We start from the raw sequence: 57,671 nt of genomic DNA, 5'->3' as shown, positions 1-57,671 counted from the left end.
CTGATCCGGGCCCGGGGCGGCGGGGTCACCACCGGAGTGCGGCGCAGCCTCGCCGAGTCGCTGCTGGTCGTACCGCCCGCCGCCGGGTTGGGCTGGCTGCTCGGCGGCCTGCTGCCCGGTGCGCCCGGCGACACCGGCCCGCTCGCCGTCGGCGCGACCGCCCTGGTCACCCTGGCCCTGCCGGTGGCGACGCTGGCCGTACCGTCCGGGGTGGTCGGGCGGCGGGACCTGGGCCGGCTACGGCCGTCCGCGCGGCGGGCCACCACCGAGGCCGCCCTGGTGCTGCTGGCCGGGGTGGCGGTGGTGCTGCTGCGGCGGCGCGGGCTCACCCCCGGCACGGTGGACCCGCTGCTGGTCTCGGTGCCGGCGCTGGTCGCGGTCGCCGCCTCGGTGCTGGCGCTGCGGCTCTACCCGTGGCCGGTGCGGCTGGCCGGGCGGCTCGCCGCGCGTACCCGGGGAAGTGTGGCCTTCCTGGGCACGGCCCGCGCCGGTCGGGCGGCGGCGGCCACCCCGCTGGTCGTGGTGGTGCTCGCGGTCGCCACCGCCGCCTTCTGCGCGGTGATCGCCACCGGCATCGAGGACACCCGCGACGACGTCGCCACCCGGGCGGTGCCGGCGGACGCGCTGATCCGGGGCGACCGGCTCGCCCCGGACACCGGCCCGGCACTGGAACGCCTGACCGGGGTGCGGGCCGCCACCGCGCTGGCCGACGAGTCGGCGCAACGCCTGGCGACCGACGCCGACGGCACCGACGCCCGGCTGCGCGACACCAGCGTGCTGCTGGTCGACGGCCCCGGGCTGGCCCGCACGGCACGGGCCGCCGGCCGGGACGTCCCGGTGCCCGGCCCGCTGCGCGACGCCCGGCCGGGCGGCGGACCGCTGCCGGCGGTGGTCTCCCCGGCGGTCGCCGCCGACCTGGCCGACGCCGGGCTGCGGTCCGCCTTCATCACCGTGCAGGGCCAGCGGTACGAGTTCACGCCCGTCGACACCGTCGTCGACTTCCCGCTGGCCCGACCCAACACCAGCCGGTACGTGGTGCTGCCCTGGCAGGCGCTGCCCCCGCGGGACAGCCCGCCGGTGCCCACCGCGTTCCTGGTCGCCGGTGACCGGCTCGACGCCGGGGTGCTGCGGCAGGTCGGGGACGAGGGACAGCAGCGCTACCAGACCGGCGGCGCGGTGACCGGCCGGGAACGACCCCGGGGCGTGGTGGTGCAGACCTGGTCGCAGACCCGGCTGCGGCTGGGCGGCGGTGGCGCGAACGGGCTGCTGGCGTTCGGGTTCGTCGCCGGGGCGGTGGCCGGTGGGGTGCTGGCCCTGCTCGCCGTCGCCTTCACCGTCCTCGCCGGGGCCCGCGCCCGGGGTGAGGTGCTGTCCCGGCTGCGCACCCTGGGGCTGTCCCGCCGGCAGTGGCGGGGGCTGCTGCTGGTGGAGCTGGCCCCGCTGGTCGGGGTGGCGGTGCTGACCGGAGCGCTGGTCGGGGTGCTGCTGCCGGTGCTGCTCACCCCGCTGCTCGGGCTCGCCGCGTTCACCAACGGCACACCGGTACGGGTGGGTTTCGCGCCCGGTCTGGTCGCCGCCACGGTCGGGCTCGGCGCGGTCGCGCTGGGCTTCGCCATGGCGGTGGAGGCTTTGAACAACCGTCGGATGCGCCTCGGCGAGGTGCTCCGGCTCGGAGAGGAGAGCTGAGATGACCACGACCGCCCAGAACCCCGTCGTACCCGACCTGGCGGACCTGCAACGCCGGGCGGCGCAGCGGGCGGCCGAACGGGCCGGCGGGCAGGACCGGCTGCGCGGGCACATCGTCTGCGACGGCCTGGTCCGGATCTTCAAGACCGAAGGGGTCGAGGTGGTCGCCCTCCAGGGGCTCGACCTGGTGATCGACCGGGGTGAGCTGGTGGCGATCGTCGGGGCCTCCGGCTCGGGCAAGTCGACCCTGCTCAACATCCTCTCCGGGCTGGACACGCCGACGGCGGGGATCGCCCGGGTGGCCGACTACGACCTGCTGGCGCTGTCGGCCCGCCGCCGGTTGCGCTACCGGCGGCACACCGTCGGGTTCGTCTGGCAGCAGACCGGCCGCAACCTGCTGCCGTACCTGACCGCCCGGGAGAACGTGGAGCTGCCGATGCGGCTGGCCCGGCGCGGCGGTGGCGGCCGGGCCCGCCGGCGACGGGCCGACGAGCTGCTGGACCTGGTCGGGGTGGGCTACTGCGCGGACCGGCGTCCCGGGCAGCTCAGCGGCGGAGAGCAGCAGCGCTGCGCGGTGGCGGTGGCGGTCGCCAACGACCCGGAGGTGCTCTTCGCCGACGAACCGACCGGGGAGCTGGACGAGGCGACCGGCGCGGAGGTCTTCGCGGCGCTGCGCACCATCAACGCCGAACTGGGGGTGACCGTGGTGGTGGTCACCCACGACCACGCCGTCGCCGACCAGGTCCGCCGCACCGTCGCGATCCGCGACGGCCGGACCGCCTCCGAGGTACGCCGGACCGCGCGGATCGGCGCCGACGGCAGCACCGAACTGGTCAGCGAGGAGTACGCGGTGCTGGACCGGACCGGCCGGATGCAGCTCCCGGCGCCCTTCGTGGCGGCCCTGGCACTGCGGGACCGGGTCCGCCTCGATCTCGCCCCCGATCACGTGCAGGTCCGCCCCGGCGACCAGACGCCGGACCAGAACGGGAGTGACGCATGAACGAGCAGGTTCCCGCCGTCCGGGCCGACACGACGGTCGTCCGGGCCGCCGACGCGGTCACCGACGAGGTGGTCCGGGTCGAGGGGGTGAGCCGGACGTTCGGCCGGGGGCGGCACACCGTGCACGCCGTCCGCGAGGTCTCCTTCACCGCCGCCCGGGGTGAGCTGGTGGCGGTGCGGGGCCGTTCGGGCGCCGGCAAGACCACCCTGCTGAACCTGGTCGGCGGGCTGGACCGACCGGACACCGGCCGGGTCCGGGTGGCCGGGCACGACGTCACCGGTGCCGGCGAGGCCGAGCTGCTGCGGCTGCGCCGGGGCACTGTCGGGTTCGTGTTCCAGACCTTCGGGCTGGTGCCGATCCTGTCGGCGGCGGAGAACGTCGGGGTGCCGCTGCGGCTGGCCCGGGTCCCGGCGGCGGAGCGTGAGGAACGGGTGGCGGTGCTGCTGGAGCTGGTCGGTCTGGGTGGCCACGCCGGTCAGCGCCCGTACGAGCTGTCCGGTGGGCAGCAGCAGCGGGTCGCCGTGGCCCGGGCCCTGGCCAACGAACCCGACCTGCTGATCGCCGACGAGCCGACCGGTCAGCTCGACTCCGAGACCGGCCGGGCGATCATGGACCTGCTCCGCGCGGTGGTGCACGCCCGGGGGATGACCGCGCTGGTCGCCACCCACGACCCGGCCCTGATCGAGGTGGCCGACCGGGCGCTGACCCTGCGCGACGGCCGCCTGGTCGACGACTGACTGGCAGAGGTGGGTCGGATTGGCCGGGTGACCCGTTCCCACATCCGCACCGTCAGAGGGGGAGTTTCATGCCCTCGTGGCTGGCGACGAAGCCGAGGCGCTGATAGAAACGGTGCGCGTCGGCGCGGGACTTGTCGGTGGTGAGCTGCACCAACCCGCAGCCCCGCCGGCGGGCCTCGTCGATCGCCCAGGTCATCATCGCCTGGCCCACCCCGTGCCCACGCAGGTCGGAGCGGACCCGGACCGCCTCCACGAGCGCCCGTTCCGCGCCGTGCCGGCCCAGCCCCGGAATGTAGGTGAGCTGGAAGCAGCCGACGACCTCCCCGGCGCGCTCGGCCACCAGCTGCTGGTTGCGTGGGTCGGCGGTGATGGCGGCGAACGCCCGCTCGTACGCCTCGTCCACCCCGGTGTGCTCGCGTGCCCGGCCGAGCACGTCGTCGGCGAGCAGGGCCAGGATCGCGGGCAGGTCGTCCCGGACCGCCTCGCGGAGGATCACGTCGGTCATGACCGGCAGCCTGTCACAGCACCCCGCCCGGTCGCCGGGCACAGGTGGGTGTCCCGGCCTGCGGGTCGGTCGTCGGACGCCCGGCGGGCGGCGGTGGCGTCCGGGAGGCAGCATGGTGCGGCATGAAGCTGTTGTTGCCGTTCCGGTGGGTCTACCGGGGCCTGGTGTACTTCGCCAACTCGCCCCGGACGCTGATCACGTCGTACCTGCTGATGATCGTGGTGGCCGGGGTGATCTACGGCCAGGTGGAGCACCGCAGCGCCGCCGACGCCGTGTGGTGGGCGGTGGTCACCGCCTCCACCGTCGGCTACGGCGACATCTCCCCGACCAGCTGGCAGGGACGCGTCCTGGCCGCGCTGCTGATCTCCACCATGGTGCTGCTGGTCATCCCCCTGATCACCGCGCACTTCGCCAGCCGGCTCATCGTCGACGACGACGCCTTCGAGCACGTCGAGCAGGAGGAGCTGAAGAACGACGTGCGTCGGATGCGGGCGCTGCTGGAGGAGTTGGCCGCCCGGCAGGGCATCGAGCTGCCCGAGCTGCCACCGCCGCCGGCCCCACCGGACCACGCGACCCTGGTCAGGCAGCGGCTGCGCGGACGCCGCAACCGCCGCTGACCACCGGCAGCGACCCCGAAACCCGGTCGGAGCAGCGACCGTGACGTGGTGGGGTCGGCGACCGTCGCCCGGAGGGAGCGTCCGTCGCCCGGCGGGAGTTGTCCGTCGCCCGGAGGGAGTGTCCGTCGCCCGGAGGCGGCGTCGCCGGGTCAGCGGGCGGGGCAGCGCAACCCCTCCCGGGGGACGGTGAGCGAGATCAGGTAGGCGTCCACCGCCTCGGTGATGCAGGCGGTCTGCGGGTAGGCGGTGTGCCCCTCGCCCTCCCAGGTGAGCACCCGGCCGACCCCCAGCATGTCGGCCAGCCGGGCCGTCTGCTCGTACGGCGTGGCCGGGTCACCGGTGGTGCCCACCACCACGATCGGTGGCGCCCCGTCGGCCCGACCGGTCGGGTACGGGTCCCGCCCGCCCGGCCACTCGACGCAACCGAACATCCCCACCGCCAGGGCCGGCCCGAACAGCGGGTACTGCTGCCGCCACTGCGACTGCAACTGGCGGATCTGCGCCACGCTGGGCTTCTCGGTCTCGTCGGCGCAGTTGACCGCGAGGTTGGCGTCGAAGAGGTTGGAGTAGTGCCCGTCCTCGCCCCGCCCGGCGTACGAGTCAGCGAGCTTGAACACGTCGGTCGGGTCGCCCTCGTCGAGCCGGTCGATCGCGCGGGCCAACTCCTCCCAACCCGACTCGGTGTAGAGCGAGGAGATCACCGCGTAGAAGACCCACCCGGAGGTGGCCTCCCGCCCGTCGGCACCGCGTACCGGGGAGACCTTCGCCTTGTCGATCGCCGAGGTCACCGCACCCCGGGCGTCCGGGGCGATCGGGCAGCGGCCGGCATTCGCCGCGCACCACCGGTCGAAGTTGTCGAACGCCCGCTCGAAGCCCCGGGCCTGGCTCTCCGAACCGGCCACCAACTGCTGCCGGGGGTCGACCGCACCGTCGAGCACCAGCGCCCGGACCCGCTGCGGGTAGAGCTGGGCGTAGGTCGCGCCGAGCAGGGTGCCGTAGGAGTAGCCGAGGTAGGTGAGCTTGTCGTCACCCACGGCGGCCCGCACCGCGTCCATGTCCCGGGCGGCCTGCTCGGTGCCGTAGAGGGGGAGCTGGTCGCCGTACCGGTTGCCGCAGCCCTGGCCGATCCGCCGGTTGAGCGCCTGGTAGGCGTCGAACGACTGTTGGCTGCGCGGGTCGGGGTCGTAGCCGAAGCTGGCGTCCAGGTCGGCGTCGGAGATGCACTTGACCGGGCTGGACCGGGACACCCCGCGCGGGTCGAAGCCGACGATGTCGAACCGGTCGGTGACCGCGGCGGGCAGCCCCCCGAAGGACGGCCCGAAGGACAGGTAGACGGCGGTGTCCACGCCGGAACCGCCCGGCCCACCCGGGTTGATCACCAGGGAACCGATCCGGTCCCGTTGTTTCGAGGACCGGGCCCGCAGCAGCGCGATCTCGAAGGTCTCGCCGCTGCCCGGTCCGGTGGTCGCTCCCGTCCCGGCACCCCAGTTGCGGGGCACCGCGATCCGGGCGCACTCGTAGCGCATGCCCGGGGCACCCCGGCCCACCAGCTCGTCGGCGACCTCCGGGCAGGCCCGCCAGGCGGGCGTGTCGCCCGGTGCCGCCGCCGACGAGTCCTCCGTCCGCGGGGCGAACGCCGGCATGGTGCACCCGGTGACGAGCAACGCGCCCGCGACGAACCCGGCCAGGGCGAGCCGGAACCGGCGGTTGCGGCGGGCGGTGCTGGTCACCGGCGAACCTCCATGATCGGATAGCAGTCAGGCTACGCCCGGGTGCCGGCGTCCGGCGGCACGGTCGCCGCCGGATCGCCCCGGAGCACCTGGTCGACGTCGAAGCGCACCGGGCGGTCGAGCTGGTCGTAGCGGCAGGACCGGGGATCGCGGTCGGGCCGCCAGCGGACGAACCGGGCGGTGTGCCGGAACCGGTCGCCCTCCATCGCGTCGTAGCCGACCTCCATCACCAGCCCGGGGCGCAGCGGCACCCAGTCGAGGTTCTTGCCGCCCGTCCAGCGGCTGACCCCGCCGGGGATCCGCTGGCCGCGCTCGTGGTCGCCGTGCACCCACGGGTGCTCCCCGTCGCCCTCCCGGTAGGGGGCCAGCTCGTCGAGCAGCTCCTGCCGGCGGGCCATGGTGAACGAGGCGCTCACCCCGACGTGGTGCAGCACCCCGGCGTCGTCGTAGAGGCCCAGCAGCAACGAGCCGACCACCGGCCCGGACTTGTGCCAGCGGAACCCGGCCACCACCACGTCGGCCGTCCGGGCATGTTTGACCTTGGCCATCAGCCGCTTGCCCGGCTGGTAGGTCAGGTCGGCCGGCTTGACGATCAACCCGTCCAGCCCGGCACCCTCGAACACCTCGAACCAGCGCCGGGCGGTCTCCGGATCGGTGGTGACCTGGGTGACGTGCACCGGCGGCCGGACCCCGGCCAGCGCCCGCACCAGACGCTCCCGCCGGGTCGGGTAGGGCTGGTCGACCAGCAGCTCGTCGTCGAGGGCGAGCAGGTCGAAGGCGACGAAGTCGGCCGGGGTCGTCTCGGCGAGCAGGGCGACCCGGGAAGCGGCCGGGTGGATCCGCTGGGCGAGCTGCTCGAAGTCGAGCCGGGGCTGGCCGCCCGGACCGTCGCGGCGGATCACGATCAGCTCGCCGTCGACCGCGCACCGGGTGGGCAGCTGCGCCAGCACCTGCGCGACCACCTCGGGGAAGTAGCGGGTCATCGACTTGCCACCGCGGCTGGCCAGCTCGACCTCGTCGCCGTCGCGGAACACGATGCAGCGGAAGCCGTCCCACTTGGGCTCGTAGGTCAGGCCGGGATCGGTGGGCAGGCGGGCCACGCTCTTGGCCAGCATCGGCTCGACCGGCGGGTTGATCGGCAGGTCCACGGCGACAGTCAACCAGACGCCACCGACAGTGGTGAGGCAGATCACCGTCGGTCCCGGTCCGGCATGTCCCCGCGGGTACCGACCGTCCCTCGGGGGCGGATTCGTCTGCGCAGCTCAGAGCTACCGTCGCGGGGTGGAGTGGCGGTGTGGTTGCTGTGGGCGCTGGCAGGTCAGCGTCGAGCTGGTGCGGGGCCGGCACCGCTACCGCCTGGTGCACCGCTATCCGGCCCGCTTCGGCGGCGGCAGGAACGTGCTCGGCGAGGCGGGCACCGTCGCCGAACTGACCGAGCTGCTCCACCGGCACACCCCGCTGGACCTGGCCGACCTGCGCGAGGCCGGCTGACCCGCGCCCCGGCCGAGGCCCCGCCCGATCGAGGCTGCGTCCCACCCGGTCGAGGCTGCGCCCGGTCCCCGCGTCCGGCCGGGCCGCGTCCCGGCGGTCGCACGGTCGGGAGGTCGCACGGTCGGGAGGGCGACCGGAGGGTGGCCCGGTCACGATCGCTGCGGCAGGCTCGTCGGGGAACCGGGCGGCACGCGGGTGCCGCCGGTGGAGCCACGGAGGCGGCATGCGGTTCGAGACGGCGACCGAGATCGACGCGGACATCGACACGGTCTGGGCGGTGCAGAGCGACATCGACCGCTGGCCCGAGTGGACCGAATCGGTGCGGACCGCCCGCCGGGGTGAGGCCGGACCGTTGGTCCTCGGGGCCACCGCCCGGCTGGAGCAGCCCTGGCTCCGTCCGACGTCCTGGCGGGTCACCGAGATCGACCCGCCCCGCTGCTTCGTCTGGGAGTCCAGCACCCCGGGGGTGCACAGCCGGGGCGAGCACCGGATCGTGCCGCTGTCCGACGGTCGGGTCCGGGTGGAGCTGGCCCTGGTGCTCACCGGACCCCTCGCCGGACCCACCGGCCGGCTCGGCGGCCGGCTGGTGCGCCGTTACCTGCGGTTGGAGGCCGACGGGCTCCGGCGACGCTGCGAGGCCGGCTGAGCCGGGTGGGCGGCACCGCCGGTCGGGTCGCCGGGCGACGACATCGGCCATAAGCTGGGGGTGACCCTGGGGAGGCGCGGTGTCCGAGTTGACGTACCCCGAGGTGGGTGCGACCCGACGGGGGCCGCTGCCGGCGGGCTACCACCACCTGCGGCACACCGCCCCGATGCCGCCCGGCAGTTTCCTGGTCGCCGCCGAGGCGGTGCTGAGCTGGCGGCTGCACCGGGCGGCCGGGGTGCGGATGCGCACCGACGCGCCCCGGGCCGCGCCCGGGGTGCGGGTCACCCCGGGGCTCGGGCTGGGACCACTGCGGGTGTGGGGGCCGTGCGAGGTGGTCTGGGTGGCCGAGGGCGACCGGGAGGCCGGCTTCGGCTACGGCACCCTGCCCGGCCATCCGGAACGCGGGGAGGAGGCGTTCCTGGTCCGCTGCGACGCTGAGGGCAGGGTCAACTTCGAGGTCACCGCGTTCAGCCGGCCGGACCGCTGGTTCATGACCGCCGCCGGGCCCGCCGGTCGCGCCGTCCAGCACGGGTACGCCCGTTGGCTGGCCCACACCCTGCGCCGGCTCTCCCACCAGCCGACGTCATGAGCGACCCGGGGTCGCCTCGGTAACGCCCCGGTAGCCCCCGCATCGGCGTCACGGCGCACCGGGTCCCCGCCCGGCGGGGCGACGGTGGCTGGTGGGGAGGGGTCAGAAGCGGGCGAAGGAGCGGATCGGCATCCGGGGACCGAACCGGGGCGCCTGGATGCCGGCGACGGCCAGCAGCAGGCAGACCCGCCCCCGGTGACCCCGGAACGGGGCGAGCAGGTCGAGCATCCGGGCGTCGTCACCGCGCGCCTCACCGGCGAGCGCCCAGGCCACCGTGTTCGGCACGTGGTAGTCGCCGACGCTTACCGCGTCCGGGTCGCCGTACCCGATCCGGACCACCTCGGCGGCGGTCCACGGGCCGATGCCGGGGATCGCGGTGAGCCGTCGGGTCGCCTCGGCGCTGTCGACGCAGCGTTCCAGCCGGTCGGCGAGGGCGGCGGCCCGCCGTAGCGTGTCGGCCCGGCGCTGCTCCACGCCGAACGGGTGGAACACCCAGTACGGCGTCGCCGCCACGGTGGCCGCGTCGGGTGGCAGCAGCAGCGGCTGGAACGGGCCGGGCGCGGGCTCGGCGAAGTGCCGTACGGTCGCCGCGTACGCCCGGTACGCCTCCGTGCCGGTGACCTTCTGTTCGAAGACGGCGCGCAGCACGCGGGGGAAGAGTTGGCCGGTGGCGGGCATCCGCAGCCCCCGGTGCCGGGCGGCCAGTTCGGCCACCACCGGATGGGCGGCGGCCAGCTCGGCGAAGCCGGTCAGGTCGTCGCGCAGTCCGGCGACCGCGTCGGCCCGCTCGACCACCCAGTCGGCACCCGGCCCGTGGCCCTCGGCGACCAGTTCCCCCTGCCCGGGGCGCAGGGCGAGGGTGGCCGGCCCGGCCGGGGTGCGGGTGGCCCACCAGAAGGTGCCGGCGGCGATCCGCGCACACGGGTCGTACGGGCTGAAGGTGAGGGGCCGGACGGAGGCGGTGAACCGGTAGTCGGCCGGCGGTCGCAGCACCCGGCGTGCTGCCGGCTCGTCCCAGGTCACCCCGTCACTGTGCCATGCCCGGGCGGCCGGGTCACCCGGCCCCGCCCCGGCGTCCGGCCCCGCCCCGGCGTCCGGCCCCGCCCCGGCGTCCGGCCCCGCCCCGGCGTCCGGCCCCGCCCCGCCCCGGCGCGGGGCCGGGGCCGGAAATGGACGACACCGCCGACGCCCTGCGCGTCGGCGGTGCCTCCATCCCGGAGTGGACCGGCCGCCCGAGCGGCCGTGGGTGCGGGGTTGGGGGGACCTTCGATGGCGCGCGCCCGCTGGCGTGTGGCGCGTCCACCGCCCTCGTCCGCTCCGGGGGTTCGTGGGGGGAGGGTCCGGCGGGTGGTACCGCGACGCCGGCCCGGTGGGGGCCGGCGTCGCGGCCGGGACCGTGCGACGCTGCCGGTACGTCGAGGCCCTGGTGTACCGGTGGCCGGCCGCGCCCTCCCCGGCTGCGACCGGCCACCGTGTCCCGGCTGATGCTGGATCAGTAGGTGTAGTCGCCGCCGCTGCTGGAGCCGCCCGAGTCGCCGGCCGCCGGCGGGGCGACCGCCTTCGGCGTGCCGGTGGGCAGGCAGGTCAGGTTCTTCTTGCCGTTCGGGTCGACCACGAACCAGGTGCCGCCGACGCCCTGGCCCTTCCACTGGCCGGCCTTCTTGTCGCCGATGTAGCGGTAGACCGGCCAACCACCGATGGTGATCTGGCGGGTGCCGTCCTGGCGGGTGACGGTGCCGACCTTGTCGTCGGAGACGCCCTGGAGCTGCGGGTTGCCGTCGGTCAGCGCGGGCGGCCAGACCTGGGCGCACTTGTCGACGCAGTTCGACGACGGCGGATCGTCGGAGTCCTTGTCGAAGCGGTAGAGGATGAAGCCCTCCTGGTCCACCACGACCTGGCCCATCCGGGCGATCTTCTTACCGACGAGCTGGTCGGTGAGCTGAACGTTGGCCGGGGGCGGCGCCTGGTCGGCGGCGGGGGCACCCGAGGCGCCGGGGGAGGCCGAGGAATCCGGCTCGACCGACGCGGTGGGCTCGGCCGCGGCGACGGCGACCGGCTCGGCTGCGCTGGAGTTCGCTCCGTTGTAACCTGCGGGGGCGCAGGCCGTGAGTGCGACCACCGCGCTCGCGACGATGACGGTCGTCCGCTTGATCTTTGCCACGTGCCCTCCTCATTCTTGGTAGTTCACCGAGTAGTACGGAGCGTCCACTGTCAAGGTTGAACGATCTACAGTGGGCCATTTCACATCTGATTCGTTGAACCGTTCCGGCCGGCCGTACGTGTGCGCCAGCAGAGGCACCCTCCGGCCCCGGAAAGCCGAAACGGCGTCGACCCGGACCGGGTCGACGCCGTTTCGACGGTTGGTTCAGGGAACCAGGGTCACCAGCGGACTCGCCACCCCGTTGGCGTCCACCGACTGCACCTGCAACTTCGCGATCTCACCGCGCGGCGCCGAGGTGGACGCCTCCAACTGGAGATTCTGCGGGTTGGCGGTGGTGCCGTAGCCCGTTCCCGGCACCGCCCAGGTGGAGATCACCTCGGTGGTGTCGTTCTTGCGGATGACCACCAGCCGGCAGGTGCGCGGGCCGGGCAGCCGGGTCAGGTTGAACCCGATCCAGGTGCCGTACTCCTTGCTGGCGAGCCACATGGTGGTCTTCACCCCGGTGCTGCCGTCGGTCGCGTCGAACTGGTCGCCCTCGATCTCGGTGCCACCCACCGACGGCCCCGACCGGGTCGGCTGCGGGCTCGCCGGCCCGTCCACCGGCGCGGACCGGCTCGGCTCGGCGATCACCGGGCCGGAACCACCGCCCGGGTTGCCGAAGGTGGCCACCCCGACGCCGCTGAGCGCGCCGACCGCCACCACCGCGGCGGCCATCGACAGCACCTGCCGGAACCGGGCCTTGCGCCGGTGGGTACGGACCGCGACCAGGGTACGGTCCAACAGCCGCGGGTCCGTCGCGGTCTGCTCCATCGCCATCATCGTCTCGCCGTCGATGTCGGAGAGCAGCCCCACCACCGGGACCATGGTCTCCAACTCGGCGGCACACGCCCAGCAGGTCGCGAGGTGTTCCTCGAACCGTTCGGTGTCCTGCACGTCCAGGACGCCGAGCGCGTAGGCGGCTACGTCCATATGGTCTGCCCGGCTCATTCCGTCACCCCCCTCTCCTGTAGGGCCGTGCGCAGCGCGCGCAGCGCGTAGTAGACCCGCGACTTCGCGGTGCCCAGCGGCAGGCCCAACTCCTCGGCTGCCTCCGGCACCGTCCGGCCACGGAAGTACGTCGCCACCAGGATCTCCCGGTGCGACTGGCTCAACGTACGCAGCGCGTCCGCCACCGTCATGGTGCGCAGCACCCGGTCGGTGCTGTCCGCCTCGGCGAACGCCGTCAGATCCCGGTCGTACGTCTCGGGCGGGCGGGCCTGCTCGCTGCGGTGCTCGTCGATGGCGATCCGCCGGGCCACCGTGACCAGCCAGGGCCGCAGCGAACCCTGCCCCTGCACGCCCAGCCGGTGCGCGTTGCGCCAGGCCCGCAGCAGCGTCTCCTGGACGATGTCCTCGGCGCGCTGCCGGTCACCACCGGTCAACCGCATCACGAACATCAGCAGCGGGCCGGCGTGCTCGGCGTAGAGCAGCCGGACCAACTGGTCGGAGTGGCTCGCCTCCGGGGTCGTCGCCGGGGCCTGGTGCCGCCCGGGCGCCGATCGGGGAGTCACCGGGCCATTCTGGCGATCGGTGGGGCCGGCGTCGACCCCCCGGCTTGCCCTCGACGCACGCGACTGCGGCTGGGCCCGGGCGAACATCCACCCTGGCCTGGCCAATTCGCCGTGCAAGCCGGCCGCGACCGCACTCATCCAGACCTCCTGCTGTCCACCGACATCAGCGGGCCCACGGGGAGGGCGCCGACCCTTGATACGGAACGCCCATCCCGGCGGATCAACGGCGGACCGAAAAAATTCCTGGCGGCGGCGGAACGGAGCCCGTGGCGTCCGCGTCGGTGACCACCGCCGCGCCGGCCACGAACCGGTCCAGCTGGTCGCCGGCCAGCACCCGACCGGGGAACCAGTCCCCGGCCGCGCGGCGGGTCAACTCCGGCACCGGCGGCTCGACCCGCCCCGCCACCAGCACCAGGTTGCCGTGCCGCCGCCCCCGCAGCACCGCCGCGTCACCGACCAGGGCGGCCCGGGGCAGCACCGAACGCACCGTCGCCACCTGGGCGCGGGCGTGCCGCAACGGTGGACCGTCGGCCAGGTTGGCCAGGTACCAGCCGCCCGGCGCGAGCACCCGGGCCACCTGCCCCGCGTACTCCGCGCTGGTCAGGTGGGCGGGGGTACGCGCACCGGCGAAGACGTCGGCGACCACCACGTCGTACCCGCCGTCGCGGCCGGCCTCCAGGGTGGCCCGGGCGTCGGCGACCCGCACCTTCAGCCGGGAGTCGGCCGGCCAGGGCAGCTCCCGGCGGACCAGCTCCACCAGCGCGCCGTCGACCTCGGCGACCCGCTGGGTCGACCCGGGCCGGGTGACCTGCACATACCGGGGCAGGGTCAGCGCGCCGCCGCCCAGGTGCAGCACCCGCAGCGGGGCCCCCGGCGGGGCGAGCAGGTCCAGCGCCGCGCCGAACCGGCGGACGTACTCGAACTCCAGGTGAGTCGGGTCGGCCAGGTCCACGTGCGACTGCGGGGCGTCGTCGAGCAGCAGCGTCCACGAGCGTGGCCGGTCCGGGTCCGGCACCAGCTCGGCCCGACCGGTGTCCACGTCCACGACGATCCGGTCGTCACCCCGACGGCGGCCCATCAGTGGCACCTCCCACGGTCGTGGCCCATCAGCGACGCATCCCGCTGCGGCTGGCCATGGTCAGCGCGCGGTGCAGCAACCGGGCGTCGCCCAGCAGCCCGCGCAGCCGCCGCTCCAACCCGGCGATCGGCACCAGGTTCTGCGGGGCCCGGGGGTCCTTGTACGGCGAGGAGGCGAACCGGGGCAGGGTGACCAGCGACAGGTCGGCCAGCGCGATCGCGTCCTGCGGTTCGAGGTCGGGCGAGCACTCCAGCCGGACGATCCCGGCCCACGGCGCACCCACCGTCACCGGCAGCCGCAGGTACCACGACCAGCCACCCCAGGCGGTGCCGAGCCGGAACACCGGGGACCGCTGGCCGGAGCCCAACCCGGTGACCACGGCGTTGAGCCGGGCGTCGAGATACTGGCTGTGCTGGGTCTTGATGTAGCCCAGGGTGCGCGGCAGCTGCCGACGCGCCCGCAGCGGACCGTCCACCACCAGCAGGTCCCCGTCGGTGCGGGCCGCGTCGGACACGGCCACCTCCAGGGCGGTCAGCGGGGCCTGCACCGCCGCGGGCAGCTTGCTCAGCTCCCCGGTGCCGCCGACCCGGTGCACCGGGTAGCGCACCTGCCCGCAGGCCACCTCCTGCGCCGACGGGCTGGCCGTGAACAGGCCCCGACCCACCCGTGCCCCGGCCAGCTCGGCCGCGCCGCGCTCCAGGTCACACCGGACCACCCCGGCCGCGTACGAGGCGGCGATCCCCGGGTACGAGGCACCGTCCTCCTCGGCCGTCCACACGCTGGCGTCGATCCGGCGTACCCCGTCGACGAGCAGCACCACGTCCGGGGCGGCCACCCCCGGGCGGGGCCCGATCGCCCGCCAGTCCACCGCCGGCAGTTCCACGTCGGTGTCGACCTGGGTGCTGCTCGGCGTCACCGGCCCACCCGGCGTCGCCTCGAACGACGCCCCGTAGGACGGGTCCCAGGCGTCCACGAACAGCTGCGGCCCGGTCACGTCACCGCCCCACGAACCGACCTCGCGCTCACCGGGCCTGCCTCTCGTTCGCGGCTGCGGGGCTCCGCTGCGCTGCACTCCTCGCGCTCACCGGGCCCGCCTTTCGTTCGCGGCTGCGGGGCTCCGCTGCGCTGCACTCCTCGCGCTCACCGGCCGGTCCGTTCGACGTGGGCCGTGCGGGCGTCCTTGCGGACCTCGAAACGCACCGGGATGCGCTCGGCCAGCGCCGGCACGTGGGTGACCACGCCGACCATCCGGTCACCCCGGGCGGCCAGGCTCTCCAGGGTGGCGGCGACGATGTCCAGGGTGGCCGCGTCGAGGGTGCCGAACCCCTCGTCCAACACGATCGACTCCAGGCTGGCGGCGGTGGTGGACATCCCGGCGAGCTGCTCGGACAGGGCCAGCGCCAGCGCCAGCGACGCCTGGAACGTCTCCCCGCCGGACAGCGTCCGCACCCCCCGGCGCAGCCCCGCGTCGTGGTGGTCCACCACGAAGAACTCACCCTTGTCGTGGACCAGGTCGTACTGCCCCTGGGACAGCTCCCGCAGGATCCGGGAGGCCCCGTCGACCAGCAGGTCCAACGCCTCGGCCAGCAGCCACCGCTCGAAGTTGTTGGCCCGCAGGTGCCCGGCCAGCGCCCGCGCCGTACGCGCCTGCCGTTCGTGCTCGGCGCGCTGCTCCCGCAGCTGGAGGGCCTGCGCGCGGCGTTCGGTGATCCGCCGCAGGTCGGCCTCGGCCCGCTCGGCGGCCACCGCGACCGCCTGCGCCGGGTCGTCGGCGGGGGGCAGCCCGGCGGCGTCGAGCAGGCCGCCGAGGCGTTCCTCGACCGACTCGGCGGCCGACCGCGCGGTGTGCACCGCCTCGACCAGAGCGTCCCGCTCGGCCCGTCGTCGCCCGGCCTGCGCGCCGGCCCACCCGACCAGGGCCGTCCAGGCGGCGGCGACGTCGTCCCGGTCGGCGGCCGGCGGCCCGAACCGGGCCAGCCCGTCCCGGGTGGTGTCGAAGTCCCGCCAGGCGGCCCGCAGCCGTTCCTCGGCGGTGTCGGCCGCCCCCCGGGCCCGCCGGGCGGCGTCCCGGCCGGACCGTACCGCCGCCGCGGCCTCGTCGAGTGCCTGCCGCAGCCGGGCGTGCTCGGCGAGCTGGTCGCGCAGCGCCGCCGGGGTGGCCGCCCCGGCGAGCTGCCCGGCCAGCTCGGTCAGCCGGCCGTGCAGCTGGTCGTGCTGGGCCCGCAGCCGGACCAGTGTCCGGTCCCGCTCCCGGGCGGCGGTGTCCCGCTCGTCGACCAGCGCCTGCGCGGCCTTGCTGGCCGCCCGGGCCGCCTTGCCGGCGGCGGTCGCCGCAGCCACCGCCGAACCGGCCGGCAACGCCGGCACCCGGGGCACCGGCTGCACGCAGACCGGGCAGGTCGCGCCGTCGACCAGGTGCGCCCGGAGCGCGACCGCCTGGTCGGTGGCCTTGGCCTCCTCGTGCGCCCGGAACGCCGCCTCCAGCTCGGCCTCGGCCCGTGCCGCCGCCTCCCGGGCCGCGTCGAGGGCCGCCACCGCCGTGTCGTGCGCGGCCCGCGCCGCGTCCAGCGCCGCCCGGACCGTGTCCGCCTCGCCGGCCAGCCGCGCCGCGTCGGCGTGCGCGCGCAGCAGCAGCCGCAGGGCGCTCTCGTCGCCCGCGCCCGCCAGCTCGCCGCGCAGCTTCTCCTCCCGCTCCTCGGCCAACGCCACGGTGCGGGCCGCCGCGTCGACCGCCGCCCGCGCGGTGCTCACCGCGTGGGCCACCTCGGCCACCCCGGCGGGGGCGCGCACCCCCGCCAGCCCGGCCAGATCGGCGTCGAGCGCGGCCAGCGCCGCCGTGGCCTCCCGCGCCGCCGCCCACGCCCGCTCCCGCTCCGGTACGGCCGCCGCGACCGCCCCGGAGAGCTCCCGGATCCGGTCGACCTGCGCGGACGCGGTGGCCAGTGTCGCGTCGTCGACGTCGGTCAACCCGCCGAGCACCCGGGCGACCGCCTCCAGCTTCGCCTCGGCCTGCCCGGCGCGTTCGGTGGCCCGTTTCTGCACGTTCTCGTAGACGCCGAGGCCGAGCAGGTTGACCAGGATCTGCTGCCGGGTGGCCGGCTTGGCGTGCAGGAAGTCGGCGAACTGCCCCTGCGGCAGCACCACGCAGGAGGTGAACTGCTCGTACGGCAGCCCGACCGCGTCCAGCACGGCCTGTTCCATCTCGGCCGGGGTGCCGGCCAGCACCTCGCCCAGGTCCTCCGGGCTGAGCCCGGTGTCGAGCTTGGTGATGTCGAACCCGGGCGGCATCAGCTGCAACCCGGCGTTGGCGGTCTTGACCGTGCCCCGGCCGTCGCGGCGGACCACCCGGGTCGCCACGTACCGGTCGCCGGCCGACTCGAAGACCAACCGGACCCGGGCCTCCACCGCCGACGGGGCGAGCGCGTTGGCCAGCCCCCGGGCGCCACCCCAGCGGGGCACCGAGCCGTAGAGGACGAAGCAGATCGCGTCCAGCACCGTCGACTTGCCCGAGCCGGTCGGCCCGACGAGGGCGAAGAAGTCGGCGTCGGTGAAGTCCACGGTGGTCTCGTCGCGGAAGACGGTGAAACCGGCCAGGTCCAGCCGCATCGGTCGCATCAGCGCTCCACCTCCTCCAGCAACTCGTCGAAGAGGTCCCGGACCCCGTCGTCGTCGTGCCCCCGGCTGCCCAGGTAGTCGGCGAACAGCTCGCGGGGGGAGCGGCCGGCCCGCTGGGCGACCCGGGTGCCGCTGCCCGGGGCGGGCAGCAGCTCCGGGTCGATCCGGATCTCCAACGCACGGGGGAACAGCTCCTGCACCTCCTCCCGCAGGCCGGCCCGGGGCTGCTCCCGGACGAACACCCGCAGCCAGCCCTCGGGCGGGTCGGCCTCGGCCAGTTGGGCGAGGGTGCCGCGCACCGTACGCAGCGGCACCGCCGCCGACACCGGCACCTCCCGGATCCGGGCGGCGGAGTGTGCGCCCACCTCGACCAGGGTCACCGAGCAGACGTTCTCCTGCTCGCCGAAGTCGACCGCGAGCGGGCTGCCGCTGTAGCGGATCGGGCACGGGCCGATCACCCGCTGCGACCGGTGCAGGTGCCCCAGCGCCACGTAGTGCGCGGTGCCCGGGAAGACCGACGTCGGCACCGCGTACCCGAGGACGGTGTGCGCGTCCCGCTCGCCGCCGCCGGTGCTCGCCCCGACCACGGTGAGGTGGGCGGTGACCAGGTGCACCCGGTCCGGCTCGGTGAAGCCCTCGGTCAGTTTCGCCAGCACCCGGCCGAGGTGGTCGGCGTAGGTCTGGGTGGCCTCGGCGGCGGTCAGCTCGTACATCTCCACCGCGCGGACCGCGTACCGCTGGGACAGGAAGGGCAGCGCGGCGAGCTGCCACCGCTCACCGTCGGCGGTGACGCCGTCGATGACGTGCTCGGCCGGGTTGTCGCGGACCCCGCCGCGCAGGGTGATGCCGGCCGCCTCCGCCCAGGGGCGCAACGCGTCGAGGGCGTGGCCGTTGTCGTGGTTGCCGCCGATCGCCACCACGTCGGCCCCGGTCCGGCGCAGCGCGGTCAACGCCCGGGTGACCAGCCGGGTCGCCTCCGGGCTCGGCGCGGCCGTGTCGTAGAGGTCGCCGGCGACGATGACGAGGTCGGGGCGCTCGGCGTGGGCGATCTCCATCACCCCGGCCAGCACCTGCTTGTGCTCCTCGGCCCGGGACTGTCCCTTGAGCACCTTGCCGACGTGCCAGTCGGAGGTGTGCAGGATCTTCATGGCGGCCAGCCCCCTAGAACGGAATGTCGTCGTCGGCGCCGCCCGAGCCGACCACGGCGAACGGATCGATCGAGCCGGTGATCGAACGCAGCGTCTCCGACGGGGCGCGGCCCGCCTCGGACACCCGGGTCGCCCAGGCAGGGAAGGGGAACTCCAGGCACAGCGGGACCGGGATGTCGGGCTGGTTGACGAACATGGTGCCCGGCTTGGCCAGCAGGGCGCGTTGCCGCTGGGCCGGCGGGAGGAAGCCGTACTCCGGGCGGGACGCCTCGGCCGGGTCGAGCCGGCCGACCACCCGGATCGCCGAGTTGGTGACGATCCGCCGCTCCACCTCGCTGGCCGTCTGCTGCGCGCCGACCAGGATCACCCCGAGCGAACGGCCCCGCTCGGCGATGTCGAGCAGCACCTCCTTGATCGGGGAGGAGCCCTCGCGGGGGGCGTACTTGTTCAGCTCGTCGAGGACGACGAAGAGCAGCGGCTTGGCGGTGCCGGACTTCTCCTTGCGTTCGAACTCGCCGCGCAGCGTCACGCCGACCACGAAGCGCTGCGCGCGGTCCGGCAGGTTGTGCAGGTCGACCACGGTGACCTGGGCGCTCTCGGCGGTGTTGATCGCATGCGGGCGGCGGGTGGCCAGGTCGCCCCGGATCAGTCGACCCAGGTCCTTCTTGCTGCCGATCAGCCGGCGGGCGAACGCGTTGACGGTGCCCAGGCCGACCGCGCTGCCCGCCCAGTCGCCCCGGGTCTCGTCGTCGTTGAGCTGCTCGACGACGTGGTCGACGAGGTCGGCGTAGGAGCCGAGGCGCACCCCGTCGACGCTGACCCCACCGTCGGCGGGCTGGGCGTAGCGGGCCAGGTGGGCGGTGACCGAGTGCACCACCATCGTGTACTGCTGGCGCTCGTCGTCGGCGTCGGCGAAGACGTACGGCAGGAGGCGGTCGGCGCAGAACTCGCTCAGCGTCCAGTAGAAGGCGTCGACGCCGGTGAGCCGGCTGCTCACGTCGGGGGTGCCGGAGGCGTCGCCGACCCGGGGCGGGGCGTACACCCGCACGTCGGGGAACGCCCCGGCGGCCAGCCCCAGCTTGGCGTACGCGGCCCGGGTGGGATCGTCGAGACGGGCGTTGGGGTGGTCGAGGAAGAGCAGGTCCTCGCCCTTGACGTTGAAGATCAGCGCCTTGGCGTTGACCGCGTCGCCGCCCAGCACCCCGGAACGGAACACCGAGTAGAGCAGGAAGGTGGCGAAGCTGGTCTTGGTGGCCACCCCGGAGATGCCGGAGATCGACACGTGTGCGCCCCGGCTGCCGTCGAGGAAGTCGGCGTTGAGGTAGACCGGGACGCCGTCGCGGCCCATCCCCATCGGGATGCGCCGTTCCATCCGGTCGAAGTGCAGCGCGCGGGCGCGGGCGTCGCCCTCGGCCCGGTAGACCGTCGCACCCGGCGCGGGCGGCACGTACAGCTCGGGGTCGACCCGGGTGGTGGTGATCTCGGCGGCCTCCTGCACCTGGGCCGGGAGGGTGCCGTCGGCGATGGCGAAGACGTCCGACTCGAACTGGGCGCCCTCGTGCCGGGCGCGGACCTGGGTGACCACCCCGGCGATGGTGACCGGTTCCCGGTCGGGCAGGTCGCGCCGGGTGACCACCACGTCGTCGAGCTGGAGGTAGCTGCCCGGGGAGACGGCCGTCCAGAACTGCAACGGGGTGGCGTCGGCGGTGCCGAGCACCCGTCCGACGGGCTCGCCGGGGCCGTCGATCCGGTCGTCGGTCATCCGCGGGCTCCGGTCAGCTGGTCGTCTCGGTCAGGGCGCACGACCTGCATCCTGCCCGAGGAGTGCGACAGGTTGCCACGCGACGCGGCGGACGCCACCGGTGGGCGGCCGTGGCGGCGACCCCGGGGAGGCGTACGACCGCCGATTCGGTGACCCGGGGGGAGTGTGCTGTCACCGACGGTCGAGATGTCGGGTGCGGGTGACCGCGTTTCGGCAGGTGGCGCGGGGTGACGGAAATACTCCGAAAAAATCTCGGTCCAGGGCGTGACAGAAACCGGCCGGTTGGGCTGAGAATAGCCACAGCCGACATCGAGGATCTTCTTCCTTCGGTGCCGGTTGTCACGCCCGTAACCTGCGGACACGTGACCGGCCCACGGTCCACCACCGGCGGGCCATCGTCAGTCGGCACCCCCCCGACTGTCCCTGTGGAGGCAGAACCCCGATGCGCCGAACCCCCCTGATGAGCGGCCTCGCCACGGCCGCTCTCCTGGCCACCGTCGTCACGGTGCCCACGGCGGCCACCGCCGCACCCACCGGTACCGCCGACCCGTTCACCCGCGCGGTCGCCCAGCTCAAGGCCCACTCCGGTGCCGGCCTCGCCGCCGACGGCCAGACGTTCACCCCCCGCAACGTGGTGACCGACGCCGACGGCACCGAGCACGTCCGGCTCAACCGCTACTCCGACGGTCTGCCCGTCCTCGGCGGCGACCTGGTCGTCCACCTCGGCAAGGGCGACTCCTGGCGCGGTGCCACCCACCGCCTCGCCAACGCCCCGCAACGCGCCCCGAAGGCCAAGCTCAGCGAGGCCGCCGCCAGCAAGATCGCGTACGCCGCGTCGACCGCCACCGGCCGCTCCGTGGCCGGCGCGCAGCTCGTCTTCGACGCCGGTGACACCGCGACCACCCTCGCCTACGAGGTGGTGGTCGGCGGCACCCACGCCGACGGCACCCCGAGCGAGCTGCACGTGCTGGTCGACGCCACCACCGGCGCGGTCCGCGACTCGTGGGAGGGCGTGCAGCGGGAGGGCACCGGCAACACCTTCCACTCGGGCACGGTCTCGGTCGGCAGCAACCTGTCCGGCAGCACCTACCAGCTCGCCGACCCGGCCCGGGGCAACCACCGCACCTACGACCTCAACGGCAAGACCACCGGCACCGGCACCCTGGTCACCAGCACCAACAACGTGTTCGGCAACGGCACCCTGACCAACCGGCAGACCGCCGCCGCCGACGCCGCCTTCGGCGCGCAGAAGACCTGGGACTACTACAAGAGCGCCCACGGCCGCAACGGCATCCGCAACGACGGCGTCGGCGCGTACAGCCGGGTGCACTACAGCAGCAACTACGCCAACGCGTTCTGGCAGGACGCCTGCTTCTGCATGACCTACGGCGACGGCGGCTCCGGCTGGTACCCGCTGACCTCGCTCGACGTGGCGGGGCACGAGATGACCCACGGCGTCACCAGCAACACCGCCGGGCTGCGGTACAGCGGCGAGTCGGGCGGCCTCAACGAGGCCACCAGCGACATCTTCGGCACCCTGGTCGAGTTCTACGCGGCCAGCGCCAAGGACCCGGGCGACTACCTGATCGGCGAGAAGCTGCGCAGCACCGGCGCCCCGCTGCGCTACATGGACAAGCCCTCCAAGGACGGTAAGTCGGCGGACTGCTGGAGCAGCTCGGTCGGTGGCCTGGACGTGCACTACTCCTCGGGCGTGGCCAACCACTTCTTCTACCTGCTCGCGGTGGGCAGCGGCACCTCGTCCTACGGCACCAGCACGACCTGCAACGGCACCACGATCACCGGCATCGGCAACACCAAGGCCGGCGCGATCTGGTACCGGGCGCTGACCCGCTACATGACCACCACCACCAACTACAAGGGCGCCCGCACCGCGACCCTGTCGGCCGCCACCGACCTGTACGGCGCGACCAGCACCGAGTACAAGACGGTCGCCGCCGCCTGGGCGGCCGTGAGCGTCAGCTGATCCCGGTCCGGCGGCGACGGCTCTCCGTCGCCGCCGGACCGTCGCGTTCATCCGCGGGGCGTGGCCACATCGGACGGTGTGGCCACGCCCCGCGTCGTGCGGGTCCCGCCCCGCCGGTCGACCGGCCGGGCCGTCGCACCCGGGCCGGACGCGGCGGCGTACCCCCGGCTGCCTGTGGTGTCGGGCGGCGCGCGCCCGGCGGACCGCCGCGGGGTGCCGGCCTCAGCCGGCGGGTGCGGCCCCGGCGGACGGCGTGTCCGCCGGGTCGCGGGCGTAGCGCAGCATGAGCACGCCGTCCCCGGCGGCCAGCGTGTGCCGCAGCGGCAGCGGCCGGGGCGGACTGTGCGGCCCGGCGGTGATCCGCCCCGGGCCGGCCCCGGCCAACAGCGGGGCGACGGTCAGGCAGAGTTCGTCGACGAGGTCGGCCGCGGTGAGCGCGCCGGACAGGTGCGGACCACCCTCGCAGAGCAGTTGCCCCAGTCCGCGTCGACGTAGCGCGGCCAGGCCGGCGGCGAGATCGACGGTGCCCCGGCCGACCCGCACCAGGTCGACGGCGTCGGTGAGGCCGGGCGGCGCGACGGCCGTCTCGGTGGTCAGCACCACCGGGCGCACCGGGGCGTCGGCGAAGGCGGCCTGCGCCGGGTCGAGCCGCAGCGACCCGGAGACGACCGCCAGCGTGGGGTACTCGGCCAGGCCGTGCGCGCGTCGCCAGGCCCGCCGTGGCGCACTCAGCCGGATCGCCCGGTAGCCCTCGTGCCGCAGCGTGCCGGCAGCCACCAGCAGCCCGTCGCAGAGCATCCGGAGCAGACCGAAGACCCGCTTGTCCGGGGCGCCGGACAGCCCGGCGGAGTAACCGTCCAGGGTGACCGCACCGTCGGCGCTGGCGACGAAGTTGACCCGGAGCCGGGGGGTGTCGGCGCGGGCGTAGAGCGCGGTCAGCGCGGCGTCGTCCAGCGGACCGGTGGCCGGCGCGGGCCAGATCCGCCGGATCGGGATCTCGTCGCTCATTCGCCGGCCGGACCGGTGACCACGGGGGTGGGCGCGGGGGTACGGTGCTGGCAGTCGCACCACGTCCGGCCGGGGCAGTCGTCGTGCCTGCGCTGCCGGCACGCTCGGCAGATCATGCGGGCAGCCTATGCGGTGGGACGGACGGCTGCCGGCCACCCTCGGCTCTTACCGCCGAAGGTGTCCGCGCCGGGTCAGCACACCGGTCGGGCGGCCGGTGCGGGCCCACGGTGGGTGCTCTCCCGGCCGGCCCCGGCGTCGCCCGAGCGGGTCGGGGCGACCAGCCCGCTGCGTCACGTCCGGCGACCTGCGTCCCGGTGGTGGAGGGGCATAAACGCGATACCTGGTAACGATCTGGGAACGCTCCCAACGGTCTATTGACACCCCCGACACCTCCCGGCAATCTCATGGGAGCGTTCCCAAGGGCGTGGTGCGGATCACCCGCGGCCACCTCCGACGGACCGGCGGCAGACGTCGGACCGGCCCGGGACATGCAACGGCACCCCCACCACACCAACCCAGCCTCACCATCGAAAAGGGGTCAGGATGAGCGTCACCACGCGGCGTAACCGTTTCGCGGTCGCCGCCCTGGCCGCGGTCACCGCCATCGGCGGTCTCGCGGCCTGCGGCAAGGACGATGAGGCCAAGGAATCCGGCGGCAAGCCCAGCAAGCTGGTCGTCGACACCTTCGGCGAGTTCGGATACGACGAGATCATCAAGCAGTACGAGAAGGACACCGGCATCAAGGTTGAGCTGCGCAAGACCGCGCAGCTCAACGAGTACCGGCCGAAGGTGGTCCGGGCGCTCGCCACCGGCAAGGGCGCCGCGGACGTCACCGCGCTCGAAGAGGGCATCCTCAACGAGTTCAAGACCAACCCGGCCAACTGGGCCGACCTGGCGCCGCTGATCGCCGACCACAGCAAGGAATACCTGCCGTGGAAGTGGGAGCTGGGCAAGGCGGCGGACGGGCGGCTGATCGGCCTGCCCACCGACGTCGGCAGCCTCGCGGTCTGCTACCGCAAGGACCTGTTCGCCGCGGCCAAGCTGCCGACCGAGCGGGACCAGGTGGCCGCGCTCTGGCCGGACTGGAACGCCTTCATCGAGACCGGCAAGAAGTACCGCGCGGCCACCAACAAGGGCCTGATCGACTCGGTCACCACCGCGGCCAGCGCGGTCATGGTGCAGCAGGGCGGTGACCTCTTCTACGACAAGGAAGACAACGTCGTCGCCGACAAGAGCGCGGCCGTGAAGACCGCGTGGGAGACCTCGGTCGCGATGGCCGACGCGAAGATCTCCTCCAAGAGCGCCACCTGGTCGCCCGAGTGGTCGGCCGGCTTCAAGCAGGGCACCTTCGCGGCCACCTTCTGCCCGTCGTGGATGCTCGGTATCGTCGCCGACAACTCCGGCCCGGAGAACAAGGGCAAGTGGGACGTGGCGCCGGTTCCCGGCGGCGCGGGCAACTGGGGCGGCTCGTGGCTGGCCGTGCCGGCCCAGAGCAAGTTCCCGAAGGAGGCGGCGAAGCTCGCCGAGTACCTGACCAACGCCAAGAGCCAGGTCGAGGCGTTCAAGCTCAAGGGCCCGCTGCCGACCAACCTCGAGGCGCTGAAGAACCCGGACTTCACCAGCTACACCAACGAGTACTTCAGCGGTGCCCCGACCGGCAAGATCTTCGGTGAGAGCGTCGAGAAGATCCAGCCGCTGCACCTCGGCCCGAAGCACCAGGCGATCAAGGAGAACGCGTTCGAGCCGGCCCTGCGCTCGTACGAGAACGGGCAGTCCCCCAAGGACAAGGCCTGGGAGCAGTTCCTCAAGGACGCCAAGACCCAGGGCGCCTTCTGATCACTGCACCACCACCGGCGGTGGCGTCCGGGCATGTCCCGGGCGCCACCAATGGCGTCCCGTTCCACGTACCGCCCGCCTCACCGGCCCCGCCGGAGCCGGGAAAGGACCCCGCATGAGCCTCTCGGCCACGACGGCGCCGCCGTCGCCCAGCGCACCACCCCCCACACCTCCCCGGCGGCGCAGCCGGGCGATCACCCTGAACCGCCTCGACCTGAAGCTCTCGCCCTACCTCTACATCGCGCCGTTCTTCGTGATCTTCGGCATCTTCGGGTTCTACCCGATGCTGCGGACCGCGTGGATGTCGCTGCACGACTGGGACCTCATCGGTGACCACAGCTTCATCGGGTTCGACAACTACACCCGGCTGTTCACCGACGAGTACTTCTGGAACGCCACGATCAACACGTTCGGCATCTTCATCCTGTCGACGATCCCGCAGTTGCTCCTGGCACTCTTCCTGGCCACCATGCTCAACCGCACCTTCCTGCGGGCCCGGACGCTGTTCCGGATGGCCATCTTCATGCCCAACGTGGTCTCCGTCGCCGCGGTGGCGATCGTCTTCGGGATGCTCTTCCAGCGCGACTTCGGTCTGATCAACTGGGTGCTCAGCCTGGTCGGCGTCGACGCGGTCGACTGGGACGCCCAGAAGTGGAGCTCCTGGACGGCCATCGCCTCCATGGTCAACTGGCGGTGGACCGGCTACAACACGCTGATCCTGCTGGCCGGCATGCAGGCCATCCCGAAGGACCTCTACGAGGCCGCCGCGATCGACGGCGCCAACCAGTGGAAGCAGTTCTGGCGGATCACCCTGCCGATGCTGACCCCCACCTTCGTCTTCGTGGTCACCCTGTCCACCATCGGTGGGCTCCAGCTCTTCACCGAGCCGCTGGTCTTCGGCAACGGCAACATCATCGGTGGCGACCAGCGCGAGTTCCAGACCCTGGCGATGTACATGTACGAACTCGGCATCGAGAACCTCAGCTCCGCCGGCTACGGCGCAGCGGTGGCCTGGGCCATGTTCGTCATGATCGCCCTGGTCTCGCTGGTGAACTTCCTGCTCGTCCGCCGTTCGGTGAAGTGAGGACCGCGCCGTGAACAAGGCATCCCAGCGCCTCTGGCGCACCAGTCCGCTGCTCTACATCGCGCTCGTCGTCGCGGTGCTCTTCTCGGTGTACCCCTTCTACTACATGGTGGTCATCGCCACCCGTAGCCTCGACCAGATCAACGACGTACCGCCGCCGTTCACCCCGGCCGGCGAGTTCGGCGCGAACTTCGGCCGGGTGCTCGACAACGACGCGGCGAACTTCCTCACCGGCCTGCTCAACTCGGTGATCGTCTCTGCCGTGGTGACCGTCTCGGTGGTGATCACCGGGTCGCTGGCCGGGTTCGCCTTCGCCAAGCTGCGGTTCCGGGGCCGCAACGCCCTGCTGCTGACGATCATCGTGACCATGATGATCCCGACCCAGCTCGGCCTGATCCCGCTCTGGGGCATGATCCAGGACCTCGGCTGGTACGACACCCTCTACGCGGTGACCGTGCCCTTCCTGGTCAGCGCCTTCGGCGTGTTCATGATGCGGCAGTACGCCATCCAGGCCATCTCCGACGAGCTGATCGAGGCCGGCCGGGTCGACGGCGCCAGCACCTTCCGGATCTTCTGGAACATCGTGCTGCCGGCGTTGCGCCCCGCCGCCGCCGTGCTCGGCCTGCTCACCTTCATGGAGACCTGGAACTCCTACCTCTGGCCGTACGCCGTGCTCACCCCCGAGAACCCGACCCTGCAGGTGTCGCTGGCGTTCCTGTCCTACGCCTACTACACCGACTACTCGCAGGTGTTCGCCGCGACCGCCATCGGCACCGTGCCCCTGGTGATCGTGTTCATCGTGTTCGGCCGCCAGATCATCGGCGGCATCATGGAAGGCGCCGTCAAGTCGTGAGCAACCCGACCCACCCGCCCGCTGTCGGCGTACTCGACCAGGGGCCGGAACTGACCTTCCCGCCCGGCTTCCTGTGGGGCGCGGCGACCGCCGCGTACCAGATCGAGGGGGCCGCCGCCGAGGGCGGCCGGACCCCGTCGATCTGGGACACGTTCAGTCACACCGAAGGGCGGGTGGTTTCCGGGCACACCGGGGACGTGGCCTGCGACCATTACCACCGGATGCCCGACGACGTCCGGATGATGGCCGAGCTGGGCCTCAAGTCGTACCGGTTCTCGGTCTCCTGGCCGCGGGTGCAGCCCGGCGGCACCGGCGGCGCCAACCAGCAGGGTCTGGACTTCTACCGGCGGCTGGTCGACGAGCTGCTGGCCAACGGCATCGAGCCGTGGCTCACCCTCTACCACTGGGACCTGCCCCAGCCGCTGGAGGACGCGGGCGGCTGGCCGGCCCGGGACACCGCCGGTCGGTTCGCCGACTACGCGTCCCTGGTCGCGGACGCCGTCGGTGACCGGGTGACGTACTGGACCACCCTCAACGAGCCGTGGTGCTCGGCGTTCCTCGGCTACGGCTCCGGGGCGCACGCCCCCGGGCGTTCCGACGGGGCGGACTCGGTCCGGGCCGGGCACCACCTCATGCTCGGTCACGGGCTCGCCGTGCAGGCCCTGCGGGCCAAGCTGCCGCAGGCCCAGCTCGGCGTCACGGTCAACCTCTACCCGGTGACCCCGGCCAGCGACGCGCCCGCCGACGTCGACGCCGCCCGCCGGATCGACGGGTTGGCCAACCGCTTCTTCCTCGACCCGCTGCTGCGCGGGTCGTACCCGGCGGACCTGACCGCCGACCTGGCCGAGGTGACCGACTTCGGACACGTCCGGGACGGCGATCTGGAGATCATCTCCACCCCGTTGGACCTGGTCGGCGTCAACTACTACAGCCGGCACGTGGTGGCCGCCCCGGTCGCCGGTGAGGAGCCGGAGAAGTACTGGCGGGCACCGTCCTGCTGGCCGGGCAGCGAGGACGTCCGGTTCGTCACCCGGGGTGTCCCGGTCACCGACATGGACTGGGAGATCGACGCCCCGGGCCTGGTGGAGACGCTGCGGCGGGTCCACGAGGAGTACACCGACCTGCCGCTCTACGTCACCGAGAACGGCTCGGCGTTCGTCGACACCGTGCAGGACGGTCGGGTCGACGACGTCGACCGGTTGGCCTACTTCGACGCACACCTGCGGGCATCCCACGAGGCGATCGGTGCGGGAGTGCCCCTGCGGGGCTACTTCGCGTGGTCGCTGATGGATAATTTCGAGTGGGCCTGGGGTTACACCAAGCGCTTCGGGATGGTCTGGATCGACTACGACACCCAGGCCCGTATCCCCAAGTCCAGCGCCAGGTGGTACGCCGAGGTGATCCGACGCAACGGTCTGGCCGCACAATAGGCAGAGGCCAGCCAGCATTCCGGACGGCCCCGCCGCGCCGCCCGCCCCCGGGGGCGGACGGCGGGGACCGTCCGACGTCGGAGGAGAGACGATGACAACGCAACGCACCCGGTCACTCGGGCGCCCGACCCTCGACGCGGTCGCCGCCCGCGCGGGTGTCGGGCGGGGCACGGTCTCCCGGGTGGTCAACGGTTCACCCCAGGTCAGCCCGGAGGCCCGGGCCGCCGTCCAACAGGCCATCGCCGAGCTGGGGTACGTCCCGAACCGGGCGGCACGGGCACTGGTCACCCAGCGCACCGACTCGGTGGCCCTGGTGGTCTCCGAGTCGGGGGAGCGGGTCTTCACCGAACCGTTCTTCGCCGGCATCGTCCGGGGCGTCAGCTCCGGCCTGCTGGAGACGCCGCTGCAACTCTGGCTCGCCATGGTGCAGTCCCCGATCGAACGGGAACGGGTCGAGAACCACCTGACCAACCAGCACGTCGACGGGGTGCTGCTGCTGTCGCTGCACGACTCCGACCCGCTGCCCACCCTGCTGGAGGAGCGCGACCTGCCCACCGTGCTCGGCGGCCGGCCGGCCCGGATGCTGCGCCCCGGGGCACGGCCGTCCTGGTTCGTCGACGTCGACAACGTCGGTGGGGCCCGCAACGCGGTGCAGCACCTGGCCCGGCGGGGCCGACGCCGGATCGCCACCATCGCCGGCCCGCAGGACATGGGCGCCGGCCTGGCCCGCCTGGTGGGCTACCGGGAGGCGGTGGAGTCCACCATCGGCGGGCTAGACCCGCGCATGATCGCCTACGGGGACTTCAGCGAGGGCAGCGGCGCGGCGTGCATGCGCCGGCTGCTGGACGCCTGCCCCGAGTTGGACGCGGTCTTCGTCGCCTCCGACCTGATGGCGTTCGGCGCGCTGCGGACCCTGCGTGAGTCGGGTCGCCGGGTGCCCGAGGACGTCGCGATCATCGGTTTCGACGACTCCCCGGTCGCCCAGCAGGCCGACCCGCCGCTGACCACGGTCTTCCAGCCGGTGGAGGAGATGGGCCGGCAGATGGCCCGGCTGCTGGTGGCCCGCATCCGGGGTGACGAGATCCCCACCCCGCACATCCTGCTGGACACCGAACTCATCCAGCGTGCCTCCACCTGAAGCGCTTCGACAGTTCCGGCCTCCACCCCGGGGTCGTACCTGACCGGCGATGGCACGGTTCGCCGCAGGCGGCACCCGCCGTGCGGCACGGGCAGCCCCGCCGTGCGGCTGGTGGCCCGCTCCCGATCCGGGCCGACGGCCGGCGGCGCAGGCTCAGGACCACCGGCGCAGCTCCCGCTTGGCCAGGGACGAGCGGTGCACCTCGTCGGGGCCGTCGGCGAGCCGCAGGGTGCGGGCCTGGGCCCAGAGCCCGGCGAGCGGGGTGTCCTGGCTGACCCCGGCGCCGCCGTACCCCTGGATCGCCTTGTCGATCACCCACTCGGCCATCGCCGGCGTGGCGATCTTGATGGCCTGGATCTCGGTGTGTGCGCCCCGGTTGCCGACGGTGTCCATCAGCCAAGCGGTCTTGAGCACCAGCAGCCGGGCCTGCTCGATCCGCACCCGGGACTCGGCGATCCACTCCCGGACCACCCCCTGCTCGGCGAGCGGCCGGCCGAACGCGATCCGCTCGTTGGCCCGCCGGCAGAGCAGCTCCAGGGCCCGCTCGGCCATCCCGACCAGCCGCATGCAGTGGTGGATGCGGCCCGGACCGAGCCGGGCCTGGGCGATGGCGAACCCGGCCCCCTCGGCACCGACCAGGTTCTCCGCCGGCACCCGGACGTCGACGAAGTCGATCTCCGCGTGCCCGCCGTGCGGGGCGTCGGAGTAGCCGAAGACGGTCATGCCCCGACGGACGTGCACCCCCGGGGTGTCCCGGGGCACCAGCACCATGCTCTGCTGACGGTGCCGGTCGGCGGTGGGGTCGGTCTTGCCCATCACGATGAACAACCCACACCGGGGGTCCATCGCCCCGGACGACCACCACTTGCGCCCGTTGACCACGTAGTGGTCGCCGTCGCGGACGATCCGGGTGGCGATGTTGGTGGCGTCGGACGAGGCCACCTCCGGCTCGGTCATGCAGAACGCCGAACGGATCTCGCCGGCCAGCAGCGGGGTGAGCCACCTGTCGCGCTGCGCCTCGGAGCCGAACTCGGCCAGCAGCTCCATGTTCCCGGTGTCCGGGGCGGCGCAGTTGACCGCCTCGGGGGCCAGGTGCGGGCTGCGCCCGGTCAGCTCGGCGAGCGGGGCGTACTGCAGGTTGGTCAGCCCGGCGCCGTAGCGCGGATCGGGCAGGAAGAGGTTCCACAGGCCGCGACGGCGGGCCTCGGCCTTCAGCTCGTCGAGCACCGGGGGCCGGGCCCACGGGTCACCCGCCGCCGCGACCTGTGCGGCGTGCACCGGCTCGGCCGGCAGGACGCACTCGTCCAGGAACGCGCCGAGCCGCTCCCGCAGCTCGACGGTGCGCTCGTCGTACCCGAAGTCCATCAGTTCCCCCTGACCGCGCGCAGACCGTGCTCCACCAGCGGCGTCACCATGTCGCCGATCCGGTCGAACCCACCGCCGAGGGTCTGCCCCAGGGTGTGCCGGTAGTGGATGCCCTCGCAGATCACCGCGAGCTTGAAACAGCCGAGGGCCAGGTGCCAGTGCAGCGGCCCCACGTCAACGTCGCTGCGCCCGGCGTACCGGTCGATCAGCTCGCCGCCGGTGGGGAAGCCCGCGCGCGGGCCGAGCCCGTCGGCGACCGGGTTGCCCTCGGCGAGATCACTGTCGCCGAGCACGTCCCAGTACGTCAGCAGCAGCCCCAGGTCGGCCAGCGGGTCACCCAGGGTGGCCATCTCCCAGTCCAGCACCGCCCGCACCGACACCGGGTCGACCGCGGTGAGCAGGTTGTCCAGCCGGTAGTCGCCGTGCACGATCCGACCGGCGTTGACGCCCTCGGGCACCGAGGCGGCCAGCGCGTCGCGTAACTCGTCCACCCCGGGCAACTCCCGGCTGCGGGACCGGTCGAGCTGGCCGGCCCAGCGTCGTACCTGCCGGCCCAGGTAGCCCTCGGGGCGGCCGAAGTCGGCCAACCCCACCTCGGCCGGGTCGACGGTGTGCAGCGCGGCGAGGGTGTCCATCATCGCCCAGGCCAGGTCGCGGCGCTGGCCGTCGGTGAGCGGATCGGTCTGCGCCCGGGTGCGCAGCACCTCGCCCGGCACCCGCTGCATCAGATAGAACGGTGCGCCGATCACCGCCGGGTCGGCGCAGAGCAGCAGCGCCTCGGGCACCGGCACGGCGGTCGGTGCGAGCGCGGCGATCACCCGGTGCTCGCGGGCCATGTCGTGCGCGGTGGCCAGCACGTGCCCCAGCGGGGGGCGGCGCAGCACCACCTCGCGTCCGCCGCAGTGCAGCAGGTAGGTCAGGTTGGACTTGCCGCCGGTGATCAGGGTGGCCCGCAGCGGCCCGTCGGCCACCAGCTCCGGCCGGTGCGCGACCAGCCAGCCGTGCAACCGGTCGAGGTCCAGCCCCGGTGGTGCGGCGTACGGCGGCCCGGGCCGGCTGCCGGGGGACGCGTCGACGGCCGGCTCGGTCATCCGAATAGTTGAGGGCAGGTCAGCCGGGTTGTCAAGGTCAGCCATTTTCCGCCGGGGACATGCCACGGCAACAGGGGCGAAATGGTCAACCGGCAGGCTGGCAACAGCCTGCCGGCCCTGTGCGGCCGGCCCGCCGAGCGGAGGGACTGACATGTTGCTGAGAGTTCGGGTGACCCTGCCGGACCGCCCCGGGACACTCGGCCAGGTGGCCCGTACGCTCGGCGTCTCCGGTGCCGACATCGTCCAGGTCGTGGTGCTGGAACGGCTCGGTGGCCGCGCGGTCGACGACTTCACCGTGGTCTGGCCGGGCGCCGCCCGGGTCGAGGGCCTGCTCGCCGGTCTCGCCGCCATCCCCGGGGTGCGCGTCGACGGGGTGTGGCGGGCGATCGGGGCACCGACCACCACCGGTCAGGACGCCGAACTGCTCGCCCAGGTGGCGGCGAACCCCACCGACGGGGTGGCCACCCTGGTCGACGCGGTACCGGGGCTGCTCGCCGCAGACTGGGCGGTGGCGGCCGTCGTACCGCTGGACTGGGCCTCGCGGGCCGGCGGGGGGACGGCGACCGTCGGGCACGCCAGCTGGCGTGCCCCGGAGCCGCCCCGGCTGCCCGAGGTGACCCCGCTGCGGGCCCGCACCCTGACCATGGCCGACGGCACGCACTACGCGATCGCGCCGTTCGGCCGGGCCGGGCTGGTGCTGGTGGTTGCCCGGGACCACACCGAGCCGTTGACCGCCGCCGGGTTCCACGCCACCGAGGTCGACCGGCTCGCCCAGTTGGTCCGGGCCAGCGCGGTGATCCTCGGCGACCGGCTCGACCTGGTCGGCCCGCGGTCGGTGACCACCGTCACCTGACCTGGGCGAACGGTTGCCGGTGCGACACCACCGGGCAACGCCACGGCAACAGGCCCCGGGCAGGCTTCGTGGTGGGGAAGGGAGTGGGCATGGCGCTGTGGCGAGTCAGGGCGACCGTGGACGACCGGCCGGGTTACCTGTCGGTCCTCACCGCGAGTCTCGCGCTGCGAGGAGTCAACATCCTCACCGTGCAGGTGCACACCACCGAGGTCGGTGCGGTGGACGACTTCCTCGTCGACGCGCCGGACGCGCTCGACGAGGCGGACCTGATCGCCGCCGTCGAGCGGGGCCGGGGTCGCAACTGCTGGGTGGCGCGCAGCGAGGCGCGTGGCCTGGCCGACCAGCCGACCCGGGTGCTCGGCCTGGCCACCCGGTTGGTCGGCGACCCGGAACAGGCCGGTGAGGTGCTCCGGGCCACCCTCGGCGCGGACGAGGTGACCTGGCGACCGACGTCCGCCACCGGGCACGACGCGGTGGGCACCACCACCATGCTGCTGACCGACCCGACCGGCGGCTCCTACGAACTGCGCCGGCAGGCACCCAGCTTCACCCCGGCGGAATACGCGCGGGCGCAGGCGCTGGTGGAGTTGGCGGCGGCGGTGGCCCGGCGGGAAGCCGACCGGGTGACCCTGGTGCTGCCCGACGGGGCGGAACTGTCCCTCCGGCCGGCGACCGCCGACGACCTGGCCGGGGTGCTGGAGCTGCACGAGGGCTGCTCGGCGCGGAGCCGGCAACGGCGGTATCTCAGCGGCGCGGCGCTGCCCTCGCCGACCCGGCTGCGCCGCCTGCTGGAACCAGCCCGGGGGCTGACCCTGGTGGCCACGACGACCGGCTCCGACGGGGCGGCGGAGTCGGTCGTCGCGCTGGCCAACCTGCTCGCCGAGGGCGACGAGGCGGAGGTGGCGCTACTGGTCCGCGACGACTGGCAGCGACGTGGTCTGGGCACCGCGCTGCTGCGCCGGCTGCTGACCCACGGCGAGCGGGCCGGCTACGCGGCGCTGGTCCTGCACACCCAGGCCGAAAACACGCCGATGGTGCGGACACTGGCCCGGCTGGGCCGGCCCGCGACGGTCGAGCGGGACGGCACCGTGCTCACCGTCACCGTCCCGCTGGCCGGCGTACCGACTACCGGCGTCCCGCTGGCCGGCGTCCCGGTCACCGGCCGAATCCCGCGCCCCAGCACGAGCGTGGGCGGCACCCGGCCGACCAGCACGAACGGTGGGATCTGCTGACCCCACCGACCATCGAGACGACCCGTACGGCACCGGGTGGGGGCATTCCTCCCGGTGCAAGGCCGAACTCCGATGCGGGGGACGGTGCACAGGCAGGGCCCCCGGTGCGGGGGCCCTGCCCATGTCCGGCGCGATGCCCCGGATCAGCCGAAGAAGGTGCCCGCCCGGCGGTGCCCCGAGACGCAGAACCGGTTTCCCTCGGTGTCGGCGAGCACGACGTACGGTAGCTGGCCGGGTTCCGGTACGGCGGGATAGTGCGGCCAGTCGACCCGGTCGGCACCCAGCCCGAGCAGCCGGTCCACCTCGTCGTCGAGGTCCCGGTCACCCGCGTGCAGGTCGAGGTGGATACGGGGAAACTCCGTCACCGGGCTCTCGCTGACGTCCATGGCCAGCGCCACCCCCGTGGTACCCGGCGGCGGCTCCAGGACGATCCACTCGTCCGCCGGGTAGCGGGGTGGGCGACGGACGTAACCCAGTGCCTCGGCCCAGAACCGGCCGGCGCGACGGTCGTCGGTCACCCCCAACGACACCTGTTCGATCATCGACATTGATCCAGGTTAGTCACGTCGACGCCCAGCCCCGGTACGAACATCCCCGCCCCCAACTCCGCACCCCCGCCCCGTCCCTCCGCACCCTGCGTGTTCCCCGCACCCTGCGTGTTCCCCGCACCCTGCGTGTTCCCCGCACCCTGCGTGTTCCTTCGCGCCCTGCGCCCTCTGTGCCCTGCGTGTCCCTCCGTGCCCGGCGTGTTTCCCGTGTTTCCCGCGCAAGATCGTGCTCGATCCAGGATGTAGTGGGCTCGTAACGGTGAGATGCCACTACATCGTGGAACGAGCGCGATCTTGGTTGGCCTCGACGTCGCCCACCCCACCGACGTGCCCCGCACGGGGAGGGATGGGCCGGTCGTCAGCGAGCATCGGGGAAGAGCGTGGGGCGAGTGGGGACGCGCGTGGTGGGGATGAGCGTGGCGGGCGAGTGGGGGACGCATTGGGGGCTCTTCCGGGTGTCGTAGGGGTTGGCCCCTTCACAAACCGATGACCGAACGATTACATTGGCGCACATCCATGGGAGCGCTCCCGCGACTCCTTCGGTTCTCTCACCACCACCCGCCTCCGGCGGCGCTCACCACCCGCGACGCCCCCGTCCCCGCGTCCGGTGGGCGCCGCCGGAGGCACCACCGACAGGAGTTTCGCCATGCAGCACCCGAACCGGCCGGGCCGGTCGGGCGGGGGCCGACCTCGGCTCCGCCGCCTGTTCGCCACCGGTGTCGCCCTGACCAGCGGGCTGGCCCTCGCCGTCAGCGCCCTCCCGCTCACCGCCGGCGCCGCTCCCGCTGGGGCCGAGCGCGCCGGGGCTGCTCCCGCCGCTGCCGAGCGCGCGGCTGCCGAGCGCACCACGGTTGCCGAGGCCGCCGGCACCGGCATGTTCAACTACCCCGAGGCGCTGCAGAAGTCGTTGCTGTTCTACGAGGCGCAGCAGTCCGGCAAGAAGCCGTCCTGGAACCGGGTCTCCTGGCGGGGCGACTCCGCGCTGACCGACGGGGCGGACGTCGGGGTGGACCTCACCGGCGGCTGGTACGACGCCGGTGACCACGTGAAGTTCGGCTTTCCGATGGCGTTCAGCGCCACCATGCTGGCCTGGGGTGCGGTCGAGTACCGCGACGGGTACGTCGCGTCAGGCCAGCTCACTCCACTGCTGAACAACCTGCGCTTCGTCAACGACTACTTCATCAAGGCGCACCCCTCGGCCAACGTGCTCTACGGGCAGGTCGGTAAGGGCGACGACGACCACAAGTGGTGGGGTCCGGCCGAGGTGCTGCCGATGGCGCGGCCCGCGTACAAGATCGATGCGAGCTGTGGGGGTGCGGACCTGGCGGGGGAGACGGCGGCGGCGATGGCCGCGTCGTCGATGGTGTTCCGGCCCACCGACGCCGCCTACGCCGACAAGCTGCTCACCCACGCCAAGCAGCTCTACACGTTCGCCGACACGGTGCGTAAGAGCTACCACGAGTGCATCACCGACGCGACGAGCTTCTACAAGTCGTGGAGCGGCTATCAGGACGAGTTGGTCTGGGGCGCGATCTGGCTGCACCGGGCCACCGGCGACGCCGCCTACCTGGCCAAGGCCGAGAGCGAGTACGACAAGCTCGGCACCGAGCCGCAGTCCACCACCCGGTCCTACAAGTGGACCCTCGCCTGGGACAACAAGCAGTTCGGGGCGTACGTGCTGCTGGCCAACCTGACCGGCAAGCAGAAGTACGTGGACGACGCCAACCGGTGGCTCGACTACTGGACGGTCGGCGTCAACGGCCAGAAGGTGCCCTACTCGCCGGGCGGGATGGCCGTCCTCGACTCCTGGGGTGCGCTGCGGTATGCGGCGAACACGAGCTTCGCGGCGTTGGTCTACAGCGACAAGACCACCGACGCCACCCGCAAGGCCCGGTTCCACGACTTCGCCGTCCGGCAGGTCAACTACGCGCTCGGCGACAACCCGCGCAAGTCCAGCTACATGATCGGGTTCGGTGCCAACGCGCCGAAGAACCCGCACCACCGCACCGCGCACGGTTCCTGGTGGGACAGCCAGACAGTGCCGGTGGAGACCCGGCACGTGCTCTACGGCGCGCTGGTCGGCGGCCCGTCCTCGGCCAACGACGCCTACTCCGACAGCCGGTCGGACTACGTGATGAACGAGGTGGCCACCGACTACAACGCCGGTTTCACCTCCGCGCTGGCCCGGCTCTCCCAGGAGTACGGCGGCGCCCCGCTCGCCAACTTCCCCACCGCGGAGACCCCGGACATCCCCGAGCTGACCGTGGAGACCACGGTGATGCAGGCCGAGCCCCGGGCGACCGGGCTCAAGGCGGTCGTCTACAACAAGTCGGCGTTCCCGGCGCGGGCGCTGACCAACGGGAAGTTCCGTTACTACTTCCGGCCCGAGGGCAGCACCGCCGTGCAGGTCACCCCCGGCTACACCCAGGGGTGCCCGTCGCCGTCGACCGCCAAGCAGCTCTCCGGCGACATCTGGTACGTCGAGGTGGACTGCACCGGCTACACGATCGCCCCGGCCGGGCAGTCGCAGCACCGGATGGAGGTGCAGTTCAAGATCGGCGTACCGGAGGGTGGCACCTGGGATCCGACCAACGACCCGTCGTACCAGGCCACCGCCGGCCCGAACCCGAAGGTGCCGCTGTACGCCGGGACCACCCGGGTCTGGGGTGACGAGCCGACCTCGACGCCGACCGACACCACCCCGCCCACCGTCCCCGGCACCCCGGTCGCCTCCGCGATCACGCCCACCGGCCTGACGTTGACCTGGCCCGCGTCCACCGACACCGGTGGCAGCGGCGTGGCCGGCTACGACGTCGCCATGGAGCCGGTCGGCAGTGACGTGCGCTCCACCTTCCGTACCACCACCAACAGCCTGACCCTGACCACGCTCTCGCCCGCCAGCAACTACCGGTTCTCGGTCCTGGCGCGCGACGGTGCCGGCAACAGTTCGTTGTGGTCGTCGGCGCTCGCGGTGGCCACCCCGGCGGGCACCGGTTCGGACACCAGCGGGCCGACCCCGCCCGGCACCCCGACCGCGTCGAACATCGGCGCGAACGGGGTCACCCTGAGCTGGACGCCGTCCACCGACAACGTCGGGGTCACCGGCTACCGGGTCTACAAGACGTCCTGGCCGGCCCATCTCGTCGTCGCCACGAGCACCGGCACCACCGCCCAGGTGACCGGGCTGACGCCGGACACGTCGTACGGGTTCTACGTGGTGGCGGTGGACGCCGCCGGCAACCCGTCCACCCCGTCGAAGACGCTCACCGTGCAGACCCTGCCGGGCACCTCGACGCCGACCCCGACGCCGACCTCCACCCCCACACCCACCCCGACCCCGACCACGCCCGCCTCGTCGTGCAAGGTCGGTTACACCACCACCGACTGGACCAACGGCTTCACCGCCAGCATCAGCATCACCAACACCGGTACGACCGCGCTCAACGGTTGGAGCCTGGCCTTCACCTTCCCGACCAGCGGTCAGAAGGTCAGCCAGGGCTGGTCGGCGACGTTCGCCCAGACGGGGGCGGCGGTGACGGCGACCAGCATGAGCTATAACGGGGCGTTGGCCCCGGGCGCGTCCACCAGCATCGGGTTCAACGGCACCCACACCGGCAGCAACCCGAAGCCGACGAGCTTCACCCTCAACGGGGCGGCCTGCACGGTCTCCTGATCATCGACCTGACGTGGCCGGCACCGCACCCTGGGTGACCGGCCACGTCTCGTCGGAGCGTGGTCGGCCAAAAATGTTCCGATACTTTTCCGAAACATCTTTGTTCTGGCCGGCACATGATGGAAACATCGACGGCACTAGATGTGACAACCGATACGTCCGGCCGTCCCGTCCCGACGGCCCGGCTGTTGGCCAGCAAGGAGGCCACGATGGCAACAAGCCCATCCGTTCACCACGGCGGGAGCCGGCGACGGCGACCACCCGCCGTCCGGGCGCTGCTCGCCGGCGCGGTCAGCGTCGTGACGGTGGCAGCAGTCGCGGTGATGATGCCGTCGGCGAACGCCGCCGCGACCACGCTGGGCGCGGCCGCCGCGCAGTCGGGCCGGTACTTCGGCACGGCTATCGCGGCCGGCCGGCTCGGCGACTCGACATACAGCACGATCGCCGGCCGCGAATTCAACATGATCACGGCCGAGAACGAGATGAAGCCGGACGCGACGCAGCCCCAGCGCGGCCAGTTCAACTTCAACTCCGGTGACCAGATCTACAACTGGGCCACCCAGCGTGGCCTGAAGGTCCGTGGGCACACCCTGGCCTGGCACGCGCAACAGCCCGGCTGGATGCAGAGCCTGAGCGGCAGCACGCTGCGCCAGGCGATGATCGACCACATCAACGGCGTGATGGGCCACTACAAGGGCAAGCTCGCCGCGTGGGACGTGGTCAACGAGGCGTTCAACGAGGACGGCAGCCGCCGGTCGTCGAACCTCCAGGGCACCGGCAACGACTGGATCGAGGTGGCGTTCCGCACCGCGCGGGCCGCCGACCCGTCGGTGAAGCTCTGCTACAACGACTACAACATCGAGAACTGGTCGTACGGCAAGACGCAGGGCGTCTACCGCATGATCCAGGACTTCAAGTCCCGGGGCGTGCCGATCGACTGCGTCGGCCTGCAGACCCACTTCACCGGCGGCAGCTCGCTGCCGAGCAACTTCCAGACCACGCTGTCCAGCTTCGCCGCCCTCGGGGTTGACGTGGCGCTGACCGAGGTCGACGTCACGAACTCCTCCACCACCCAGTACGCCGGGCTGACCCAGGCGTGCCTGAACGTGCCGCGCTGCATCGGCATCACCGTGTGGGGCGTGCGCGACAGCGACTCCTGGCGCTCCAACGAGAACCCGCTGCTGTTCGACGGCGGCGGCAACAAGAAGGCCGCGTACAACTCGGTCCTCAACGCGCTCAACGCGGCGCCGCCGACCTCCGGGCCGACCACGGGCCCGCCCACCACGCCCCCGCCCACCACGACCCCGCCGCCGAGCGGCGGCGCCGGACGGATCGTCGGCGTGGCGTCGAACCGGTGCATCGACGTGCCGAACTCCACCCAGACCAACGGCACCCGGGTGCAGCTCTACGACTGCAACAGCCAGTCCAACCAGCAGTGGACGTACACCAGCAGCAAGCAGCTGCGGGTCTACGGCACCAAGTGCCTGGACGCGAACGGCGCGGCCACCGCCAACGGCACCGGGATCATCATCTGGGACTGCAACAGCGGGGCCAACCAACAGTGGAACATCAACGCCAACGGCACCATCAGCGGTGTGCAGTCCGGCCGCTGCCTGGACGTCTGGGGCACCGGTAACGGCCAGCAGGTCCAGCTGTACGACTGCCACGGGCAGACCAACCAGCAGTGGCGCACCGACTTCGGTGGCAGCAACCCGCCCACCACCGCGCCGCCGACCACGCCGCCGCCGACCACCACGCCGCCCCCGGGCGGTGGCTGCGCGCTCCCGTCGACCTACCGGTGGTCGTCCACCGGCGCGCTGACCAGCCCGAAGAACGGCTGGGTCTCGCTCAAGGACTTCACCAACGTCGTCTACAACGGCAAGCACCTGGTCTACGGCTCGTACGTCAACAGCAGCGGCCAGTACAGCTCGATGAACTTCGGCACGTTCACCAACTGGTCCGACATGGCCTCGGCCAGCCAGAACGGCATGAGCCAGGGCACCGTGGCGCCCACCCTGTTCTACTTCGCCCCGAAGAACATCTGGGTGCTGGCGTACCAGTGGGGGCCGACCTCGTTCAGCTACAAGACGTCGAGCGACCCGACCAACGCCAACGGCTGGTCCTCGGCGCAGACGCTGTCCACCGCCACCCTCCCGGACGCCCCGTACGGGGTGATCGACCAGACCCTCATCGGTGACGACCAGAACATGTACCTGTTCTTCGCCGGTGACAACGGCAAGATCTACCGGTCGAGCATGCCGCTGGGGAACTTCCCGGGCAGCTTCGGTTCGAGCTACACGACGATCATGACGGACTCGACCAACAACCTGTTCGAGGGCGTCGAGGTCTACAAGGTGCAGGGCCAGAACCAGTACCTGATGATCGTCGAGGCGATCGGAAGCCAGGGGCAGCGCTACTTCCGGTCGTTCACCTCCAGCAGCCTGGGGGGCTCGTGGACCCCGCAGGCCACCAGCGAGAGCAACCCCTTCGCCGGCAAGGCCAACAGCGGTGCCACCTGGACCAACGACATCAGCCACGGTGACCTGGTCCGCACCAACCCCGACCAGACCAAGACCATCGACGCCTGCAACCTGCAACTGCTCTACCAGGGCAAGGACCCCAACGCGAACACTGACTACAACCTGCTGCCGTGGCGGCCGGGTGTCCTCACCCTCCAGCGCTAGGCGTACCTGCGCCCGCGCAACGACCGGGGCGTGTCCGGCACCTGAGGGTGCCGGGCACGCCCCGCCCGGTTTCAGTCGGCCAGCTCCTCCGCGAGCAGGTCCATCAGCAGCGCGTCGTGCCAGCGCCCGTCCGCGCCCCGCTCGTAGCGGCGCATCACGCCCACCGGGCGGAACCCCACCTTCGCGTACGCCCGGATCGCCGCCGTGTTCGCCGCCGCCGGATCGATGGTGAACCGGTGGTGGCCGTACTCGTCGACCAGGTGCCGGACCAGGGTGCGGACCGCGTCCCCGCCCAGCCCGTTGCCGCGTACCGCCGGATCGAGGAAGACGTCCAGGCTGGCGTGCCGGTAGTCCGGGTCGGTCTCGGCGTACCACTGGATCGCCCCGACCAGCCGGTCGGCGTGCTCGACGACGTAGACCGTCACCGTGTCGTCGGCCAGGTCGGCCCGCACCGACGCGGCCAGGTCGTCGCCGCCGCGCCACCAGCGGCGTACCTCCGGGGTGGCCCGGATCGTGGCCAGGGCGGGCACGTCCGCCTCCGTCACCGGCCGCAGCGTGACCGCCCGCCCGCGCAGCACGCCTCAGCCCCGCCGCTCGCCGTGCTCGACGCAGACCGCCGACCAGCCGACCGGCAGCACCTGCACCTTCATCCGCCGTCGGCAGTGCCCGCAGTAGCGGGGCGGCTCCAGCACCCGGGCCGTCGCGCACCCCGGGTGCGGGCCCGCCGTGGCGTCCGCACCACAGCGGTCGCACCAGGTCGCGTCCGACGTCAGCACGGCGGACTCCGCCGTACGGCCGTCGGTGGTCGGGTCACCCGTGTCGGTCATCATCACCTCACAGGGTGGCGGAGAGGGCCTTGACCGGCATCTTCAGGTCGTCGAGCAGCTTCAGGTCGTCGGTCGCCGGCCGACCCAGCGTGGTCAGGTAGTTGCCGACGATCACCGCGTTGATGCCGCCCAGCAGACCGTCGCGGGTGCCCAGGTCACCGAGGGTGATCTCCCGGCCGCCCGCGTACCGCAGGATGGTGCGCGGCATGGCCAGCCGGAACGCGGCGATGGCCCGCAGCGCGTCCTTGCCCTCCACCACCGGCCGGTCCCCGAGCGGGGTGCCCGGACGCGGGTTGAGGAAGTTCAGCGGCACCTCGTGCGGGTCCAGCTCGGCCAGCTGCGCGGCGAACTCGGCGCGCTGCTCCACGGTCTCGCCGAGGCCGAGGATGCCACCGCAGCAGACCTCCATGCCGGATTCGCGGACCATCCGCAGGGTCTCCCAACGCTCCTCCCACGAGTGCGTGGTGACCACGTTCGGGAAGTAGGAACGGCAGGTCTCCAGGTTGTGGTTGTAGCGGTGCACGCCCATCTCGACCAGGTCGTCGACCTGCTCCTGGCTGAGCATGCCCAGCGACGCGGCGACCTGGATGTCGACCTCCGCGCGGATCGCGGCGACCCCCTCGCGCATCTGCTTCATCAACCGGTCGTCCGGCCCGCGTACGGCGGCCACGATGCAGAACTCGCTCGCCCCGGTCGCGGCCGTCTGCTTCGCCGCCTCGACCAGCGACGGGATGTCCAGCCAGACCGACCGGACCGGCGAGGTGAACAGGCCGGACTGCGAACAGAAATGGCAGTCCTCCGGGCAGCCGCCGGTCTTGAGCGAGACGATCCCCTCGACCTCGACCTCCGGGCCGCACCACCGCATCCGCACCTCGTGGGCGAGCTGGAGGGCGGCGGGGACGTGCTCGTCGGGCAGGGTCAACACCGCGAGGACACCAGCCTGGTCGAGGCCGACGCCGTCGCCCAGCACCTGGGTCCGGGCCTGGTCGAGGATCTCTGGCATGGGTCGTACCCTACAAGGCCGCCGCGGGCCGGGAAACGCCCGAGCCGCCGCCCACCCACCGCTCGGACCGGGCCCCCGCCGACCCCGAGCCACTGCCCCGACCGGGCCCCCGCCGACCCCGAGCCGCCGCCCGCTCGCCGCCCCGGTCCCGGCCCCGCCGACCCCCTCGACCGGCTCCGTCCCCACCCCCGCACGTCGGTGCGGCGGGCCCGCCGCCACGCCGGTGCCGGCCCGGCGGATGGTAATTTCGCCCGGCGGCGACAGCGCCGCCCACCCGCCCGGCGGCACGAGCCGGGCGGGGTCGGTCGTCCGGCGACAGGCGTCGGGCGGGACGGCACGCCGGGCGGCACGGGCCGGGCGGAACGGGCCGAACGGCGGACGGAGGCGATGACCGGTGGCGGACTGGCTGGCGGCCCTGGACCGCCGCGCCGCACTGCGGGCGAAGGCGGGACTCACCCGCACCCTGCGCCCCCGCGCCGCCGGCGACCAGGTGATCGACCTGGCCGGCAACGACTACCTGGGGCTGGCCACCCACCCGGAGGTGGTCGCCGCCGCCGGCCGGGCCCTCGCCGGGTACGGGCTGGGCGCCACCGGTTCCCGGCTGGTGCGCGGGTCCACCGACGTCCACCACGCGTTGGAGGACGACCTGGCCGACTGGCTCGGCGTCGACCGGGCACTCGTCTTCTCCTCCGGATACCTGGCCAACCTCGCCGCCGTCCGGGGCCTGGTCCAGCCGCGTACCCTGCTCGTCTCCGACGCCCACAACCACGCCTCACTGATCGACGGCTGCCGGATCTCCGGCGCGGAGACGGTGGTCACCGCGCACGCCGACGTCGACGCCGTGGCCGCCGCGCTCGCCGCCGCGCCGGGCCGCCCGGCGGTGGTGGTCACCGAGTCGGTCTTCTCCGTCGACGGTGACCTCGCCCCGCTGGCCGCGTTGCACGCCGTGGCCCGGCAGCACGGTGCGTTGCTGCTGGTCGACGACGCGCACGCGCTCGGTGTCACCGGTCCGGCCGGGGCCGGCGCGGTGGCCGCCGCCGGGCTCGCCGGTGCGTCGGACGTGGTGGTCACCGCGACCCTGTCCAAGGCGCTCGGTGGGGCCGGTGGGGTGGTCGCCGGTCCGGCCGAGTTCGTCCGGCACCTGGTCGAGACCGGGCGTACCTTCATCTTCGACACCGCGCCGCCGCCGTCGGTCGCCGCCGGGGTACGGGCCGCCGTGGCGGTGGCCCGGGCCGCCGACGACCTGCGGGCCGAGCTGGCCGACCGGGCCCGGCACGCGGTACGCCGCCTCGGCGCGGCCGGGCTGACCGTGTCCGCCCCCGACGGCGCGGTGGTCTCGGTGACCGCCCCCGGCCCGGAGGCCGCCACCGCCTGGGCGGCCGACTGCCGGGCCCGGGGCGTCGCCGTCGGCTGCTTCCGCCCGCCGTCCACCCCGGACCACCGCTCCCGGTTGCGCCTGACGCTCTCGGCCGGGGTCACCCGAGCCGACTTCGAACACGCCCTGGAGGCCATCGTGGAGTGCGCCCCGCAGTCGCGAGCTGAGGTGGTGCCCGTGAGCGCGAGGAGTGAGCCGGGTTTGCGAGCCCCGCAGTCGCGAGCTGAGGTGGTGCCCGTGAGCGCGAGGAGTGAGCCGGGTTTGCGAGCCCCGCAGTCGCGAGCTGAGGTACTGCCGTGAGCGTGAGGAGTGAGCCGGGTTTGCGGGCCCCGCAGTCGCGAACCGAGATACTGCCGTGAGCGGGTGGAAGGGCGCGGTGCTGGTCACCGGGACCGACACCGAGGTCGGCAAGACGGTGGTGACGGCGGCGATCACCGCTGCCGCGCAGGCCGCCGGCCTGCGGGTCGCGGTGGTCAAGCCGGGCCAGACGGGTACGGCCACCGGCGAGCCCGGCGACATCGACTCGGTGACCCGGCTGGCCGCCCCGCTGACCGGTCGCACCCTGTCGAGTTACCCGGACCCGCTCGCCCCGCTGGCGGCGGCCCGGGTCGCCGAGTTGGAGCCGCTGGAGCTGTACACGGCCGTCGATGCGATCCGCGCGGAGGTCGACAAGCACGACCTGGTGCTCGTCGAGGGAGCCGGTGGGCTGCTGGTGCCGATGGGGCTGCGCCCGTCGGGCGAGGCGTGGACGGTCGCCGACCTGGCGGTGTCGCTGGGCGCTCCGGCGGTGGTGGTGGCCCGGGCCGGGCTCGGCACCCTCAACCACACCGCGCTCACCCTGGAGGCGTTGGAGCGTCGGGCCGTGCCCGCCGGGGTGGTGATCGGTGCCTGGCCGGCGGAGCCGCAACTGGTGCACTGGGCGAACCTGACCGAGTTGGTGCCGAACCTGCTCGGCGCGCTACCGACCGGTGCCGGGTCGATGGACCCGGGGGTGTTCCGCCGGTCCGCCCCGGGTTGGCTCACCCCCGACCTGTACGGGGTGCTCGACGACTGGCGCACCTGGGCCGAGGACGCCGGCTGAGCGGTCCGCCGCCGGTGCCCTCATTCGGTGGCGGGGACGGGCCGGGGCTGGTCGTCCTGCGCCGGCCGTGGGGCGACGACCTGCACGCTGACGTCGGCGTCGCGGTTCTGCGCCTCGACCCAGGCATCCAGGGCGGTACGGCAGGCGTGGTCGACGTGCCGCAGGCCGCCGAGGTCCAGCCGTACCCGCCGGTCGTCGGGCAGCCCGTCGAGGGCGGTCAGGATGGTGGGCAGCCGCAGGAAGGTGGCGTTGCCGCTGATCGCCACGTGCACCGGGTCGACGTCGTCGTGCACGGTGACCCGGACGTGGGACGTCTCCCAGGCGGTCTTGACCACGGCCAGGCCGAGGCCGACGAGCACGCCGGTGAACAGGTCGGTGCCGAGGATCGCGACGGCGGTCACCACCAGCACCACAGCTTCGCCCCGGTGCTCCCGCCACAGCTCGGGCAGGGCCCGCCACGGCAGCAGCTTGCATCCGGCGTGCACGAGCACGGCGGCGAGCGCGGGCATCGGAATCAGCCCCACCAGGCCGGGCACGGCGGCGACGAAGAGCAGCAGCCACACCCCGTGCAGCACCCGGGACGCCTTGGTCCGCGCCCCGGCCCGGACGTTGGCGGAGCTGCGTACGATGACGGCGGTCATCGGCAACGCGCCGAGCAGGCCGCAGACGGTGTTGCCGGTGCCCTGGGCGACGAGTTCCCGGTCGAAGTCGGTGCGCGGCCCCTGGTGCAGCCGGTCGACGGCCGCCGCGCTGAACAGGCTCTCCGCCGAGGCGACCAGGGTGAACGTGACGACGGTGGCGAGCAGCCCCGGGTCGGTGAGGGCCGTCCAGTGCCCGAACGACGGTTGGATCGCCGCGAGCAGGCCCTCCACCTCGATGGTGGCGACCGGTAGCCGCAGGACGGCGCTCACCCCGGCGACCGCGACGACGGCGACCAGCGCCCCGGGGACCAGGCCCGGCCGGCCGGGCAGGGTGTCCCAGAGCAGCATGACCACGATCGTGGCTACTCCGACGGCGAGCGACACCTGTGCCGTGCCGGAGCCGGTGAGGTCCCCGACCAGGTGGGGCAACCCGGTGAAGCCGGCGAGGCCGGTCGGTGGGGTGTCGGCGCCGGCCAGGACGTGGAGCTGACCGGCGATCAGCAGCAGGCCGATACCGGTGAGCATGCCGTGCACCACGGCCACCGAGATGGCCCGGAACCACCGGCCGAGCCGTAGCAGGCCCAACCCGATCTGGAGCAGGCCGGCGACCAGCACGATGGTGCCGAGGCCGGCCAGCCCGTACCGGTCCACGGCCTCGGCGACGAGGACGGTCAGCCCGGCGGCCGGTCCGCTCACCTGGAGACTGCTGCCCGGCATCACCCCCACCACCAGCCCACCCACCACCCCCGTCACCAGTCCGAGCTCGACCGGTACGCCGGAGGCGACCGCGATCCCCACACACAGCGGCAACGCCACCAGGAACACCACCAGCGACGCCGGCAGGTCTCCCCGAACCGCCGCCCACCTCACCTGACCCCACCCCCCACGCGCCCTGCCCACCCCACCCATCCCACCCGCCTCGCCCACCCCACCCGCCCCACCCACCCCACCCGCCTCGCCCCGGTGATCAAGAGCTTTGCGTCACCGTTGATCTCCGTTTTGACCAAAACTTCTTGATCAACCCAGGAGGGCGGGGGTGGGGTGGGGGAGTGGTGGGGGGTTGGGGTGGGGTGCACGCTGACCTCCCGGGTTGGTGTGGCGCCGGGCGTCACGTGGGTTCAACCCGTCGTGGTGAGTGACGGTTACGCCTGTTTGGGCAGGTCGGCAGGGTGATGCGTGGACGTCATCAGCTCGAAAGGGGCCGACTGGGACACCGGTGCCGGCGAATCCGGGCAGCGGGGCCGGGTGTACCTGCCCCGTTCATCCGTACAGCGGGGCCGGTGTACCTGCACCGGCGGCGGGCCCGGGGCGGGGCTCAGGTCGGGCGGGTGTCGGCACGGCGGACCACGAAGGCGTCGGGCATCCGGAAGGTGAGGTTGTCCGGGCACCACGGTGGACGGACCACCGTCACCGCGTCCAGCAGCGGTGCGGCCTCGGCGACCACCACCGCCGCTTCCAGCCGGGCCAGCTGCGCGCCGACGCAGCGGTGCGCTCCCGCCCCGAAGGCCAGGTGCCGGCGTGACCCGCGCTGCCCGGGACGGAACCCGGTCGGCTCGGCCACCACCTCCGGGTCGCGGCCGGCGCGGGCCAGCCACAGCAGCATCGAGCTGCCCGCCGGCACCGGTGTGCCGCCCAGCGTGGTGTCCGTCGCGGCCACCCGTCGCCAGGTGACGATCGGCGGTTCCAGCCGCAGGCCCTCCTCCACCACGTCGGCGACCGCGACGGTGCCGGCCCGCAACCCGGCGCGCACCCCGGGTTCGCCGGTGAGCCGGTGCAGCAGCAGGGTCAGGAACTGGCTGGTGGTCTCCTGCCCGGCGACCAGCAGGAAGAACAGCGCCCCCACCAGCACGTCGGGGGAGTGCCCGGCGGCGCGCAGCCGGGCCGCCAACCCGCCACCGACGGCGGCGAACTCCCGCAGTACGGCGTGGAAGCGGCCCACCTCGACGGCGAGGGTCTGCTGCCGGTCGACGTCCAGCGGGGCCCAGAACAGCTCCAGGGCCGCCCGCGCGAAGTCCTTCACCGCGCCGACCGGTGCGTCCGGCAGTTCCACCAGCCGGGCCAGTGCCAGCAGCGGCAGGTCGGCGGCGAGCCGGGCGTGCAGGTCGACCGGCCGACCGGCGGCCAGGTCGGCGGCGATCCCGGCCACCCGGTTCCGTACCAGCGCCGTCAGCCACGGCCGTTGGGCGGCCACCCGGTCCGGGTGCAGCGCCTCGGCGACGATCGCCCGGATCTCCGGGTGGCTGGGGCCGGCGTTGTTCGCCAGCGTCGGCGGCAACCGGAACCGGTGCCCGGTGAGCACCCGCAGCGCGGCCACCGGGATCGGCGTCACCGCGTCCAGGGCGTTGTCGGGTCGCCAGGTCACCGCGTCGGCGAGCACCTGCCGGACCAGCGCGTGCCGGGTCACCACCAGGTGTACGCCGCCGACCCGGTCGACGACGGTGGCCACGTCCGGCCAGGGCCCGTCGACGGCCCCCTCCCACCCCCGGAACAGCACCCGGTCACGCTAGCGGGCGGCTCCCGGCGGCGCGGGATCCAGCTCCCACACCGTGGTGTGCTTCACCCGTACGCTCTCCAGCGCCTCCGGCACCGGCACGTCGTAGCCGGCCAGCTCGTGGAAACGTTCCCGGGGCAGGAACGCCCGCCCCGGGTCGCCGACCAGCACCCGGGCACCGGAGCGGGCGGCCCGCAGCAGGAAGCGCAGCACCCGACGGGCCATCGCCTCGCTGTAGAAGACGTCCCCGGCGAGCAGCACCTGCGCGTCCCCGGCATCGCCGTCGAGGACGTCGGCCAGTTCGGCGTCGACGCGTACCCCGTTGGCGGCGGCGTTGAGGGCGACGGCGGCGACGGCCCGCTCGTCGATCTCCACCGCCCGCACGGCCGCCGCGCCGGCCCGCGCGGCGGCGATGGCGACCAGGCCGGAGCCGGAGGCGAGGTCGAGCACCCGGCGGCCGGCGACCACCTCCGGGTGGTCGGTGACGTACCGGGCCAACCCCTGCCCACCGGCCCAGGCGAAGGCCCAGAACGGCGGCGGCTGGGCGCTGCGGAACTCGCCCTCGGTCAGCTCCCACAGGCCGATCGGCTCGTCGGCCTGGTGCAACAGCACCTCGGGTACGAAGGCGACCGGGGCGAGCCGGGCGTGCAGCCGGACGAAGGCGGCGGAGAGTTCGGACACCCGCCCAGGATGTCAGTCGCACGTCGGCCGGCCCGGTGCACCCTCACCGCCGGCCGATGGTGCTCCCCACACCGATCCTCGGCGTGTCGGAGGTCGCGGGTGACCGGTTCACCACTGTCGGTGTTAACCCGCCCCGCACTTGCCGCTCGGCGCGAACACGCCCGTCTACCGGCTTCCCCATCCTGCTCATAGCGTGGCGAGTGGACAAGACCGACGGGAGGACGAGGCGGTGGTGATGGTGTGGCGGAACGCGCTACGGGTCGGGGCGGTGCTGGCCTGCCTCACGGGGACAGGGCTCGCCGGGCCGGCACCGGCATCGGCGGCGGACCGCTTCGCCACCGAGCTGAGCGGCCTGCCCGACGAGTTCACCGCCGGTGACCAGGTACGAACGGTCTCGGCGGTGGTGTCCCGCAAGGGCAACGGCGGATGTGTGAAGGTCCGCTGGTCGATGGTGCTCTCGGTGCAGGGGCTACGACTGGACCAGGTCAAGATGGACCGGATCGAGGAGACCGGCTCGTTCCCGCTCGACATCCGGGCCGAGGGGGCGGTGGCCCGGCTGACCGACCGGCAACTCGACCCGGGCACCCTCTGCCCGGACCGCACTGTCACCGCCACCTACCGGGTGGCCTTCGCCGAGGACGTCACCCGGGGCCGGATCACCCTGGCCGCCGAGGCGTACGACCCGAACCTGCGGCTGCTCGCCCGGCAGAGCGCCACCCGGCAGGTCGTCGGCACGGCACCTGCGCCCACCACGGCGGCACCCGAGCCGACCAGCGCGTCGCCGGAGCCGACCGAGGAGGTGCTGGAACCGACCGGGGAGGAGACCGAGCCGACCGAGGAGGCGCTCGCCGAGGTGCCGCCACCGCCCGCGGCGAACCGTTCGGCCAACCAGAGCGGCGGTTTCGGTCTGGTGCAGGCGGCCTTCCTGCTCGGTGGGCTGCTGCTCTTCCTCGGCGTCGGCCTGCTGATGCGGCTGCGACAGCTGACCCGGACCGCCGCCGACGGGGTGGAGGGCGATGCCCGCCCGGTCCGTCGACCGGTCCGGTGGACCACCGTCCGACGGTGATCGGGGGCCGCCGGGGCCGGGTGGCGCCACCACCCGGCCCCGGCGGGTTTCACTTCCCGAACACCTGGAACTCGGCGACGCGTACCTGGTCGCGCGCCGGGCTGGCGGTGGCGCAGTCGGTCTGGGTGGCCGGGTCGTCGTCCTGCTCACCGGCGTACGCGGGCCCGCCGGTGCACTGGCTGGCCAGCACCTCCAGCCGCACGTGGGTGGCGACGGTGGTCGGCACCCGGAACGACCGCAGGATGATGTCCCGGCTGTAGGCCCGGTACTTCCCGCCGGGGAACGCGTCGTCGGCGCTGGTGTAGACCCGGGTCCAGCGGGCCGGGTCGGCACAGTCGGTGGTGCTCGCGTCGCAGGTCGACACCGCGAACGACCGCAGCGCGCTCAGGGCGTTCTGCGCGCCGGGGTCGGCGTCGCCGGTGATCGCCGGGCGGAGCATGGCGCTGACGTTGACCCGCTGCACCGGCTGCGGCGTGCCGCCGGGCAGTGTGACGGTGACCCTCTTACCGGCGACCCCGGTCAACGACGCCCAGTTGGTGGCCTCGGTGTCGTCGCCGATCCGGTCCAGGTTCACCCCGTCGCCGGTGATCGTCGCCCCGGACGTGGTGGACGCCAGGTTTCGGCTCAGCCGCAGGTCGACGTACCCCTGCTGGCCGGCCTTGGCGACCACCTCCAACCGCTGGTGGCCGAACCCGGGGGCGACCGCCAGCACCTGGTACGTCCCGGCGACGGCCTCGAAGGTGGCCGGCAGCGGGGTGGCCGGGTCGGTGTCGGCGACGGGGGTGGCCCGCGCCTCGTAGTCGCCGACGTAGAGCCGGATCGGCGCGTCCGTGCTGTCGCCCCGGGGGCGCAGGGTCAGCGTGGCGTTGCCCCCGGAGGGGCTGGCGAAGCTGGGCGTCGGGTCGGTGTCGGCGGCGCCGACGGTGGCGGCGTCGCGGCCCATCCCGGAGCGGGCGAACTCGGCCCAGATCAGCTCCTGGTTGGCCCCGCCGAAGCGCAGCCGGTCGGCGGTGAGCAGATTGTCCCGCATGTCGAGCATGCTGACCTGGCTGGCCGCCTGGAGCAGGAACGAGTCGAAGACCAGCTGCACCCAGCGCCGGTTGCCCGGGCAGTTCTCGGCGGCCACCCGGCCCTGGGCGCAGTCGAGCTGCCGCGCCGGGGTGCCCAGGCCGTACTTCTTGACCAGGGCGGCGCGGATGCGGAAGTTGGTCGCACCCCAGATCTCCCCGTCGGCGTGCACGGCCGGGCCGCCGGTGTTGTAGCCGACGTCGGAGTAGTTGAGCGGGCTGCGGCTCAGGTCGTAGTTGCGGATGCCGCTGACCAGGTTGCCGGTGACGTAGCCGCCGGTGACGAAGGGCGTCTCACCGGGGGCGCGCAGGCCGTGCTCGTAGAGGTACTCGGCGGCGAGCAGGTCGCTCCACGACTCACCCATCGCCCCGCCCTGGTGCCCGCTGATCCCGCTGTCCGGGCCGGCGATCATCCGGTTGGTGATGGCGTGGGTGTACTCGTGGCCGATCACCGTCATGTCGTAGTCGCCGTCCACGCACGGCGGGTACGGCCCACCGGCCTGCGGCTGCCACAGGTACATGTTGGTGGTGGGCAGCAGCCCGTCGCGCGGGGTGGACTGGTTGGCGTTGTTGCGGTTGCCGCTCAGCGCGCCCTGCTGGGCCCGCCCCTGCTCGGCGTCTCCGCCCAGGCCGGCACCGCTGACGTTGACCGCCTGGAGGTTCCAGGTGGCCTCGGTGAAGCCGAGGTGCCAGGCCCAGTCGTGCATCCGGTTGTGCATGGCGAACAGGTTGGCGGTGGCCGCGTCGGCGTCGTTGCGCTGGGCGGAGGTGAACGCCGCCGGGTTGCAGCGGGACTGGTGCCACTGGTCGGTGAACGGGTACTCGTAGCGCCGGTCCGGGCGGGCGGGGGCGTTGACCAGCGGGCTGCCGGCACCCCAGGAGACCACCGTGTTGGCGGAGTTGCCCCGGGTGGTGCCGGTGGGGGCTCCGGTGGCGAGGTCGACGTCCCAGGGCTGCCCGCTGGCCGGGTCGCGGAAGGCGGCGACACAGTCGGGTGCGGGGCTGGCGCACCAGCGGACCCGGGGGTCCTGCCCGGGGGCTAGGTCCTGCGGCGGGGTGGCCGGGTAGACCGCCCAGCTCGGGTTGTCGGAGTCGAAGTCGACCAGGTCCTCGCGGATCAGCACCTTCCCGCTGATCGCGTCGACGTAGGTGGTGAAGGCCGCCGGGTGGTCGCTGTCGCGGCCGATCAGGGTCACCTCGTAGGCGGTCCGGTTGCCGTCGAGCGGGGTGGGCACGACGACCGGCCGCACCTGGTGGCTGGCCACCCCGGCGGCGTCCAGGCCGGCGTCGGCGAGCGCGGCGTCGTACGCCTGCGCGGCGGTGCGGGTGGCCGGGGCGGGGGCGGAGGTGTCCCGGGACAGCGAGGAGCTGACCGAGAGCACGGTGCCGTCGGCGACCGCCACGGTGACCAGGCCGTCGTGGCCGGCGGGCAGGTCGCCGAAGCGCTGCCGCAGGGTGACCACCGCGCCGTCGCCGACCGGGCGGACCAGGAGGCGGTCGAGGGCGGCGACCGCGTCGGCGTCCAGCCCGAACAGGTCCCGCTGCTGGGTGAGGTAACGCCGGGCGGCGGCCTCCGGGTCGGCGGGCAGGCCGGTGGCGAGCCGGGCCGGGCCGAGGGCGTGCGGGGTGCCGAGCCGGTTCCACCGCACCGGGACGCCGGTGGCCCGGGCCAGGCTGCGCTGGCGGGCGTCGGGTGCGGCCGTACCGGTGCGGTTGTCGACGTCGGCGCCCTGGTGGCGGTCGTCGGCGAACGAGCCGGAGCGGCCCGGGGCCGGGGCCGCGGTGTCGCCCGGTGCGGCCGTGGCGGTGCCTCCGCCGGGCAGCAGGGCGGCGACCACGGCGGCGGTCGCCAGTACGGGAACGAGCCGGCGTCGGTGCCGGCTCGTTCGGGGTGTCCACTCCGGTCTGGGCACGGAACCTCCTTGTGGGAGCGGGGACCGGCGCGACGCCGGCCCGGCGCAGGCGTGGTTACGCATGCGCATTCGTGGATACCAGGCGGATCGGGTGGGGGCAATGGCGCGCGGTGCGCGGATCAGACGAGTTGGGCGGGCTCGAGGCCCAGCTCCCGGGCGGTGACCAGCCGGATCCACTCACCGAACTGTCGCCGGGAGATCACCCGCTCGTGCACGGCGAGCTGGACGGCGAGCCCGTCCATCACCGCGTTGATCCGCCAGGCGGCCCCGGCCGGGTCGGCGCACTGGAAGGTGCCGTCGGCCACCCCGGCCGAGATCACCGCCGCCAGGTCCTGCCGCCAGCGCAGGTCCAGCCGGCGGCAGACCTTTTCCAACTCGGGGGTACGCAGGGACTCCGCCCACCCGTCGATCCACATCGCCCAGGGGCGGCCGGTGGGGGTGTAGAGGCGCAGGATGCGCCGGAGCTTGGTCAGCGGCGGGGTGGCGGAGCGCAGCACCGCGTCCAGTCGGGACAGTTCCTGCTCGACGGCGTACGCGAAGGCCTGGGCGAGCAGCCGTTCCTTGGTGGCGAAGTGGTAGAAGACCAAGGCCTGGCTGACCCCGGCGGCGGCGGCCACGTCGGCGGTGCGGGTGTTGGCGAGTCCACGCTCGACGATCACGTCGCAGGCTGTGCGCAGCAGGGAATCCAGGCGGACATCGGCGGCGGCACGTCTCGTCACGCCGCTACGGTAACCCATCGACACGACCACAGGGAGTTACCGACCCGACCGATCGGGCAGGTGTCAGTCGGAAGCCGGACAGCGTCCCACCGGCGCGTCGGATGGCTTCCCGACCTGTTCGGTGACGGTGCGACAGATCGGGGCACCGCCACCAGCCGACTTTCCTAGGACGCCCTGGCGGTGGTGGTGGCGCTCACCCCACCGCCCCGGACGCGCCGTCCGTCGACCCGATTTGGCATCGGTCCGACCGCTCGGCTAGAGTTTCCATCCGTCACCGGGTGTGTCCCGGAGGCAAGCGGACGTAGCGCAGCTGGTAGCGCATCACCTTGCCAAGGTGAGGGTCGCGGGTTCGAATCCCGTCGTCCGCTCGGAGCTGCCGCCACGCACGACGGGGGCAACCTCGGTGGGGTGGCCGAGAGGCGAGGCAACGGCCTGCAAAGCCGTGTACGCGGGTTCAAATCCCGTCCCCACCTCGGTAACAAGCACGGGCGATTGGCGCAGTGGGAGCGCGCTTCCTTGACACGGAAGAGGTCACTGGTTCAAACCCAGTATCGCCCACACGGTCAGTAGGACCACCTTCCGCGCCCGGAAGGTGGTCCTACTGCTTTTCCCCGCCGGCCCCGCCACCGGCCGGGGCGTACCGCACCCCGCCGGATGCCGGGGAAGTCGACCCCCCGGTCCGGGCGGCCTCCCGGCTCGTGGGAGGTCAGCGCTCAGCGTCGATGCGATGTCTATCCTTGCTCCGACTCTGCCAAGGGACGTCGCGACGCCGGGTGGGTGTGGTGTGGGGGAGACCGGTCGGGAGGCGCTGCTCGCGTTCGCCGAGGAGTTGCGACGGCTACGCCAGCTCGCCGGCGGGCCGTCACTGAACACCCTGGTGGCGGTCGCCGCGCGGCGGGGCAGGCCACTGGCCCGCTCCACCCTCAGCGACAAGCTCAACGCCAAGTCGTTGCCGGACTGGGACTTCGTCACCGGCTACCTGGGCGCCTGCGTCGCGTACGCCGAACAGGCCGGCACCCGGTTGCCCGCCGACCTGACCGACCCGGCCAGGTGGGAGACGGCCTACTGGCGGTTGCGGGACGCGGCACGGGCCGACGGCCGGCGGGCCGTCGCCCCCACCGACCGGGACCGACCGGCACCCGCCGGGACCCCGCCACCGCAACCGGACGGGCGGACCCCGGAGTTCGTCCCCCGGCAGCTCCCCGCGGCGGTCCGGCACTTCGCGGGTCGGTCCGCGGCGCTGGCCACCCTGACCGCGCTGCTCGCCGAGCCGGCCGGCCCGCCGGGCACCGTGCCCATCTCGACCATCTGCGGCACGGCCGGGGTGGGCAAGACGACCCTCGCCGTGCACTGGGCGCACCAGGTCACCGACCGGTTCCCCGACGGGCAGCTCTACGTCAACCTGCGCGGGTACGACCCCGACGCGCCCGCACTGGCCCCGGCGGAGGCGGTGGCCGGGTTCCTGGAGGCGCTCGCGGTGCCCCCGGAGCGCATCCCGGTGGGGCTGGCGTCGCAGGCCGCGCTGTACCGCAGCCTGCTCGCCGACCGGCGGATGCTGGTGCTGCTGGACAATGCCCGTGACGCCGACCAGGTGCGTCCGCTGTTGCCCAGCTCCCCGGGCTGCCTGGTCCTGGTGACCAGCCGTAACCAGCTGCCGGGGCTGGTCACGGCCGAGGGCGCCCGTCCACTGTTGCTGGACCTGCTGTCCCCGGCGCAGGGACGCGAGTTGCTGTCCCGGCGGCTGGGTGCGGTGCGGGTCGCGGCCGAGCCGCAGGCGGTGGACCGGATCGTCGCCGCGGCGGCCGGCCTGCCGTTGGCGCTGGCCATCGTGGCTGCGCGGGCCGCCACCCACCCGGACTTCCCGCTCGCCCGACTCGCCGCCGAGCTGACCGCCACCCGGGGCGCCCTGGACGCGTTCAGCGACGGCGAGGCCGGCAGTGACGTGCGGGCGGTGCTGTCCTGGTCGTACCGGGGTCTGGACCCGGTGGCGGCCGGCCTGTTCCGGGCGCTCGGGACGCACCCCGGCCCCGACGTGTCGGTGGCGGCAGCCGCCAGCCTCGCCGCCCTGTCGACGGCCGAGGTGCGTCGGCCACTGGCGGTGCTGACCCGGGCGAACCTGCTCACCGAGCACACCCCCGGCCGGTACACCCTGCACGACCTGCTCCGGGCGTACGCGGTCGAGTCGGCCCTGCAGACCGACTCCGCCGGTCTGCGCCGGGCGGCGCTCGGCCGGCTGCTCGACCACTACCTGCACACCGCCTACGCGGCAGCTCTGCTGCTGCACCGGCACCGCGACGACATCGACCTGCCGGCGGCGCGACCCGGGGCGACGGTGGTCGAGCCGGCCGACCGGGACGAGGCATGGGCGTGGCTCGCCGCCGAACACCGGGCGCTGCTCGCCGCGATCGACCTGGCGGCCGAACACGGCTGGCCGACCCACGCCTGGCAGCTGGCTTGGAGCGTCAACACCTATCTCGACCGGGTGGGGGCCTGGCCCGACCAGTCCCGTGTCCAGGAGGTGGCGCTGCGGGCCGCCACCGCAGCGGTCGACCGCGACGGTCAGGCCCGCGCCCACCGCAACCGGGCCGTCGCCTGCCTGCGCCTCGGCGCGTACGACGAGGCCCACGACCACCTGGAACGTTCCCGGCACCTGTACGCCGAGCTCGGTGACCGGGTCGGCGGCGGCCGGACCGAGCTGAACCTCGGCATCCTCGCGGAACGGCAGGGCGACCACCGGCGGGCACTCGAACACGCGCAGCGGGCGCACCGGCTGTTCGAGGCCGCCGGGCATGCGCAGGGGCAGGCCAACGCGCTCAACAACATCGGCTGGTACCACATCCAACTCGGTGACCATGCCCGCGCCCTGGACTACTGCGGGCGGGCACTGACGCAGCAGCAACAGACCGGGAACCGGTACTGGGAGGCGCACGCCTGGGACAGTCTCGGCTATGCGCACCACCACCTCGGCCGGCACCGCGAGGCCATCGACTGCTACCGGCACGCGCTCGCGCTGTGGCGGGAGACCGGCGAGCGGTACTTCGAGGCGATCACGCTGATGCACCTCGGCGACAGCCAGCAGGCCGCCGCCGAGCCCGACGCCGCCCGGGTCGCCTGGCGGCACGCCCTTGAGGTGCTCGACCGGCTCGGTCACCCCGACGCCGCCCAGGTGCGGGAGCGGCTCACCGGTCCACCGGCCCCGCAGTAGGGGCCGTCGGCGCAGGACACCCGTGGGCCGCGGGGTGGCGTCGGGTGACATGGCCGGGGCGTGCGGCGTGCCGGGGCGGGGTCGGCGGGGCGGGCGATCTTGCCATCGGGTAGAGTTCACCCCGTCGCCGGGGAAACCGGGCGGCACGCGGACGTAGCGCAGCTGGTAGCGCATCACCTTGCCAAGGTGAGGGTCGCGGGTTCGAATCCCGTCGTCCGCTCTCGACCACGGGCGATTGGCGCAGTGGGAGCGCGCTTCCTTGACACGGAAGAGGTCACTGGTTCAAACCCAGTATCGCCCACCAGAGAATCACGAAAGCCCCGGCTCCACTGAGCCGGGGCTTTCGCGTTGGTCAGCCGTTCGGGTGTGGGTCAGCTGTTCCAGTGCTGGGCGACGAGGTCGGCGGCCTGCTGCTCCCACTGGGCGTAGTGGTCGGGGTACGCCGACACCTGGACGGTCTGGGCGGCCTTGGTCAGGGGCATGTCGTGCCAGCCGTCGACCTGCTTGA

Annotated in this window: 44 protein-coding genes, 5 tRNA genes and 1 pseudogene (1 of these 50 running past the window's edge); 26 read left to right on the top strand and 24 right to left on the bottom strand. The window is 73.5% G+C overall.

Annotated features, from left to right (window positions below; all coding sequences use genetic code 11):
• The 3 genes in view from AB0B63_RS22700 to AB0B63_RS22690 are tightly spaced (at most 1 nt apart) and all read left to right on the top strand, a layout consistent with a single transcriptional unit that may run on beyond the window.
• Nucleotides 1-1,686, top strand: the 3' portion of a protein-coding gene (locus tag AB0B63_RS22700) for an FtsX-like permease family protein (RefSeq protein ID WP_357021844.1). It extends 1,005 nt beyond the left edge of the window; 1,686 of the gene's 2,691 nt are visible here — the last part of the coding sequence; its start codon lies beyond the left edge, outside the window; it ends in the stop codon at nucleotides 1,684-1,686.
• Nucleotide 1,687: 1 nt separating this feature from the next.
• Entirely contained in the window at nucleotides 1,688-2,686 is a 999-nt protein-coding gene (locus AB0B63_RS22695) for an ABC transporter ATP-binding protein (protein ID WP_208569503.1), read from the top strand.
• Nucleotides 2,683-3,423 carry an ABC transporter ATP-binding protein gene (locus AB0B63_RS22690; protein WP_244253117.1) on the top strand — a complete coding sequence of 247 codons (741 nt, stop codon included), beginning with the start codon at nucleotides 2,683-2,685 and terminating at the stop codon, nucleotides 3,421-3,423. The genes AB0B63_RS22695 and AB0B63_RS22690 overlap by 4 nt, the downstream gene beginning before the upstream one ends.
• 52 nt (nucleotides 3,424-3,475) lie before the next feature.
• On the opposite strand, the gene AB0B63_RS22685 is transcribed toward AB0B63_RS22690, so the two are convergent.
• A complete protein-coding gene (locus tag AB0B63_RS22685) occupies nucleotides 3,476-3,928 on the bottom strand; it encodes a GNAT family N-acetyltransferase (protein ID WP_357021839.1) in 453 nt (150 codons plus the stop codon).
• 122 nt (nucleotides 3,929-4,050) lie between these two features.
• Between AB0B63_RS22685 and AB0B63_RS22680 the strand changes: the two genes are divergently transcribed.
• Entirely contained in the window at nucleotides 4,051-4,545 is a 495-nt protein-coding gene (locus tag AB0B63_RS22680; protein ID WP_219468753.1) for a potassium channel family protein, read from the top strand.
• Between the two features lie 149 nt (nucleotides 4,546-4,694).
• Here AB0B63_RS22680 and AB0B63_RS22675 read toward each other — a convergent pair whose 3' ends face one another.
• The gene (locus AB0B63_RS22675; RefSeq protein WP_357021960.1) at nucleotides 4,695-6,233 is read right to left on the bottom strand and encodes an alpha/beta hydrolase; all 1,539 of its coding nucleotides are present in this window, start codon (nucleotides 6,231-6,233) and stop codon (nucleotides 4,695-4,697) included.
• A gap of 74 nt (nucleotides 6,234-6,307) precedes the next feature.
• Nucleotides 6,308-7,423, bottom strand: coding sequence for an ATP-dependent DNA ligase (locus tag AB0B63_RS22670; protein WP_357021835.1), 1,116 nt, complete (start codon nucleotides 7,421-7,423; stop codon nucleotides 6,308-6,310).
• A gap of 133 nt (nucleotides 7,424-7,556) precedes the next feature.
• Here AB0B63_RS22670 and AB0B63_RS22665 point away from each other — a divergent pair, with 133 nt between their 5' ends.
• The 3 genes from AB0B63_RS22665 to AB0B63_RS22655 all read left to right on the top strand — a co-directional run bounded on the left by AB0B63_RS22665 (nucleotide 7,557) and on the right by AB0B63_RS22655 (nucleotide 9,001).
• Nucleotides 7,557-7,766 (top strand): hypothetical protein, encoded by a 210-nt coding sequence (locus AB0B63_RS22665; protein WP_208569499.1) that lies wholly within the window; start codon nucleotides 7,557-7,559, stop codon nucleotides 7,764-7,766.
• A 223-nt stretch (nucleotides 7,767-7,989) separates the two neighbouring features.
• A complete protein-coding gene (locus AB0B63_RS22660; RefSeq protein WP_357021830.1) occupies nucleotides 7,990-8,412 on the top strand; it encodes an SRPBCC family protein in 423 nt (140 codons plus the stop codon).
• 79 nt (nucleotides 8,413-8,491) lie between these two features.
• Nucleotides 8,492-9,001, top strand: coding sequence for a DUF1990 domain-containing protein (locus tag AB0B63_RS22655; RefSeq protein ID WP_357021827.1), 510 nt, complete (start codon nucleotides 8,492-8,494; stop codon nucleotides 8,999-9,001).
• A gap of 102 nt (nucleotides 9,002-9,103) precedes the next feature.
• On the opposite strand, the gene AB0B63_RS22650 is transcribed toward AB0B63_RS22655, so the two are convergent.
• From AB0B63_RS22650 to AB0B63_RS22610, 9 genes are all read right to left on the bottom strand, one after another.
• Nucleotides 9,104-10,024 carry a DNA-3-methyladenine glycosylase 2 family protein gene (locus AB0B63_RS22650; RefSeq protein WP_219468764.1) on the bottom strand — a complete coding sequence of 307 codons (921 nt, stop codon included), beginning with the start codon at nucleotides 10,022-10,024 and terminating at the stop codon, nucleotides 9,104-9,106.
• 469 nt (nucleotides 10,025-10,493) lie between these two features.
• Nucleotides 10,494-11,162: a hypothetical protein gene (locus AB0B63_RS22645; protein ID WP_357021823.1), complete on the bottom strand. Its 669-nt coding sequence runs from the start codon at nucleotides 11,160-11,162 to the stop codon at nucleotides 10,494-10,496.
• A 204-nt stretch (nucleotides 11,163-11,366) separates the two neighbouring features.
• Nucleotides 11,367-12,131 (bottom strand): zf-HC2 domain-containing protein, encoded by a 765-nt coding sequence (locus tag AB0B63_RS22640; RefSeq protein ID WP_255597934.1) that lies wholly within the window; start codon nucleotides 12,129-12,131, stop codon nucleotides 11,367-11,369.
• Between the two features lie 14 nt (nucleotides 12,132-12,145).
• The gene (locus AB0B63_RS22635) at nucleotides 12,146-12,850 is read right to left on the bottom strand and encodes a sigma-70 family RNA polymerase sigma factor (RefSeq protein ID WP_208570736.1); all 705 of its coding nucleotides are present in this window, start codon (nucleotides 12,848-12,850) and stop codon (nucleotides 12,146-12,148) included.
• A gap of 82 nt (nucleotides 12,851-12,932) precedes the next feature.
• Complete coding sequence (locus tag AB0B63_RS22630) at nucleotides 12,933-13,790, bottom strand: fused MFS/spermidine synthase (RefSeq protein ID WP_357021819.1); 858 nt, start codon at nucleotides 13,788-13,790, stop codon at nucleotides 12,933-12,935.
• Nucleotides 13,791-13,818: 28 nt separating this feature from the next.
• Nucleotides 13,819-14,784, bottom strand: a complete 966-nt coding sequence (locus AB0B63_RS22625) for a hypothetical protein (RefSeq protein WP_208570738.1) — start codon at nucleotides 14,782-14,784, stop codon at nucleotides 13,819-13,821.
• Nucleotides 14,785-14,930: 146 nt separating this feature from the next.
• Nucleotides 14,931-17,405 (bottom strand): SMC family ATPase, encoded by a 2,475-nt coding sequence (locus AB0B63_RS22620; protein WP_357021815.1) that lies wholly within the window; start codon nucleotides 17,403-17,405, stop codon nucleotides 14,931-14,933.
• Nucleotides 17,405-18,553 carry an exonuclease SbcCD subunit D gene (locus AB0B63_RS22615; RefSeq protein ID WP_357021812.1) on the bottom strand — a complete coding sequence of 383 codons (1,149 nt, stop codon included), beginning with the start codon at nucleotides 18,551-18,553 and terminating at the stop codon, nucleotides 17,405-17,407. Before AB0B63_RS22615 ends, AB0B63_RS22620 begins: the two co-directional genes overlap by 1 nt.
• Before the next feature lie 13 nt (nucleotides 18,554-18,566).
• Nucleotides 18,567-20,315 (bottom strand): ATP-binding protein, encoded by a 1,749-nt coding sequence (locus AB0B63_RS22610; protein ID WP_357021809.1) that lies wholly within the window; start codon nucleotides 20,313-20,315, stop codon nucleotides 18,567-18,569.
• Between the two features lie 442 nt (nucleotides 20,316-20,757).
• On the opposite strand from AB0B63_RS22610, the gene AB0B63_RS22605 reads away from it, so the two are divergent.
• Nucleotides 20,758-22,299, top strand: coding sequence for a M4 family metallopeptidase (locus tag AB0B63_RS22605; protein WP_357021806.1), 1,542 nt, complete (start codon nucleotides 20,758-20,760; stop codon nucleotides 22,297-22,299).
• Between the two features lie 222 nt (nucleotides 22,300-22,521).
• Here AB0B63_RS22605 and AB0B63_RS22600 read toward each other — a convergent pair whose 3' ends face one another.
• Entirely contained in the window at nucleotides 22,522-23,307 is a 786-nt protein-coding gene (locus AB0B63_RS22600) for a pyrimidine reductase family protein (RefSeq protein ID WP_357021803.1), read from the bottom strand.
• Nucleotides 23,308-23,850: 543 nt separating this feature from the next.
• Between AB0B63_RS22600 and AB0B63_RS22595 the strand changes: the two genes are divergently transcribed.
• From AB0B63_RS22595 to AB0B63_RS22575, 5 genes are all read left to right on the top strand, one after another.
• A complete protein-coding gene (locus tag AB0B63_RS22595) occupies nucleotides 23,851-25,143 on the top strand; it encodes an extracellular solute-binding protein (RefSeq protein WP_219468783.1) in 1,293 nt (430 codons plus the stop codon).
• 115 nt (nucleotides 25,144-25,258) lie between these two features.
• Complete coding sequence (locus AB0B63_RS22590; protein ID WP_204924032.1) at nucleotides 25,259-26,227, top strand: sugar ABC transporter permease; 969 nt, start codon at nucleotides 25,259-25,261, stop codon at nucleotides 26,225-26,227.
• Nucleotides 26,228-26,237: 10 nt separating this feature from the next.
• Nucleotides 26,238-27,080: a carbohydrate ABC transporter permease gene (locus AB0B63_RS22585; RefSeq protein WP_204924033.1), complete on the top strand. Its 843-nt coding sequence runs from the start codon at nucleotides 26,238-26,240 to the stop codon at nucleotides 27,078-27,080.
• Nucleotides 27,077-28,510, top strand: a complete 1,434-nt coding sequence (locus AB0B63_RS22580) for a GH1 family beta-glucosidase (RefSeq protein ID WP_208570745.1) — start codon at nucleotides 27,077-27,079, stop codon at nucleotides 28,508-28,510. The genes AB0B63_RS22585 and AB0B63_RS22580 overlap by 4 nt, the downstream gene beginning before the upstream one ends.
• Before the next feature lie 91 nt (nucleotides 28,511-28,601).
• Complete coding sequence (locus tag AB0B63_RS22575) at nucleotides 28,602-29,648, top strand: LacI family DNA-binding transcriptional regulator (protein ID WP_208570746.1); 1,047 nt, start codon at nucleotides 28,602-28,604, stop codon at nucleotides 29,646-29,648.
• A 153-nt stretch (nucleotides 29,649-29,801) separates the two neighbouring features.
• On the opposite strand, the gene AB0B63_RS22570 is transcribed toward AB0B63_RS22575, so the two are convergent.
• Nucleotides 29,802-31,013, bottom strand: coding sequence for an acyl-CoA dehydrogenase family protein (locus AB0B63_RS22570; protein WP_357021796.1), 1,212 nt, complete (start codon nucleotides 31,011-31,013; stop codon nucleotides 29,802-29,804).
• Complete coding sequence (locus AB0B63_RS22565) at nucleotides 31,013-32,104, bottom strand: phosphotransferase family protein (RefSeq protein WP_357021793.1); 1,092 nt, start codon at nucleotides 32,102-32,104, stop codon at nucleotides 31,013-31,015. Before AB0B63_RS22565 ends, AB0B63_RS22570 begins: the two co-directional genes overlap by 1 nt.
• Before the next feature lie 151 nt (nucleotides 32,105-32,255).
• On the opposite strand from AB0B63_RS22565, the gene AB0B63_RS22560 reads away from it, so the two are divergent.
• Nucleotides 32,256-32,957, top strand: a complete 702-nt coding sequence (locus AB0B63_RS22560; protein WP_208570749.1) for an amino acid-binding protein — start codon at nucleotides 32,256-32,258, stop codon at nucleotides 32,955-32,957.
• A gap of 89 nt (nucleotides 32,958-33,046) precedes the next feature.
• Nucleotides 33,047-34,189 (top strand): GNAT family N-acetyltransferase, encoded by a 1,143-nt coding sequence (locus tag AB0B63_RS22555; protein WP_208570750.1) that lies wholly within the window; start codon nucleotides 33,047-33,049, stop codon nucleotides 34,187-34,189.
• A 143-nt stretch (nucleotides 34,190-34,332) separates the two neighbouring features.
• Here the strand turns inward: AB0B63_RS22555 and AB0B63_RS22550 are convergent, their stop codons facing one another.
• Nucleotides 34,333-34,737 carry a VOC family protein gene (locus AB0B63_RS22550; RefSeq protein ID WP_357021789.1) on the bottom strand — a complete coding sequence of 135 codons (405 nt, stop codon included), beginning with the start codon at nucleotides 34,735-34,737 and terminating at the stop codon, nucleotides 34,333-34,335.
• Between the two features lie 646 nt (nucleotides 34,738-35,383).
• On the opposite strand from AB0B63_RS22550, the gene AB0B63_RS22545 reads away from it, so the two are divergent.
• Nucleotides 35,384-38,410 carry a glycoside hydrolase family 9 protein gene (locus AB0B63_RS22545; RefSeq protein ID WP_357021786.1) on the top strand — a complete coding sequence of 1,009 codons (3,027 nt, stop codon included), beginning with the start codon at nucleotides 35,384-35,386 and terminating at the stop codon, nucleotides 38,408-38,410.
• A 209-nt stretch (nucleotides 38,411-38,619) separates the two neighbouring features.
• Nucleotides 38,620-41,094: a non-reducing end alpha-L-arabinofuranosidase family hydrolase gene (locus AB0B63_RS22540; protein WP_357021783.1), complete on the top strand. Its 2,475-nt coding sequence runs from the start codon at nucleotides 38,620-38,622 to the stop codon at nucleotides 41,092-41,094.
• Nucleotides 41,095-41,165: 71 nt separating this feature from the next.
• On the opposite strand, the gene AB0B63_RS22535 is transcribed toward AB0B63_RS22540, so the two are convergent.
• From AB0B63_RS22535 to bioB, 3 genes are read right to left on the bottom strand one after another with little or no spacing between them, the layout of a single operon-like run.
• The gene (locus AB0B63_RS22535; RefSeq protein WP_208570753.1) at nucleotides 41,166-41,672 is read right to left on the bottom strand and encodes a GNAT family protein; all 507 of its coding nucleotides are present in this window, start codon (nucleotides 41,670-41,672) and stop codon (nucleotides 41,166-41,168) included.
• Between the two features lie 3 nt (nucleotides 41,673-41,675).
• The gene (locus AB0B63_RS22530; protein ID WP_357021957.1) at nucleotides 41,676-41,921 is read right to left on the bottom strand and encodes a hypothetical protein; all 246 of its coding nucleotides are present in this window, start codon (nucleotides 41,919-41,921) and stop codon (nucleotides 41,676-41,678) included.
• Nucleotides 41,922-41,928: 7 nt separating this feature from the next.
• Entirely contained in the window at nucleotides 41,929-42,924 is a 996-nt protein-coding gene (gene bioB, locus AB0B63_RS22525) for a biotin synthase BioB (RefSeq protein WP_208570754.1), read from the bottom strand.
• A gap of 394 nt (nucleotides 42,925-43,318) precedes the next feature.
• On the opposite strand from bioB, the pseudogene AB0B63_RS22520 reads away from it, so the two are divergent.
• Both AB0B63_RS22520 and bioD read left to right on the top strand, forming a co-directional pair.
• A pseudogene (locus tag AB0B63_RS22520) lies at nucleotides 43,319-44,452 on the top strand (8-amino-7-oxononanoate synthase); the annotation flags it as partial.
• A gap of 223 nt (nucleotides 44,453-44,675) precedes the next feature.
• The gene (gene bioD, locus AB0B63_RS22515; protein ID WP_219470807.1) at nucleotides 44,676-45,380 is read left to right on the top strand and encodes a dethiobiotin synthase; all 705 of its coding nucleotides are present in this window, start codon (nucleotides 44,676-44,678) and stop codon (nucleotides 45,378-45,380) included.
• A gap of 20 nt (nucleotides 45,381-45,400) precedes the next feature.
• Here the strand turns inward: bioD and AB0B63_RS22510 are convergent, their stop codons facing one another.
• The 3 genes from AB0B63_RS22510 to AB0B63_RS22500 all read right to left on the bottom strand — a co-directional run bounded on the left by AB0B63_RS22510 (nucleotide 45,401) and on the right by AB0B63_RS22500 (nucleotide 49,193).
• Nucleotides 45,401-46,891, bottom strand: coding sequence for a SulP family inorganic anion transporter (locus tag AB0B63_RS22510; protein WP_357021779.1), 1,491 nt, complete (start codon nucleotides 46,889-46,891; stop codon nucleotides 45,401-45,403).
• Between the two features lie 445 nt (nucleotides 46,892-47,336).
• On the bottom strand, nucleotides 47,337-48,515 hold the full coding sequence (locus AB0B63_RS22505) for a cytochrome P450 (RefSeq protein ID WP_357021776.1): 1,179 nt from the start codon (nucleotides 48,513-48,515) through the stop codon (nucleotides 47,337-47,339).
• Between the two features lie 9 nt (nucleotides 48,516-48,524).
• Nucleotides 48,525-49,193 carry a 50S ribosomal protein L11 methyltransferase gene (locus AB0B63_RS22500; protein WP_357021773.1) on the bottom strand — a complete coding sequence of 223 codons (669 nt, stop codon included), beginning with the start codon at nucleotides 49,191-49,193 and terminating at the stop codon, nucleotides 48,525-48,527.
• A 193-nt stretch (nucleotides 49,194-49,386) separates the two neighbouring features.
• Here AB0B63_RS22500 and AB0B63_RS22495 point away from each other — a divergent pair, with 193 nt between their 5' ends.
• Nucleotides 49,387-50,259 carry a hypothetical protein gene (locus tag AB0B63_RS22495; RefSeq protein WP_357021770.1) on the top strand — a complete coding sequence of 291 codons (873 nt, stop codon included), beginning with the start codon at nucleotides 49,387-49,389 and terminating at the stop codon, nucleotides 50,257-50,259.
• Between the two features lie 49 nt (nucleotides 50,260-50,308).
• Here the strand turns inward: AB0B63_RS22495 and AB0B63_RS22490 are convergent, their stop codons facing one another.
• Both AB0B63_RS22490 and AB0B63_RS22485 read right to left on the bottom strand, forming a co-directional pair.
• Nucleotides 50,309-53,239, bottom strand: coding sequence for a M36 family metallopeptidase (locus AB0B63_RS22490; RefSeq protein WP_357021767.1), 2,931 nt, complete (start codon nucleotides 53,237-53,239; stop codon nucleotides 50,309-50,311).
• A 119-nt stretch (nucleotides 53,240-53,358) separates the two neighbouring features.
• Entirely contained in the window at nucleotides 53,359-53,958 is a 600-nt protein-coding gene (locus AB0B63_RS22485) for a TetR/AcrR family transcriptional regulator (protein WP_208570759.1), read from the bottom strand.
• 295 nt (nucleotides 53,959-54,253) lie between these two features.
• Between AB0B63_RS22485 and AB0B63_RS22480 the strand changes: the two genes are divergently transcribed.
• The 6 genes from AB0B63_RS22480 (at nucleotide 54,254) to AB0B63_RS22455 (ending at nucleotide 57,467) form a co-directional block, all read left to right on the top strand.
• Nucleotides 54,254-54,326: transfer RNA gene (locus AB0B63_RS22480), tRNA-Gly, on the top strand.
• A 34-nt stretch (nucleotides 54,327-54,360) separates the two neighbouring features.
• Nucleotides 54,361-54,431, top strand: a tRNA-Cys gene (locus tag AB0B63_RS22475).
• Nucleotides 54,432-54,444: 13 nt separating this feature from the next.
• Nucleotides 54,445-54,516, top strand: a tRNA-Val gene (locus tag AB0B63_RS22470).
• 226 nt (nucleotides 54,517-54,742) lie between these two features.
• Nucleotides 54,743-57,163, top strand: coding sequence for a tetratricopeptide repeat protein (locus AB0B63_RS22465; RefSeq protein ID WP_357021764.1), 2,421 nt, complete (start codon nucleotides 54,743-54,745; stop codon nucleotides 57,161-57,163).
• Between the two features lie 147 nt (nucleotides 57,164-57,310).
• Nucleotides 57,311-57,383, top strand: a tRNA-Gly gene (locus tag AB0B63_RS22460).
• A 9-nt stretch (nucleotides 57,384-57,392) separates the two neighbouring features.
• Nucleotides 57,393-57,467 (top strand) — tRNA-Val (locus AB0B63_RS22455).
• Nucleotides 57,468-57,671: the final 204 nt, after the last annotated feature.

Origin of the sequence: Micromonospora sp. NPDC049081, assembly GCF_040648835.1 — a bacterium.
Lineage (GTDB): Bacteria > Actinomycetota > Actinomycetes > Mycobacteriales > Micromonosporaceae > Micromonospora > Micromonospora antibiotica.
The sequence above is the reverse complement of the archived record's forward strand: the minus strand, read 5'-3'. Positions and strand labels throughout refer to the sequence as shown.

Excerpts from the sequence above, each read along its gene's own strand:
- AB0B63_RS22635 (WP_208570736.1), bottom strand. The coding sequence starts at position 12,850 with ATGAGTGCGGTCGCGGCCGGCTTGCACGGCGAATTGGCCAGGCCAGGG.
- AB0B63_RS22620 (WP_357021815.1), bottom strand. The coding sequence starts at position 17,405 with ATGCGACCGATGCGGCTGGACCTGGCCGGTTTCACCGTCTTCCGCGAC.
- AB0B63_RS22640 (WP_255597934.1), bottom strand. The coding sequence starts at position 12,131 with ATGGACGTAGCCGCCTACGCGCTCGGCGTCCTGGACGTGCAGGACACC.
- AB0B63_RS22605 (WP_357021806.1), top strand. The coding sequence starts at position 20,758 with ATGCGCCGAACCCCCCTGATGAGCGGCCTCGCCACGGCCGCTCTCCTG.
- AB0B63_RS22565 (WP_357021793.1), bottom strand. The coding sequence starts at position 32,104 with ATGACCGAGCCGGCCGTCGACGCGTCCCCCGGCAGCCGGCCCGGGCCG.
- AB0B63_RS22695 (WP_208569503.1), top strand. The coding sequence starts at position 1,688 with ATGACCACGACCGCCCAGAACCCCGTCGTACCCGACCTGGCGGACCTG.
- AB0B63_RS22530 (WP_357021957.1), bottom strand. The coding sequence starts at position 41,921 with ATGACCGACACGGGTGACCCGACCACCGACGGCCGTACGGCGGAGTCC.
- AB0B63_RS22690 (WP_244253117.1), top strand. The coding sequence starts at position 2,683 with ATGAACGAGCAGGTTCCCGCCGTCCGGGCCGACACGACGGTCGTCCGG.
- AB0B63_RS22660 (WP_357021830.1), top strand. The coding sequence starts at position 7,990 with ATGCGGTTCGAGACGGCGACCGAGATCGACGCGGACATCGACACGGTC.
- AB0B63_RS22575 (WP_208570746.1), top strand. The coding sequence starts at position 28,602 with ATGACAACGCAACGCACCCGGTCACTCGGGCGCCCGACCCTCGACGCG.
- AB0B63_RS22630 (WP_357021819.1), bottom strand. The coding sequence starts at position 13,790 with ATGGGCCGCCGTCGGGGTGACGACCGGATCGTCGTGGACGTGGACACC.
- AB0B63_RS22610 (WP_357021809.1), bottom strand. The coding sequence starts at position 20,315 with ATGACCGACGACCGGATCGACGGCCCCGGCGAGCCCGTCGGACGGGTG.
- AB0B63_RS22590 (WP_204924032.1), top strand. The coding sequence starts at position 25,259 with ATGAGCCTCTCGGCCACGACGGCGCCGCCGTCGCCCAGCGCACCACCC.
- AB0B63_RS22560 (WP_208570749.1), top strand. The coding sequence starts at position 32,256 with ATGTTGCTGAGAGTTCGGGTGACCCTGCCGGACCGCCCCGGGACACTC.
- AB0B63_RS22555 (WP_208570750.1), top strand. The coding sequence starts at position 33,047 with ATGGCGCTGTGGCGAGTCAGGGCGACCGTGGACGACCGGCCGGGTTAC.
- AB0B63_RS22685 (WP_357021839.1), bottom strand. The coding sequence starts at position 3,928 with ATGACCGACGTGATCCTCCGCGAGGCGGTCCGGGACGACCTGCCCGCG.
- AB0B63_RS22540 (WP_357021783.1), top strand. The coding sequence starts at position 38,620 with ATGGCAACAAGCCCATCCGTTCACCACGGCGGGAGCCGGCGACGGCGA.
- AB0B63_RS22600 (WP_357021803.1), bottom strand. The coding sequence starts at position 23,307 with ATGAGCGACGAGATCCCGATCCGGCGGATCTGGCCCGCGCCGGCCACC.
- AB0B63_RS22545 (WP_357021786.1), top strand. The coding sequence starts at position 35,384 with ATGCAGCACCCGAACCGGCCGGGCCGGTCGGGCGGGGGCCGACCTCGG.
- AB0B63_RS22595 (WP_219468783.1), top strand. The coding sequence starts at position 23,851 with ATGAGCGTCACCACGCGGCGTAACCGTTTCGCGGTCGCCGCCCTGGCC.
- AB0B63_RS22615 (WP_357021812.1), bottom strand. The coding sequence starts at position 18,553 with ATGAAGATCCTGCACACCTCCGACTGGCACGTCGGCAAGGTGCTCAAG.
- AB0B63_RS22570 (WP_357021796.1), bottom strand. The coding sequence starts at position 31,013 with ATGGACTTCGGGTACGACGAGCGCACCGTCGAGCTGCGGGAGCGGCTC.
- bioB (WP_208570754.1), bottom strand. The coding sequence starts at position 42,924 with ATGCCAGAGATCCTCGACCAGGCCCGGACCCAGGTGCTGGGCGACGGC.
- AB0B63_RS22550 (WP_357021789.1), bottom strand. The coding sequence starts at position 34,737 with ATGTCGATGATCGAACAGGTGTCGTTGGGGGTGACCGACGACCGTCGC.
- AB0B63_RS22680 (WP_219468753.1), top strand. The coding sequence starts at position 4,051 with ATGAAGCTGTTGTTGCCGTTCCGGTGGGTCTACCGGGGCCTGGTGTAC.